This window comes from Kitasatospora sp. NPDC001119 (genome assembly GCF_053598475.1).
Genome location: NZ_JBSFKI010000017.1, coordinates 113,580 through 168,506, shown reverse-complemented (window position 1 = coordinate 168,506; position 54,927 = coordinate 113,580). Strand labels below are relative to the sequence as shown.

The window sequence follows — 54,927 nt, the reverse complement described above, 5'->3', positions numbered from 1 at the left end:
GGCACAACCGGCTCGCCGCGCTGCCCGCCGAGCTCTGCGACCTCACCGGGCTCCGGGACTTCCTCTACCTCCACGACAACGCGCTGACCGCCCTGCCCGAGGAGCTCGGCCGGCTCACCGCGCTGCGCTACCTCAACGTCGGTGAGAACCGGCTCACCGAACTCCCCGCCACCATCGGCGGACTGGCCTCGCTGGTCGAGCTGCGCGCCCAGCACAACCGGCTCACCGCCCTGCCGGAGTCGATCGGCGGACTCGGTGCGCTGCGTGAACTCTGGCTGCGTGGCAATGAGTTGACCGGACTGCCGGAGTCGGTCGGCGGCCTTGCGGAGCTGCGCGAGCTGGAACTCCGGGAGAACGCCCTCACCGAACTGCCCGCCGTACTCGCCGGGCTTCCGCGACTGCGCCGCCTCGACCTGCGCGGCAACCGGATCACCGAACTGCCCGACTGGCTGGCCGACCCGGGGGCGCTGCCCGCGCTGGAGAAGCTGGACCTCCGGTGGAACGACGTGCGGCCGTCGGCCCGGCTGCTGGCGGCGCTGGCCGCACGCGGGTGCGTCACGCTCTTCTGAGCCGCCGGGCCGGGATTCGGGCCCCGATCCCGCTCTGGAAAAGATCACCGTCGACAGGCCGGAGCTGTTACCGTGGAACGTATGAAGCGCGCTGCACTCGCCACGACGACGCCGGAGAGAGTCCCGGCGCGCTGACTGCTGACCTAGTCCGAAGCCCCGGGGCGAGTGCCCCGGGGCTTCGCCGTTTCCGGTCCCACTCGCCCGCAGACCGAGTGGAGACCACCATGCGTAACCAGCCCTCGCACGACAACGCGGCCCACGACCACGAGTCCCACGGCCACCCGGCCCACGACCACCGCAAGCTCGGCCGTGAACTCGACCTCTTCGACACCGACCCGCTGATGGGCTCCGGCCTGCCGTACTGGCTCCCCGACGGCGCCGCGATCCGACACTCCCTGGAGGAGTTCGTCCGCGACCGCGAGCGCCGGGCCGGCTACCGCCACGTCTACTCCCCGGTGCTCGGCAAGCGCGAGCTGTACGAGATCTCCGGCCACTGGGCGCACTACCGCGAGGACATGTTCCCGCCCATGGAGCTGGGCTCCGAGGAGATGGTGCTGCGCCCCAGCCTCTGTCCGCACCACGCGCTGATCTACCGCTCACGCTCCCACAGCTACCGGGAACTGCCGCTGCGCATGGCCGAGTTGGGCGGCATGTACCGGTCCGAGCTGTCCGGGGTGCTGGGCGGGCTGACCAGGGTCCGGGCGATCCAGCTGAACGACGCCCACATCTTCTGCACCCCGGAGCAGGCGGCCGACGAGGCCGTCGCCGCACTGGAGCTGATCCGCGAGGCGCACCGGGCACTGGGCGTCGTCCCGGTCCGCTACCGGCTCTCGCTGCCCGGCGCGGGCGGCAAGTACGTCGCCGACCCGGCGCTCTGGGAGCGTGCCGTCGCCCTGCTCACCGAGGTACTGGAGCGCTCCGGGGTGCCGTTCGAGGCGGCGGAGGGCGAGGCGGCGTTCTACGGTCCCAAGATCGACGTGCAGATCGCCGACGGCGCCGGGCGCGAGTTCACCCTCTCCACCGTGCAGATCGACTTCCACCAGCCCGAGCGGTTCAACCTGCACTACATCGGCGCGGACGGCGCCAAGCACCGCCCGGTGATGGTGCACCGCAGCGTGATCGGCAGCGTCGAGCGCGTGGTCGCCCACCTGATCGAGCTGTACGGGGGCGCGTTCCCGGCCTGGCTGGCACCCGTCCAGGTGGTGCTGCTGCCCGTCTCCGAGGCGGAACTGCCGCAGGCCGAGCGGTTCCGGCAGCGCTGCCTGGACCTCGGGCTGCGCGCCGAGGTCGCCGGCCCCGAGCACGGCAGCCTCGGCGCCCGGATCCGCGCGGCCCGGCTGGTGCCGTACCAGGCGGTGATCGGGGCGAAGGAGGCCGTGGACGACCGGGTCGCGCTGCGGCTGCGGGACGGCCGCCGGCTGGAGCCGCTGCCGGCCGAGGAGGCGTGGGCGCGGATCGGCGCGCTGGTGGCGGCGTGCGACGCGGAGCTGTGGCCGGAGGGCGCCTCGGGGCGGCCGGAGAGCTGATCGCCGTCGCGGCGGCCGGGAACGGGGAGGTGGCGGCCGTGATCGAGGGGGTGGCGGCCGTCGGCTCCGTCGGCCGCCGCGCCGGTGGCGTACGTACGACTAGTGCGGTGCACGGTGTGTCGGCCGGGCCGCGGGTGGCGGCCGCCCGTCGAATGGGCCGGGCGGCCGAGTCCACCGCCGCTGTCCCCACCCGTCCGGAGGTACCCCGATGCGCATTCCCCGCGGCCTCGCCGCTCCCGTCCTGGCCGGCTCGCTCGCCCTCGCCGGGGCGGTGGCCGCCACCCCGGCCGGCTCGGCCGAGCTCCGGCCGCTGCCCAGCCCCGCCGTCCAGTACTGCGCCGCCGTACTCGGGCACGTCCCGGGCGCCGATGCCGCTTCGCAGGCCCTCGGGCGGGCCTGCTCCTCGGACTACCGGGCCGAGCAACTCGCCCAGGCCGAACGTGACTTCGCGGCATCCGGGCCGGCGGACCGGCCCTCGCTGCCGATGGAGTAGGCCGGGCCGGGACGTTCCGTCGACCGGTTCGCGCCGCAGGAGTCCGAGGCCCCGCGCGGCGCGGGCCGGTCAGTAGGACTGGAGCTCGACCAGGCGGCCGTCCGGGTCGCGCAGATGGGCGCTGCGCAGGGTGGGGCCCCACTCCGGGCGGTCGGTCGCGGGTGCGACCGGGGTGCCGCCGTGGCGCAGGCAGAGGTCGAGGGCGGCGTCCACGTCGGCCACCCGCAGGACCAGCATCGCGGCGTCCTGCGCGAGGGCGGCGGGCGCGGTGGGTGCGCCGGTATGCCCGGGCGGTTCGGCGGTGCCGAGGGCGGCGGCCATCGCGGAGCGGTCGAAGAGGGCGAGCAGGGCCTGGTCGGCGAGGTCCCAGTTGGCGTACGGGCCCTCGGGCGAGCCCTTGACCAGGGTGGCGCCGGTGAGCGGCGGGAGGACGGCGCGGTAGAAGCCGAAGCACTCGGCGAAGCGGGTGACGAGCAGGCGGGGGTACAGGGCGTCCACGGGCGAACTCCTGGCAAGGGGGCGGCGGTTCCGAATCAGTGGGTCGGCACCCACTATAGGGACGGACCCTAGACTGTCGCCATGGCCTCCGAGAATCCCCAGCACGCCACCGAGAACGCCCGGTCCGCCGCCGGGCTCCCCCCGACCCTGCTGGACCTCACCACCTACCTGCTCTCCCGGGTCGGCAAGGCGGCGCGCGGCCGGTTCGCCGAGCGGTTGGCCGAACGCGGCCTGCGGCTCTGGGACATGGCGGTGCTGGCGGCGCTCGCCGACTTCGGCCCGCAGGCCCAGCGGGACCTGGTGCGGCGGCTGGCCATCGACCCGAGCGACCTGGCGAAGGTCGCCGACCAGCTCGCCGCCGCCGGGTACGTCGAGCGCGCCAGGGACCAGACCGACCGGCGGCGGGTCTCGGTCTCCGTCACCGACGCCGGACGGGCGCTGCTCGCCGAACTCGACGCCCAGGCGCGTGCGGTGCAGGACGAGGTGCTCGCGCCGCTGGACGCGGGGGAGCGGCGGACGCTGCAGGAGCTGCTGCTGCGGGTGCACCACGGGATGGGGGAGCGGCGCGGCGGCCTGTGAACAGCCGGTCGGCTTGACCGGCTCAGGCGGTGGGCTGACCCGGGCGGCGGGCACCGGCGAACTCGCCCGCCCAGCGCGGGACGTCGAGCACGTTCTCGACCCGGGCGACCAGGGTGCCGGTCCGCTCGGCGTGGATCATCGCGCCCTCGCCGACGTGGATCCCGACGTGGTGCAGGGGGGCGTCGGGGCGGGAGAAGAAGAGCAGGTCGCCCGGGGCGAGCGCGTCGCGCTCCACCGGGGCGCTGAGGTTGAACTGGGCGACGGTGTAGTGCCCGAGCTCGACGGTGCCGTGGCTGGCCCGGTACCAGCAGTAGAGCGACAGGCCGCTGCAGTCGAAGCCGACCGTCTTCTCGCCCATGCACACGCCGTTCAACCAGCCGTTGTCCTCGTCGCAGAAGCCGAGGCTCGCGCCCAGCCGGTCGCCGCCACCCCAGGCGTACGGCACGCCGAGCTGGCTCGCGGCCACGGCGGCGACCCGGCGGCCCAGCGCTGCGGCCGGCAGCGACCCGGCCGTCTCCGGCGGGGCGTCGGACGCCGCCTGGGCCGCCGGGCCGAGCGCCGGGACGAGGCCCGCCCCGAGCGCGAGTCCGAGCATGCGGCGCCGACGGACTCCGGAGGCCTGGTCGCGGCCGGACGGTTGGGGCTCCATGGCGGTGCCTCCCGGGGCTGGAGGTGGATGAGCGCCCGGGGGCGTGGTCCCCGGGCGCAGGCACCAGGATGGCGCTCCGGCGGGCCGGTCCGCCATCCCCCGCAACGGTGAATCGTGGACGCAGGAGGCCCGGAACGGAAGGGAGTTCACCGGTTAAATGGTTTGACGGTCGCTCAGGAGAGGCCAACGATGGGCGCGAACGTTCGGTCGGGACCGTCGGAGGACCACATGAGCAGCGCCGTCAAACTGATCCGCACCACGCGGCTGACCAGGGCGGTGGACTACGCCTACGCGGCGGAGGTCGACGCCCCGGTCCGCTCGCTCTGGCTGGCCGGGGCCTGCCCGCTCGACGAGGAGGGGCGGACGGTCGCCGTCGGCGACTTCGAGGCCCAGGCCCACCAGGTGATGCGGAACCTGATAACCGTGCTGGAGGAGTTCGGCGCCTCCCTCACCGACATCGCCCGGACGACCGTCTACGTGGCCTCCGCCGACCAGGCGGACCTGGTGAAGGTGTGGAACGTCTACCGCGCCTACATGGGGGAGCACGACGCCCCGAGCACCCTGCTCGGCGTCGCCGTGCTCGGGTACCACGACCAGCTGGTGGAGGTGGAGGCCGTGGCCGTCCTGCCCTCCTGAGTCGTCCTCATCCGAGCGGAGTCGACCGGTGCCGACCGGAGTCGACGGGGCCGGCGGGCCCCGACCAGCCGTCCCGGCGGAGGAGGGCCGCGGCGGCACCGGGGCGCCCGCGGCGTTGTCAGAGCGGCTTGGCAGGATGCTCCCCATGCTCCTGACCCGTTCCGACCAGCGCCGTGACGACCGGCCCGCGCCTCCCGACGTCCGGGGCGACTTCGAGGTCCACCTGACCGTGGAGCCCGGAGCCGCCGAGGCGCTGGCCGCGTGGGCGCGGGGCCACGACGTGAAGTTCACCCACATCCTGCTGGCCCGCGGTGCGGCGCCCTCGCAGCCGATGCTCACCCTGCGCGCCGACGGCACGCTGGCGGAGGTCGCCGCGGTGACGTCCCGGACGGCCGACGGGCTGGCCCGAGCCGGGTTCACCGTCCTGCGGGCGAAGATCGAGGCAGCGCCGTGGGCACACGGCGTCCCGGCCTCGGACGAGGACGCCGTGCCGCACGGAGCCGGCCGGTACTTCGAACACCACGTCAAGCTGCTGCTCCCGGGCCCGGTGCCCGAGGCGGACGACGCGCGCCTCGCCACCCTCACCGAGCTGGCCGTCCGGCACGGTGCGCACCTGTCGCGCAATCCGCGCCGGGTGCGCGCGGACGGCCGGTACGAGTGGTTCGTGACCCAGCGGTGCCGCTCGGTGGGCCTGGACACCGCTGGCCGCCGACTGGAGGCGCTGCTGCGGGACCTCGCCGCCGACGGCCGCGAGGTGGTGTCCGTGGAGCGCGAGTTCGTCGTCGTGGACAGCCACGAGGACCTGGACGCGGGATGGATCAGCGAGCACGGGCACGGCGCCCGGCCGTACGGAGACGGAGAAGGAGAGCAGGGATGACCGAGGGCAAGCCCCCGTCGCCGGTGGCGTGGGAGAACCTGAACTGGGGCCCGTGGCAGGGCGTGGTGCTGCCCAAGCGGCCGCCGTCGGAGGACGTCCGTGAGGACCGGGACCTGCCCAGGACCATCCGGCCGGTCGACGACGAGGCGGTCAGCCAGCAGCCGGTCTTCGACCCCGCCCTCGCCGGGTACGCCCGGGCCCTCCGGCCCAGCGAGCCGGCCTTCGCCGACCCGCGGCTCGCCGAACGCTGGCTCGCCGCCCGGCGCGAGGCGCTGGCCACCGTGCTCTCCGCCGTCGCCGACTCGCCGTGGGCCGACCACCTGGTGCTGCGCGGCAGCGTCCTGCTGCGCGCCTGGTACGGCGAGCAGGCGCGGGAGCCGGGCGACCTCGACTTCGTGGTCCGCCCGACGGACTGGGAGCTGGCCGACGAGCGCACTGGCCGGATGTTCCGGGAGCTCGCCGCCGGCGCCGAACGGCTCTCGGGCACCGTGCGGGTGCACGCCGACCAGGCGGTCAGCGACGAGATCTGGACCTACGACCGGGTGCCCGGGCGCCGGCTCGTCCTGCCGTGGACGGCCCCGGGCGTTCCGGGCGGGTCGGTCCAGCTCGACTTCGTCTTCACCGAGCACCTGCCCGTCCCGCCGCAGCCCTACCTGCTCCCCGGCGTCACCGGCCCGCTGCTCGGCGCCACGCCCGAGCTCTCCCTCGCCTGGAAGATCCTCTGGCTCGTCTCGGACATCCACCCGCAGGGCAAGGACCTGTACGACGCGGTCCTGCTCTCGCGCACCGCCGAGGTCCCCTACGAGCTGCTCCGGGAGGTCTTCACCCAGCCCGACCCGAACTGCCTGTACTGGCCGGTCTTCCCGGAGCAGATCACCGGACTCGACGTCGACTGGGACGAATTCGCCAAGGACTACCCGCAGTTCGCCGACCACGGCGAGGATTACCCCGCGCAGCTCCTCACCCGGCTCCACCCGACCTTCGCCGACCACGGCGAGTACGCGCTGCGCGCCCGCTGGCTCGCCCCGCTGACCGAGGAGCTGCGGCAGACGCTGGCGGACGCCGGCATGGACGAGGTCCAGCGGCGGATGTCCGGACGCCGCATGCTCCCGGACAACACCCTGGTGATCACCAGTGAACTGCTCGGCGGGGACCTCGACGGCGCCCACCGCATCGTCTCCGGCCACCTCGGCAGCCAGGTGGACCGGATGACCCACCAGCTCGCGGAGGCCGCCGACCGCTACGCCGCCGAACTCGCCGACGGCCACGGGACGGGAGGCGGTTCCGACAGCTGACACCCCGCCTGACAGCCGCACGACCGACCGTCAGGACAGGCCGTGCGGCGGCCGGGGCCGCCGCACGGGACGCGGCCCCGGTACGGCCGGTGCTGCGGCACGGCCTGTCCGGCGGCGCGGCCCGCTCCGGGGTCAGTCGATGTAGCCGGCCGTGCGGTAGCCGCCGCGGGCGGTGCGGTCCACCTCGTCGGCGCCCCAGGTGTGCGGCACGGTCAGCTTCCAGCGGGCGCGCAGGACGGCGTGCTCCTCGCGGTTCCTGGTCACGTACCACTGCCCCATGCGGCACCAGGCCAGCGGCTCGTCGGCCTCCGTGGCCACCGCCCGCACCAGCTGCGCCGCGTGCCGGGCCACCTCGCCCTCCAGAGCCTCCAGGTACTGGTTCATCCGGTAGGTGGCCTGGTCGCCGTGCTGGAACATGGCGTACTCGGAGCCGCCCGCCATGTGCAGCCGGCCGTGCTCCATGGCCACCTTGCCGCTGCGCACCACCTCGCCCTCCTGGGCCGTCCCGGCGATCCCGGCGTTGAGCCGGTCCAGCAGCTTGGCCTTCTCGGGGGTGGCCTCCGGGATCTGGCCGCCGCCCGTGCCGCCCTGCGCGGAGTAGACCTCGTGCAGGTCGTAGTCCCCGGTGTAGAGGTAGCGCTTCCAGTGCGGATCGGCCTTCAGCTGGGTCAGCGCCGGGCCGCCGTCCTGGGTCCGCAGGTCGATCGGCACGTACTGCTCGTCCCCGGGGCCGGTCTGCACGATGCCCAGGTCCAGGACGGACCGGGGCGGGCGGTCGATCCGGATGCCGGCCAGGCCCTGGTCGTTCCAGTGGCCGACGAAGCCGCTCAGGTCCTGTGCCTGCAGCCAGCGCAGCACCGTCGCCGGGTCGCCCTCGGCCTGCCCGGGCCCGGTGCCGTACTTCTTGCGGACGGAGGAGGGCTTGATGGACTTCTCCAGGATGGTGTGCGGCTTGGGCTTGGCGCCCTCCGCGATGCGCCGGATCGAGTGCTCCCCGGTCTCCCGCACGGCGATGGTGTACTTGTGCTTCCGGCACACCTCGGAGATGGCGGCCCAGTGGTCTTCCCACACGATGGTCCGCAGGTCGGCCGCCCGTCCGCCGGAGGCGGCCTGTCCGTCGGGCGTGGCGGCCTCGCAGATCCTCAGCACGTTGTTCTGGTCCAGCTGCACCCGGGGCCGGCGCGGGGCGGCCTGGTCGCCCGGTGCGCGCTGGAGTCCCACGGCCGCCCGGCGGTCGTTCCGGCCGGTGCCGTCCCGCTGCTCCGCGATCATGCGCGCCGTCGCCGCGTTGCCGACGGTGCGCTGCAGGGCCGCGGCGCCCCGTGCGGGCGCGTCCCCTTCGGAGCGTGCTCCGGTGCCGGGGCGCCGGGCCGGGCCCGCGTCGCGATGAGGCGGCCCGGCCTTCTGCGGCTGTTCCCTCGAGTGCATGCTGCGACCTCCTCGGTCCCCTCCGTCCCTTTATACAAGGGGAGTTCGCCGATGCCGGAGGAAAGCTCAGACGGTGCCCTCCCGGTCCGCCGCCCCGGGCCCGGAGGGCCAACCGGTCGTGCACTCCAGGACCCGGCCGTCGGCCGTGCCGACGAGCAGGCGGCCGGCCCCGGCGGCGGTGAGCGCGGTCGGGACGACGGGGACACCGGCGACGGTCAGCCGGTGGCGCCGGCGGAGGGCGCCGGTGCGGAGGTCGAGGGCCAGGAGCTCGCCGTCGCGGTAGGCGACGTGGGCGGTGTCCGGGTCGGTGTCGAGGTCGAGGGCGACGTGGTCGGTCCGGAACACCCAGCGCGGCGTGCCGTCGGTGCCCGAGCGGCGGACGACGAAGGAGCCGCCGGGCTGCAGCCCGTGGCCGCTGTAGACGGTGCCGGCGTACACCAGGTCGCCGTCGGCGGTCTCCACGCCCGGGCCGGGGAAGTGCGTCTCCCCGGGCTCCCAGGAGAACGGGAACAGGGGTTGGAGGTCCGCCCCGTCGGGGGAGCGCACCGAGAGCACGTACGGCTCCGTCTCCCGACGGCCCGGCGGCGGGGCCTGGTTGACGTAGTCCCGGCTCCTGCGCCGGATCCGCAGGCGGTCGTGCACGTCGAGGTACGGGACGGTGCGGTGCCGGAGCAGCAGGCCGTCGGGGAGCGTGGTGCCCCCGGGCTGCTCCGGGGCGTCGTCCTGGTCGCCCTCCTCGTCGTCCTCCTCGCGGGCGAGGGTGGCCAGGACCGCGCCGTCCGGTCGTTCCTCGACGGCGAGGACGTGCCGCCGGGGCTCCCAGTCCGGGCTCAGGGCGGAGAGCGCCCGGTGGGCCTCCTCGCGTCCGTCGGCCCGCGGGGCCGGGACCCGCGGGCCGGCCAGGTCGTCGAACGTGAGCGAACGGGGCGCGGCGGTGCGCCAGTCGGGCCGCCGTACGACGGCGACGTGGCCCTCGACGTGCGCCTTCCGGTCCTTCCAGTCGTCGGGCGGTGACATCAGCACGCGCAGGGCCTGGTCGTCGAGCCAGGTCAGTCCGAGGACCCTGCGGCCGAAGTCGTGCTCGATGAGCGAGGTGGTCGTGCCCGTCTCCCAGTCGAGCAGGAGCAGCTCGCCCTCGAAGAAGTAGCCGCCGTCGTACGCGCCGGTGCCGACGGCGAGAAGGGGCGCGGTGGGGTGGAAGGCCAGCGCGTGCACCGGGAAACGCGTCCGGAGCACGGCCCGGCAGTCGAGGTCCCCCGTTCCGTACACCCCCACCGTCGCGGTCCGGGCGAACGCGCGCTCGCCCGCGACGGCGAGCAGGCCGCGCGCCTCGTCGGGCACGGCGAGGACGGGGCGGCCGACCTCGGCGAACGGGCGGTCGCCGAAGACCCGGAGGACGCGGACGGGGTGGAGCGGGGAGGTCATGCGGAGATTCTCCCAGTCGGCGGCGACGGTCCGCGGACGGGTCCCGCCGAGCGGGGCGGCGGCCGCCGCAGCGTCAACGCCGATTGACGCCTACCGTGCCCAGCGGGCCGTGTTTGCAAGGAAGTTGGACGCTCCGCCCCTACCCTTGGGCCATGAAACAGCACATCGTCACGCTGGTCCTCGCGGGCCTCCTGCTCGGCATCGTCGCGTTCGGTGCCGGCTGGTTCGCGGCGGACTCCCGGCAGACCGCTCCGGCGCCGACCTACATCACGGTCACGCCGGAGCCGGTCGCCACCGGCGCGGTCTCGCCCCCGGCCTCGGCTGCCTCGGCCGGTAGCCGGTAGCCGGTAGCGGGCGGCCGGTGTCCGGAGGCGGGGGCGGCCGTTACTGCCGGACCGCCCAGAACCGGTCGGCCATGTTGTCGTACGCGACCGACGCGGACAGTGACTCCGCCGGCTCCTTCCAGAGCATCTGCCACTGGCCGTCGCCCGGGTCGTTGTCCACGATCACCTCCAGACCGCGTGCCGTGTTCACCCAGCTGCTCGCCTGGTCGCGGAAGCCGTAGTCGGTGAAGTACACGGCGGCGTCCTCGTGGAAGAGGTTGAACTGGAGCCGGCGGCCGCCCCAGTTCCGGTCGGAGTAGAAGCAGTAGTAGGACGGCTCGCTGACCGGGGTGGGGCAGTGCTTCCAGTCCGGGCTCCGGACGGTGCGGCGGCGGTGGTCGCCGCTCCACGGCGGCGCCTGCGCCTGCCCGGGCAACGGGAGCACCAGCACCGCTCCGTCCGGGAAGGTGATCTCGTTGGCGGCGGTCTGCCGACCGCCCTTGCCCGCGGCGAGCTGGGCGTCCACCGCCTGCTGCAGCACGTCGCGGTCGCCGTCGCTCAGGGAGGTGATGATGGCTCTCTGGTCCCCGGCCTGGCTGGGCGCGGCGGCGGCCTGCGCCCCGAGGGGAGCGACCAGGAGCACGAGGGCTCCGGCGGTACGGACGAGGAGTCGGCGGACTCGAGAGTGCGTCATATGCCAAACGTAGCCGCGCACATACCGTCGGTAACCTTGCTTTCTCGATCAGACGGCGCGTACGCGGCAGCGGTGCGCCGGTGCGTACGCGCCCCCGGATCGGGCGTACCCGCTACCCGCTACCCGTCACCCGCTACCTGCTACCTGCTACCCGCTACGCCTCGCCGAGCGGCCCCCGGGGAGCACGGTCGGCGGGACCCGGCACGAGGGGCGCGGTGACGCGCTGGGTCGGGGCGGTGCTGTCGTTGTCGTCGCTGTCGTCGTCGTCCGAGGTCACCGAGGCGGTGATCGATCCCGTCAGCGAGGAGGCCAGCCCGAGGAGCAGGAAGAGGACGAGCAGGCCGCGCGCGGCACCGCCCAGGACCAGCGGGCGGGTGGCCGAGACCGGGCCCGCCGGCTCGCTGCCCGGCTCGTCGCCGAACAGGCGCTTGGGGTAGGCGGACGAGATCATCGTCAGATAGGCGGTGTAGCGCACCCGGTAGCGCAGGATCGCGGCCGTCGCCTCGTACAGCGGCCGCGGCATCCGGCCGAGGACCAGCACCACCAGCCAGAGGACGAACGACACCGTCCACCACCCCGCGTACACCAGGCCCTGCACGATCGAGGCCGGGATGACCAGGATGATTCGGAACAGCACGGCCAGCCGGTTCAGCTCGCCCGGCCGCAGCTCGACCTGCACCGGGTACTCGGGCACCTCGAACCGGAACGGCGGATAGCGGTCCACGGTGAGCATCAGGTACGCGGTGACGCGGGTGTCGTACGGGACGAACACGGTGAGGTAGTCCGCCACGAAGTCGGGCAGCCGGCCGAGCACCAGCGCGCCGAACCAGCTGACGACGGTGACGAAGAACGCCACCACCGACAGCACCCACACCACCACGAACTGGGGGATCAGCAGCAGCGCGCGCAGCAGCACCGTCCAGCGGTTCTGCGGGGCGGGCGCCGGCATGTCCAGCACCGGGAGCCACTCACGGCTGACGGGGGCGGGAGGAGCCTGCCACATCCGGGCCTCCACGGTCTCGGGACGACGGGACCCGGCCGTCGGGCGGCGACCGGGTGCCCTCCGAAGATCGCAGCCCCCCGCCCGCGGCGCGCGCCACGCTGCGCCGGACGGGGCAGCCGCAGGAGTGGCGGGATGCTCCAGCGGCTGTCAGGCGAGCTTCGCGCAGAGCGGTTCGGCGGAGCCGTGCCCGAGGGTCAGCGTCTTGTAGCCGGTGGAGCTGATGTCGATGGTGTAGACGCCGTCGACGAGATAGAGGTCGCGGGGCAGGTTGCCGCCGTTCGGGCCGCCGCCGCCCGAAGCCTCCCGCTGGGCGATCCGTGTCCCAGGCCTGTCCTCGGCCTCCGGGTGGGCGACCCCCTTGCGAGGCGCCGGTCGGGGCCATGGCAGCATGGGCCGCATGACGACAAACCGAAAGGTCCATGCCGCGTAACCGGCCAGGACGGATCCGGGCCGGCCTCCCGCGCCGGCACCGTGAGCAGAGCACCAAGACCACCATCGACGGGCTGTCCCCGCGAGTGCTGTCCGAGATCGCCCGCCTCGAGTGCACCCGCAACTACCTGGAGCCGGGCACGGTCGGCTGGGCCGTGCGCATGTGGAAGGAACACGTTCACCGGTCCGCGCGCGAGCTGTGGCACCACTACGAGCACGGCGACGTGCACGAGTACTGCTGCGGCAATCCCCTCCAGGCCCGTGCCGTCCTCGACACCGTGCTTCAGGGCATGTCCCCTCGTGGCGCCCGCGAGCTCCGGAGGGTCATCACCCACCTCGACGGTCAGCTCGACCGCCTCTCGCTCCCGCCGCCACCGATGGGGCCATAGAGCACCAGCTGGGCTCGGCGTTTGACGTCTGACCGGCCAGGGGCGGGGGCCCTGGCCGGTCGGGCGTCTGTCGCTGTCATCCAGCGGTGGGTGCCAGGTCGTGGACCAGGAAGTGGAGTTGCACCTCGTCCATGGACTCCGCCCACAGGCCGTCGGCATCGAGCACGGCTGCCGCGACGACCCGGGCCTCGGCGACGAGTTCGGGGTGGTAGTCGAAGCCCGGCCACGGCAGGACGGGGTGGTCGTTCTCCTCGCCGAACCGCCGGACCCGCTCGATATCGCCGAGGACCGCGGGCGGGAGCGACTCGTTCGCCCATGACCACAGCCAGGACCGCTGGGCGAGGCTGACGCTGCCGATCATCGTGAGTCGGCCGGTGAGGAACACCTTCCCGGCGCGCGACCAGGTGATCCGTGCGTCGTCCATCGACCAGTCGTACTGCACGTCACCCGACAGTCCGAAGCGTTCGACCATGAGGGCCTGCCGAGTGCGGGCACGTTCGCGGGCCGCGAGCACGACCTCCTCCCAGCCGGAGTGGTCATGCTTCGAGCGGTCGTTCACTTTGTCTCCTCGCACAGAACTGTCGGCACGATCCTCCCATCCGGGCTGGTGGCCCAGGGGCGCGGGCCCCGACCTGCCCGTCCTGGCCGTTCGGCGCCGCCCCGGTGGTGACCGCGGACGGCCTTCTGGTTCGCCCGTGCCGGCCGTCGCCGGATCGCGGGCTTTCCGATGTCTTGACGAACCCATGACACTGGCGGACCATCAAGCTGGCGCGCGCCGAACCTCCTCCACCGTTCCGCCCCCACGGACCCCCACAGGAGGACAGTCATGCGACTGCCCCGCCGAGGGAAGCCCGCCGCGGCCACCGCCGTCCTGCTGGCCCTCGCCCTCGCCACCCCGCTCACCGCCAGTGCCGCCGACACCGGCACCCCCGCCCCGTTCACCGTCGGTGCCGCCGACAACGACGGCGCGCGGCAGTACCGGCTCGACGGCCCCCGCACCGTCGCCGAGCGCACCGCCGTCGCCGCCACCGGTGCCTCCGTCGACGCCGTCCTGCCCGACGCGGTGGTGGTCACCGCCACCCCCGCCGAGGCCGCCCGGCTGCGGACGCTCGGCTGGTCGCCCGTCGCGCTGCCCGGCCCCCGGTACGGCGACGGAGGCGGCGCGGGCCTGGCCGGGCCGGTGTACGACTTCCCGCCGGCCGACTCCGGCTACCACAACTACGCCGAGGCCACCGCCGACATCGACGCGGTCGTCGCCGCGCACCCGGACATCATGAGCAAGCGCGTCATCGGCACCTCCTACGAGGGCCGCCCGATCGTCGCGGTGAAGATCAGCGACAACGTCGGCACCGACGAGGACGAGCCCGAGGTGCTGTTCACCGCCCACCAGCACGCCCGCGAGCACCTCACCGTCGAGATGGCGCTCTACCTGCTGCACGAGTTCGGCGACAAGTACGCCACCGACAGCCGCATCGCCAACGCCGTCAACAGCCGCGAGATCTGGGTGATCCCCGACCTCAACCCGGACGGCGGCGAGTACGACATCGCCACCGGCCGCTACCGCAGCTGGCGCAAGGACCGCCAGCCGAACTCCGGCAGCAACAGCGTCGGCACCGACCTCAACCGCAACTGGAACTACAAGTGGGGCTGCTGCGGCGGCTCCTCCGGCTCCACCTCCAACGAGACCTACCGGGGCAGCGCCCCGGAGTCCGCCAAGGAGACCAAGGTGGTCGCCGACTTCGTCCGCAGCCGGGTCGTCGGCGGCAAGCAGCAGATCACCGCCGCCATCGACTTCCACACCTACAGCGAACTGGTGCTCTGGCCGTTCGGCTGGACCACCGCCGAGACCGTCCCCGGCATGACCGCCGACGAGTACAACACCTTCGCCGCCATCGGCCGCGACATGGCCGGCACCAACGGCTACACGCCCGAGCAGTCCAGCGAGCTCTACATCACCGACGGCGCGATCGACGACTGGCTGTGGGGCGCCCAGCGGGTCTTCGCCTACACCTTCGAGATGTACCCCGGCCCGAACGGCAGCAGCGGCTTCTACCCGCCCGACGAGGTCATCGGCCGCGAGACCGCCCGCAACCGCGAAGCGGTCCTGCGCCTGGTGGAGACGGCCGACTGCGTCTACCGCGCGATCGGCAAGCAGCAGCAGTACTGCGGCATCTCCGCCTGAGCACCCGCGCTCGGCACGCGCACTCCGCGTGCCACCGCCCGGCGCCGGCTGCGGCACCACCCCGCAGCCGGCGCCGGGCCGGCCATCTCCGTGAGGGAGCGCACCGGTTGACCGATGAACCGGTAGCTGCGTGCCGGCTCCCCTCGCGGAACAGGCTCAGCCCCAGAACTCCCGCAGGGCGGCGTTGACGGCGGCGGGCTCCTGGGTGTGCGGGTAGTAGCCGGGCACCCGCAGGAGGCGGCCGTCGAGGGAGTCCGTGAGGGACTCGGCCACGGCCATGAGGGGGAGCCCCACGTGTTCGCGGTACGCGGCCGGCGCGTGCTCCCAGGTTCCGCAGATCACCAGGACCGGCAGGGCGGCGCGCCGGATCGGCTCCAGCGGGATCCGCGCCTCCCAGACGGGCCGTTCCCCCATGGAGGTGGCGACGGCACGGAGCCGGCGCGGCGTGGGCTCGGGCATGGCCATCCCCAGCCCCTCGGTGGACGCCCGCAGGTACTGCTCCGGCGTGACGTCGTCCGGGATGCCCGGGGCGCCGTCGCGCACCCGGTCGAGGAGTTCGGCGACGACCGGGTGGTGCGCGGCGGCGGTGAAGGCGGAGGGCTGGATGAGGGCGAGGGAGCGGACGAGGTCGGGTCGGCGCGCGGCGGCGATGAGCGCGGCGACGGCGCCGTTGCCGTGCCCCACGAGGTGGGCGCCGCCGAACCCCGCGGCGGAGGCCCCGTCGCCGAGAAGCCCCTCGATGTCCTGGGCGTCGACGTCGAAGTCGCTGCGCGCGGTGTCCGGGCTGTCGCCGTAGCCCCGGCGGTCCATCAGGAGGAGCCGCCGGCTGTCCGCGAGGGGCCGCTGCCCGGCGAACCCGTACGCGGGGTCGCTGCCCCAGGTGAAGATGTTGTGGACGAAGAGGGCGGGGACGGCCGTCGGGGCCGCCGGGGCCTCCGAAGCTGTCGGGGCGCGGCCTCCGCCGAGCCGGTCGCGGTCATCCCAGACGGTCACGTGCACGGCTGCCATGGGGCATCCTCCCGAAGCCGAGGAACGTCAACTCCCGTGAGCCTAGACCTCGATCCACTGCCGACGCCCGTGCCGGAGTGCCACGGGGCATCCTGCCGTGCGGCGTGGGGAGGCGTGCGCGTGCGCTGGGACTCGGCCTACCCGCCCGGTGTCCGGTAGATTCTGCGCCCGGTTGATCGGCACACGAAGTGGCCGGGTGCCGTGGGTTCGACGCAGGGGGGCGACGGGTGCGGAGCGGGGACGGGCGTGTGGGGGGTCTGCTGGAGTGCTGGCGGGCCGTTGAGTTGTTCAGTCCGCCGCCGATTCCGGAGGTGCCGCGGAAGCGTCGGTCTGGCCGTCCTCGGGCGTCGGACGCGGTCGTCGTCGATGTGACGCCGGCGGCCGGGCAGGCGGCGGTGCTGTTGCCGTGGGCGCCGGAGCACCCGGAGACGGCGGCGCGGCGGGCGCCGCGGGGGATGGTGTGGCGGCACGAGGTGTACGGCGGGGTGTACGACCTGGAGCTGCTGCGCCAGGCGATGATCGCCGTGCTGCCGGAGGGGACCGACCCGGACCCGGGGGTGCCGGACGAGGAGTTGGTGCTGTCGGGGCGGAGCGCGATGTTCGCGCTGGTCCTGGACGAGCACGGGCGTCCGGTCGAGGACACCTCGGTGGTCTCCGCGTGCGGCTGGGCGGCGGGTCGGCTGTTCGACCCGGGGCCGTCGGTGGCCGGGTGGCTGGACGGGTTCGAGGAGCTGGGGGAGGCGTTCGAGGTCGCGGTGGGGCGGCTGACCGCCACGCCGATTCCGTACGCGCCGGGGCCCTCGCCGCTCCCGAACCCGGTGACCGTGGGGGAGGAGGCCGTCCGCGGCTGGCGGCAGCTGATCGCGGAGATCCTGGGCGGCGCGGCGGTGGCGGCGGTCGGTGCGCTGTTCGGCGAGGTCGCCGGGGCGGCGGTGCGCGGGGCGACGGAACCGCTGGTGCGGCGTGTCGCCGACTGGTCGGCGGCCCGCCGTCCGGACGAGGAGAGCGCGGCGGGGGAGCCCGCGCCCGTGCCGCCGGAGCCGCCCGCTGACGAAGTGGCGCGGGACACCGGCCCGCGCCCGGTCGGGCTCGCCGACCTGGTCGCCCTGACCGCCCAGATCGCCCACCTCTGCGGCGTCGAGGAGCACCTGGACCCGCGGGTGATCCGGGTCCGCAGCCGGCTGGTCCACCGCCCGCGCGACCCGAAGGCCAAGCCCGCCGCCGCGCAGCCGTTCCTGAACAGCCTGCTGCCGCCGGACCTGGCCCGGGTCCGCGCCGCGCTCGGCGGCGGCCTCGGCCCGGCGCTGGAGGCCTACCTGACCGGCCGCCGGGACATCCCGGTCGGCGCCCGCACCGATCTGCGCGAGGACCGGCTCACCGTCCTCGACGGCGTCCACCCGGCCCTCGTCCCCGCCGGGCGCTGGCCCGCCAAGGCGCGGTACCCGCTCGCGCTGAGCCAGCAGTTCGCGGTCGACCGCATGCTCGCCGACCGCACCGCCGCGGACGCCGACGCCGGCGGCCTGTTCTCCGTCAACGGCCCGCCCGGCACCGGCAAGACCACCATGCTGCGCGACCTCGTCGCCGCCCTCGTGGTCGAACGCGCCGCCGTGATGGCCGGCTACCGGCGGCCCGAGGAGGCGCTCGTCGGCCGCCCCTGGCGGGGCAAGGACCGCCAGGGCGTCCACGCGCGCTTCGTCTCCGCCCTCGACCCGCGGCTCACCGGCCGCGAGATCGTGGTGACCTCCTCGAACAACGGCGCCGTGGAGAACATCACCGCCGAACTGCCCGGCGCCGACGCCCTGGACGAGCACTGGCACGGCGGCCCCGACCACTTCTCCGACCTCGCCTCCGCCCTGCTCGGCGGCGCGCCCGCCTGGGGGCTGGTCGCCGCGGTGCTCGGCAACAAGTCCAACCGGACGAGGTTCACCGAGCGCTTCTGGTGGGGCCGGCTGCCCGAGGACGAGACCGACGCCCGCGACGCCGCCGGGCTCCCGCCGCTGCGCGGCATGAACGCCGTCCTCGGCGACTGGGTCCCGCCCAGCGTGCCCAGACCGGCCCGCACCCCGAGCGACCGCCGCGCCGCCCCGGGCACCGGTACGGCCGAGGCCACGACCGCACCCACCGCCACACCCACCGTCCCCGCCACACCCGCCGCCTCCGCCCAGCCCGTCCCCTCCTGGCCCGAGGCCGTCGCCGCCTTCAAGGCCGCCCAGGCCGAGGTCGAGCGCCTGCGCGCCGAACGCGTCCGCCTCGCCGCCGCCCTGGCGGAGACGGCCTCGGGCGAGGCCCAGCACCGCCTCGACGCCCTGCGCGCCGCCATCGCCCGCACCGACGACCGCGCGGCGGCCGCCGAGGCCCGCCAGGCCGCCGCCGGCACGGCCGTCGAGGCGGCCCGCACCGCCACCCACGCTGCCGAGGCCGCCCACCGGGCCGCGGTCGAGCGCGTCCCCCGGGCCCGCGAGGCCCTCGCCGGCGCCCGGGCCGCGCTGGCCGCCGCCCGCGAACACGCCGACGGGCACCGCCGGCAGGTCGACGTGCTGACGGCCCTGCACGACGAGCCGCCCGGCGCCCAGCCGGGCCTGCGCGCCGGGCTGCGCCGACTGCTCCGGAGCGGCGCCGAACGCGAGGCCGCCGAGCAGCACCGCGAACAGAGCCGGGGCGAACTCCTCGCCCAACTCGTCCAGCAGCGCACCGTGTTGGAGGCCGCCCACGCCCACATCGCCCGCTGCGCCCAGGCCGAGGACGCCGCGGCCGGCCTGGACGCCCGCTCCACCTCGGCCGTCACCGAAGCCGAAGCGGCCGCCGGCCGCGCCCGCGCCCAGGAGGCCGCCGCCCGAGCCGCGGAGTCCACGGCCCGTACGGACGCCGAGCGGGCCCGGCAGGAGGCGTGGGCCGCCCGGCGCGAACTGGAGGGCGCCACCGCCGAACTCGACGCCGCCCACCGGGCCCTGCGCGCGGCCGCCGCCGACCTCCCGTCCCTGCCCCTCGACTGGCCGCGGCTCCCCGACCACGAGCAGGAACTCGGCGCCCCCTGGGCCGACGAGGCCTGGAGCACCGCCCGCAGCGACCTGTTCCTGCGCGCCCTCGACCTGCACCGCGCCCTCGTCGCCAACACCGCGAAGCGGATCCGCGGCAACCTCCAGGTCCTGGTGGAGCTCATGGCCGGCAACAGCGGGCCCGTCCCCGAGGAGCAGGTCCTGCACGCCTGGCAGACCCTCTTCCTCCTCGTCCCCGTCGTCTCCACCACCTTCTCCTCCATCGGCAGCATGTTCGCCCGCCTCGGCCAGGGCTCCATCGGCTGGATCCTCGTCGACGAGGCCGGCCAGGCCACCCCGCAGGCCGCCGTCGGCGCCCTCTGGCGGGCCCGCCGCGCCGTCCTCGTCGGCGACCCGCTCCAGCTCGAACCCGTCGTCACCATGCCGACCGCCCTGCAGCGCCGACTCCTGCTCGCGTACGGGGTCGACGAGGAATGGCTGCCCTCGGCGACCTCCGCCCAGGCCGTCGCCGACCGCGTCAACCGCTACGGCACCTACCTGCCCGCGCCCACCGGCGCGGAGGAGGACACCGTCTGGGTCGGCTCACCGCTGCGCGTCCACCGCCGCTGCGAGGAGCCCATGTTCACCGTCAGCAACGAGGTCGCGTACGGCGGCCTCATGGTCCACGGCACCCACCCCCAGCCCTTCCCCGACCCCGACCACGACGGCCTCCTCCCCAGCCGCTGGCTCGATACCCCCGACCCCGACCGCCCCGCCGACGCCCCCTGGGGCGAGCGCGACCGCCGCGCCCTCACCTTCCTCCTGGGCCGCCTCGACCACCACGGCGTCACCGTGGAACGCCTGCGGATCATCGCCCCCTTCCGCGCCCTCGTCGCCGAAGCCCGCGAAACCTGCCGCACGCTCCCCGGCTGGACGGCCGAACTGCTCGACGAGCGCTGCGCCACCGTCCACAAGGCCCAGGGCAAGGAGGCCGACGTCGTGATCCTGCTCCTCGGCGCCGGCCGCCCCGGCGCCCGCAACTGGGCCGCCGGCACCCCACACCTCCTGAACGTCGCCGCCAGCCGCGCCAAACGCCGCCTCTACGTCATCGGCGACCGCGCCCTGTGGGCCCCGCTGCTCCACTTCGACGTCCTGGCCGCCGAAGTCCCCGCCTACGACCACGTCCACGACCGCGCCACCTGGCCCCTCGACGGCCCCGCCGGCTGAGCGTGCGGGCACGGGGCGTTCTGATGGTGTTGGCACGAGAAGTCGGCCGGTCCGACTTCTCAGGTGTGGTCAGGTCCGGGCTGAGGCCCCGCGTACGGTGAGCGGCGGTCCGATGATGGGAGCGTGGAGAGTGCTTGACGCCAGGACGGTCGTCGCGGAGTGCGACCGGATTCAGTGGAGTCTGGATCCGCTCGTGGGTGTAGGCCCGCTGCGGTTCGGCATGGTGTACGAGGACGTGGTGGAGGCGCTCGACGGCTTCCTGGAGCCCCCCGCGGGGAGCGCGAGTCACTACGGCCAGGTGCTGAGCGACGACTTCTTCCTCCCGCACTCCTCGAACAATTCGGTCCTCACGGTCTACTACGACGCCGAACGCCTGGTCTGCATAGTCGTCAACGCGCTACGCGGTCCGCAGATCACACTGGACGCACTGTCGCTGGTCGGCCGCGTGCCGTCCGAACTCGAAGCAGACTTCGTCGAGTACACGGCCACCCGCGGCTACGACCTGCGATACGGCCAGTACGGGGATCCGGGCTCGGAGGCGCTGGGAGTCGTCCTTCGCGCCCAGCGCGCCGGAGACGTCGTACTGAGCCGGCCGGTGCTGGTCGCCCAGTCCTGGGCAGAACGCTGTTGTGATGTCTCTGAGGGTCGCATCCCCGAGGCGGAATGGCGCGATCGGCACTGGTAGCCGAGCGGCCGGACGGTGGCAGGCGAAGCCTCCTGCCAGGCCGTCAAAGCCGGCGGTTGAGGCTGTGGCGACCGGGTGTCGTGAGGGTGTTGCACGAGAAGTCGGCCGGTTCGACTTCTCACGTGTCCTCACCGGCGCCCAGGTGCGGCCGGGGTGGCCCCCGCGCCCGGGTGTCAGAACACCGGGGGACGCCCCAGTCGGGTCATCCGCCAGACCGTGGCCCAGCGCATCGGGCGGCGGGGTGGGCACGGGGTGCGGACGCCCTCCAGGAAGCCGGAGTACCAGGCGCGCAGTCCGGCCGCGGGCGGGCGGCGGGGGAGGGTGTAGACCGACCGGGAGGCGAGGTACGGCGGGACCAGGACGGCGGGCAGTCGGCGTTTGGCCGGCCAGACGCGGTTGCGGGCCGTCAGCCGGTAGTAGGCGGCGTGCCGGGCGGGCTCGGTCGGGGGGTGCTGGAGCAGGAGGTCGGCCCGGTAGCGGATCGACCAGCCGGCGTCGAGGACGCGCCAGGCGAAGTCCGTCTCCTCGTGGGCGTAGAAGAACCGCGAGGGGAAGCCGCCGACCCGGTCGATGGCGCTCATCCGGATCGCGTGGCCGCCGCCCAGGAAGGTGGTCACCTCGCCGGAGCGCAGGGCGCCGGAGGAGCCCGGGCGCGGGACGTGGCGGCGCTGGGTGTGCCCCGTCCCGTCGGCGACCCGGAAGCCGACGACGCCGAGGAACTGCTCCCGCTCGAAGGCCTCCCGGACGAGCCGGAAGGTGTCGGTGCGGGGGAGCAGGCCGTCGTCGTCCAGGTTCACCACCACGTCCACGCCGCCGAGTTCGCGCAGTCGCCGGGCGCCGAGGTTGCGGCCGCCGGGGATGCCGAGGTTCTCCGGCAGTTCCACCGCGTCGACCCAGTCCGGGAGCGGCGGCAGCCGCACGCCCTGCCCGATCACCACGACCCGGGCGGCCTCGCCCTCCTGGGCGGCCACCGAGTCGAGGAGCGCGCCCAGCTCCCGGGGCCGGTCGCCCATCGTCAGTACCACCACGCCCAGCCTGAGGCCCATCCGCACCCGCTTCCGTCGAGGAATCCCGCAGATCCGGTGCAACGACCGGCCCGGCTCGGAGGTCACGTACGGATGGGAGCGAATGTTGGTACGGAGGCGAACGCCTGGAAGAAACCGTTCGTTCGGTTTTTCGGGCGCGGGAGGCGGTGCGCCGGAGGCCGATCCACCGGGGCGGCCGAGGCGTGCGGTCACCCACGGGGCGGTGGGGCCTGACGGGGTGTGGGGAGGGGGAGTGGTTGGCGGGATTCCTCGGCATCGTCTTGTCGGTCGTGGGTGGGGCGAAGCTAAGATACGGGGTGTTTGGTTTTGTTTTCCGGGAGCTCAGGGCGGGGTGGTTTCGGTGGTACGGCAGGAACGGGCGCTCCGGACACGTCGGCTGATCCTGGAGGCGGCGGCCTCGGTCTTCGACGAGTTCGGGTACGAGGGCGCGACCATCGGCGAGGTGGTCTCCCGGGCCGGTGTGACGCGCGGTGCGGTGTATTTCCATTTCGCCTCGAAGCGCGATCTGGCGCAGGGCGTGGTGGAGGAGCAGTTCGTCCAGGACGGAGTTCCCGAACGGAGCTGCAAGCTCCAGGAGTTCGTGGACACCGGGATGGTGGTGGCGTACCTGATGCCGCGCGACCCGCTGCTCAGCGCGGGTGCCCGGCTGTCGCTCGGGCAGGACCTCTTCGACGATCTGGGCGGCGGTGCCATCCCCGGCTGGATCAGCCGGTTCGAGGCGCTGCTGGTCGCGGCCGGCGAGCGCGGCGAGCTGCTCCCGCACGTCGTGCCGGCGGACACCGCGTGGCTGCTCGTCGCCGCGTGGACGGGGGTGCAGATCCAGTCCCAGAAGCTCTGCGGCCGGGCCGACCTGGAGCTGCGGGTGTCCGCGCTGTACCAGCACCTGATGCCGAGCATCGCGGTGCCGGGCGTGCTCGGCTCGCTGCAGATGGGGCCGAACCGCGGTGCCCAGGTGGTGGCCGAGGCGGCGGCGGCCCGTGCGGCGGCGGAGGGCGACTCGGAGGGCGGAGACCTCGACGGCGGTCCGGATGGTGCGGGCGGCGCCGTGCGCGCCGAGGTGCAGACGGAGGTCGGGGTGGGCTGACGGCGGCTCACCGCCCGACCCACCTGCGGGAATCCGGGTGGGCGAGGGCGGCGGGGGCGGGCGAATCGGCGGCGACGGGACCACGGGGGTCCGGCGCCGCCTTTGTTTTGCCCGGGCTCGGTCACGCGGCGCGGCGGTGGCACTGCCGAGGGTGGCGGGCCGCAACGTCCGCGCAAAACAAACAGCACGTTCGGTTTTGTATTGACAAACCGCGCGTCCTGTTTTTCACTGGTAGCAGTTGACCCAGGGTGTCGACCCGGGTGCCGGCCGTGGCCGTGGAGGCTGCGGCGTTCCGTGTGATTGGGGTGGTCATCGTGGAAATTCGGGTGCTCGGGGCGCTGGACGTCCGGGTGTGCGGGATATCGGTGGTGCCGTCGGCGCCGAAGCCGCGGCAGGTGCTGGGACTGCTGGCGCTGCGGGCGGACCAGGTGGTGTCGGCCGGGGTGCTGGCCGACGAGCTGTGGTCCGGCCGTCCGCCGCGCAGTGCGCGCACCACCGTGCAGACGTACGTGCTCCAGCTGCGCGACCTCATCGACCGGGCGCTCGCGACGGCCGGTACGGCGCGGGGGGTGTCCTGCGCCAAGGATGTCCTGGTGACCTCGCCGGGCGGCTACATGCTCAACAGCGGCGGCGGACTGACGGACCTCCGGGAGTTCGAGCGCCTGGCCGGCACCGGCTACCGGGCGATGGACGGCGAGGACTACCCGGGGGCGGCCCGGCTGCTCGGCGAGGCGCTCGCGCTGTGGCGCGGGCCGGCCTTCGCGGACGTCCCGGTCGGCGGCCAACTCGCCGTCGAGGCCCGGCGGTTGGAGGAGACCCGGCTCTGCGCGCTGGACCAGCGGATCGAGGCCGACCTGCGCCTCGGCCGGCACCGGGTGCTGCTCGCCGAACTCACCGTCCTGGTCGACCGCTACCGCACCCACGAGAGCCTGCACGGCCAGTACATGGTCGCGCTGCACCGCTCCGGCCGCCGGGGCGAGGCGTTGGAGGCCTACCAGCGCCTGCGGAACACCCTGGTAAGGGAGTTGGGCATGGAGCCCTCGGTCGGACTGCGGCGGCTCCAGCGCTCCATCCTGCTCGCCGGTCCCGAGCGTGTGTCCGAGCGCGGGCCGGAGCGCGGGCCGGAGCGCGGGCCGGAGCGTGCGGCGGAGCGCGAGCCCGCCGGTGTGGCCGTCGGTGCGGCCGCCGGGCCGGAGGCGGCGGCCCGGTTCAGCCGGGCCGGCTGAACCGGGCGGTTGTCCGGGTCGTGGGCCGGGTCGTCCCGGTCGGTGTCGCATCGGCGACACCGGCCGCGGACGGCCGTCGGAGGCCGCGGCGTCCGTCGTGGGGCGGCCGCGGTCTGGTCGGAACCTGCTTGTCGTTGTGAGGGGTTGTGGGACGGGTGGTCCAGGAGAGGTCGGAACGGACGCGCGGGCGGCTGGTGGAGGCGGGGGCGGCACTGTTCGACCGCCGCGGCTACGCCGGTGCCACCCTCGGCGAGATCGCCGCGGCCGCCGGGGTGACGAAGGGGGCGCTGTACTTCCACTTCGCCTCCAAGGAGGAGCTGGCCAGAGCGGTGTCCGCGCAGGCCGAACGCTCGCTGCGGTCGGCCTGCGCGGAGCTGCGCGCCGCGTCGTCCCCGCTCCAGGGGCTGATCGACGCGGGCTACTGGCTGGTCGAGGCCCTCGGGACGGACCCGGTGATCCGGGCGGCCTTCCGCCTGGGCCGTGAGGACGGCGGCTGGCAGGTTGCGCCGACCACGGCTGCGCCCGCCACGGTTGCGCCCGTACCCGCGACTGCCAGGCCCGCCGCGGCCGACCCCGGGCAGCAGGCCTTCGCCGACATCCGCGGCTTCCACAGCGTCTGGGCCGGCGTCGTCCGCGACCTGCTGGCCGGCGCCCGCCGCGCGGGCGAGCTGCGCGACCGCTCGGGCGGCCTCGGCCCGGAGACCCTGGTGGTGGCCGCAGCCTGCGGCCTGGAGGTGGTGTTCGCCGACGGCTGCCCCGCCGGGGAGCGCGCCCGCCGGGTCGGCGCCCTCTGGGACTGGCTGCTGCCCTGCCTGGTGCCCCCGGGCCGGGGCGGCGGCTACCGCACCAGGCCGCCGGCCCCGCAGCCCGCCTGAACCCGGTCCGACCAGGGTGGCAGCCCCGGTCCGGACACGGAACCGCCCTCGGTGCCCGCAGGCACCGAGGGCGGTCCGTCGACCGGTGGACGGCGGGGATCAGGCGGTGATCGGGGCTGCTACGCCACGAACCGACCGGCGGCCGCGCGCCGCCGGGCCCGGTAGAACAGCGCCCCACCGAGGGTCACCAGCCCGCCCCCGGCCAGGCCGACGACGGCGACCGGCGCCCCGGCTGAGGGCAGCTCGCCGCCGGGGCCGCCCTTCTGCGGCGGAATCGGATGGTGGCCCGGACGGCTCGGGCAGCCCTTGCCCCCGCCGCCCTTGTGGTCGTGCCCCTTCGGCGGGCAGGGCGCGACGGAGATGCAGAGCTCGACCGGCGGGCTCTGCACGGTCTGCCCCTGCGGGTCGCGGGCGGAGGCCTGGGCGGTGTTGGTGACGCTGCCCGCCTGCGCGTCCGCCTCCGTCACCGTGTACGTGCCGTGGCAGGTGGTGCTCTGCCCCGGGTCGAGGGTGGTCTGCTCGCAGGTCACCTGCCGGACGCGGTCGTCGCCGACGGTGAGGCCGGTCAGCGTGGTGCTCCCGGTGCTGGTGACGGTGTACGTGTAGGTGACGGTGTCGCCCGGGTACACCGTCCCGGCGGCGTCGGACCGCTTGGTGACGGCCAGCGAGGAGGTGGCGGTACCGACCGTCACCGTGGCCTGGACCGGCGCGCTCTGTACGGGCCGGCCCTGGGGGTCGGTGCCGTCGGCGTGGGCGGTGTTGGTGACGTGTCCGGCCTGGGCGTCGGCCGCCGTGACGGTGTAGGTGCCGTGGCAGGTGGTGCTCTGGCCGGAGGTGAGGGTCGTCTGGTCGCAGGTCACGGACGACACGTGGTCGTCGCTGACGGTGATGCTGTTGATCACCGTCATCCCGGAGTTGGTCACCGTGTAGGTGTAGTGCACCGTGTCACCGACCTGGAACGGGCCCGCGCTGTCGGCCTGCTTGGCGATGGTGAGCGCGGACACCGGGGTGACGACGTCGACGGTGGCCTCGACGGGCGGGCTCTGCACGGGCTGGCCCTGGGGGTCGGTGCCGTCGGCGTGGGCGGTGTTGGTGACGTGCCCGGCCTGGGCGTCGGCCGCCGTCACGGTGTACGTCCCGTGGCAGGTGGCCGTCCGGCCGGGCTCCAGGGTCGTCCGGTCGCAGCTCACGGACGAGATGTGGTCGTCGGCCACGGTCAGGTCGTCGATCACCGTCATCCCGGAGTTGGTCACCGTGTAGGTGTACGCGACGGTGTCGCCGACGTGGAACGGCCCGGCGCTGTCGGCCCGCTTCGTCAGGTCGAGCTTCGGGACGCCCGCCACCGGCAGCGTCACCTGGGCGATCGGGCTCTGCACCAGCTCGCCCAGCGGCCCGGTGCTGTCCGCCTGGGCCGTGTTGGTGACGTGGCCGAGCTGCTCGTCGGCGGCGGTCACCGTGTAGGTGCCGTGGCAGGTGGCGGCCTGCCCCGCGAGCAGGGTGGTGTGGTCGCAGGCCACGTTCTGGACGTGGTCGTCGGCCACGCTCACGTCGGTCAGCGTGGTCGTGCCGGTGTTGGTCACCGTGTAGGTGTAGGTGACGGTGTCCCCGGCGTGGACCGGACCGGGGGTGCCGGCCTGCTTCGTCAGGGAGATCGAGGACGGGCCGATCACCGTGACGGTGGCCTGGGCCTCCGCGGTGACCGGCCGGCCGTCCGAGGTCCCGTTGGCCGTGGCGTGGTTGAGCACCTTCCCGTCCTGGGCGTCGGCCGCCGTCACGACGTAGCTGCCGTGGCAGACCGTGCTGTCCCCGGGGCTGCCGGCCGGTGCCAGGACGGTGGAGTCGCAGGTGATCCCGGTGGCCTTGTCGTCCGTCACCGAGAGCGCGGTCACCGGGCTGCCGCCGGTGTTGGTGACCACGTAGCTGTACGGCACGGTGTCGCCGACGTGGAAGGGCTCGGGCGCGTCGACGTGCTTGGTCAGCGTGATGCCCGGCGGCGCCACCACCGGCAGGGTGACCGTGTCGGGCGGCGAGGTGACCGGGCCGACGTCGGTGGTTCCGGTGGCCTGGGCGGTGTTGGTCACGTGGCCCTGGGCGGCGTCCGCGGCGGTGACCAGGTACGTCGCCGTACACGTCACCGTCTCACCGGGCGCCAGGGTGCTCACCGGGCAGGTGACCGGCCCGACCTTCGGGTCGTTGACGGCCAGGTTGGCGATCGGCACGTTCCCCGAGTTGGTGACCACGAAGTCGTACGGGATCGGGGTGCCCACCGTCAGCAGCCCGGGCAGCGGCTCGTGCGGCTGCTTGACCAGGTTCAGCTCGGGCAGCGGCTGGTCGGTGTAGATCACCACGTTGCGGATCAGGTGGACGTCGGTGAACAGGCCGGTGGAGCCGGCGAAGCCGAACTTGTAGGTCGAGGGCACCGGTTCCGGTACCGGGGTGTGGAGCACCTGGTGCGAGCCGGTGCCGTCGTTGAAGTCGACGGAGACCGTCAGCACCGGGGAGGGCGCCGGCGTCAGGTGCACGTTCACCCGGCGGCGCGAGGGCTCCAGCAAGGTCTGGGCCTCAGCTGGGGTCACCCCGGCCGGCAGCGTGGTGAGCGGGCCCTGGAGCTTGCCGGGCAGGGTGGAGGGCCACGGGCCGTTGGTGGTGAAGTTGCCGGTCGTCGCGGTGAGGAAGCAGTAGCCGGTGGTGCCGTCGCCGGGGCCGCGGACGGTGACCATGTTGGCGCCGGGCGCGGGCACGCGGAAGGACGTACCGGCGGGGGACCGCTGGGAGCAGCCGTTGCCGCGCTGCTCCCAGTCGCCGAAGTAGTTGCCGAGCACGTCGAGCCCGACGCCGAGGTAGCCGCGGTCGACGCCGGGCAGGAAGCCGAGGTTCGGGTTGTCGTCGGGCAGCTTCTGGGCGTAGCCGAGGCTGCCGCCGAACGCGCCGGGGTGGGTGAGCGAGACGTCCCCGTTCACCAGGAAGAACGAGATGCCGTCGGCCGGGGTGTTCGGCGTGGTGCTGCCGTACTGCCACTGGTCGAAGGTCACGTCCAGGCCGTTGCCGGCGGGCAGGGCCTGGTCGAAGAGCACCGCGCCGCTCTGGTCGTTGCCGGCGTCGGTGATCCGCAGGTAGCCGAGCGGCGCGGAGTCCAGCGGCGGCACCGGGCCGGTCTCGGCGGCGGGGCAGCCGCCGAGCGGGTGGTCGCCCGGCCCGGGCTGGGCGGGGGCCGCGCCGGTGAGGCAGGCGGAGCCGACGGCGATGAAGCGCGAGTCGGCGGTGGCACCGGTGAAGGCCTCCTGGAGCAGGGGGGTGCCGGTGGCCCGGACCCGCTCCGGCAGCGGCGCGGCGGGGTGGTGCGCGGGCGTGACGGCCTGGGCGAGTGGGGCGAGCGGGGCGGCGAGGCCTGCGCCGAGCAAACCCAGCGTGGCCGCGGCGCTGATGAAGCGGGCCGTTCGGGCGCGAAGCCGTGACGCTCCGCGGGATTGTCTCGTCATAGCGTCACTATGGGTGGCCGTCACGATCAGCTACAAGCTGTGTACTGTCAGTGGAGCTATCGAATAGCTCGGATGAACGAGCGTGAGGCACGGCGCGCGCCAAGGCGGGTTCGGCGGGGCCGGTGGACATTGTTCGACCGTTCCCGACTGACGGTGCGGTAGGGTGGCCGACGCCGAGTATGACCGCGACTCAGGGAGGTGAGCCCCATTTACGGAATGTCCGAGCGGGTGCTCCCGGAGCGCGGCCGCGTGGGCGCCTCGCGCGCATAGCGCGAACGGCGCGCCGACGCGGTGTCGGCCCCCGCGGGAGCCCTGACGGAGTCGTCAGCTCTCCCGTCTTCCCCCAAGGGGTTTCTCTTGTCGGTCTTCTCCTCCGCCTCCCTCCGTTCCTCGGTGGTCTCCCGGCTTCGCGCCGCCGGGTGCGTGTTCGCCGAGGACGAGGCGCGGATCCTGCTCTCCGCCGCCGCCTCGCCCGCCGACCTGGCCGCCATGGTCCGCCTCCGCGCCGACGGACGGCCGCTCGAACACGTCGTCGGCTGGGCCGAGTTCGCCGGTCTGCGGATCACCGTCGACCCGGGCGTCTTCGTCCCGCGCCGCCGCAGCGAGTTCCTGGCCGCCGCCGCCACCGCGCTGACCGCCCCGGGCGCGGTGGTGCTCGACCTGTGCTGCGGCAGCGGCGCGCTGGGCGCCGCCGTGGTGGCCGCGGCCGCGCACCCGGTCGAGCTGTACGCGGCGGACATCGACCCGGGCGCGGTCCGCTGCGCCCGCCGCAACCTGGCCGGCGTCGCGGCGCGGGTCTTCGAGGGCGACCTGTTCGCCGCCGTCCCCGTGGAACTGCGCGGCCGGGTGGACGTGCTGATCGCCAACGTCCCGTACGTCCCGACCGGTGACCTCGGCCTGCTGCCGCCCGAGGCGCGGCTGCACGAGGCACGGCCGGCGCTGGACGGCGGGGCGGACGGGCTGGACGTGCTGCGGCGGGTGGCCGCCGAGGCGCCGCGGTGGCTGGCGCCCGGCGGGTCGCTGCTGTTCGAGACGAGCGAGCGGCAGGTGGCGGCGGCCCTCGCGGTGACCGGGGCGGCCGGGCTGGCGGCCGTGGAGAGCCGGCGGGAGGACCTGGACGCCACCGTGGTCACGGCGACGCTGCGCTGACCGGCGGCGTCGGCCCGCTGCGCTGAACGGCCCGGCTCCGGAAGGGGTTTGCGGCCCGGCCACCGTTCCCCCGTGACGGTGGCCGGGCGGGGCCGGTCAGATGCGGGTGCCGTACACGTGGTCGACCGGGATGGTGAGGAGCACCCGGCGGTCGGCGACCATGGTCTCGCGGTACTCCGTCCAGTCCGGGTGCTCGCCGGCGGCGCGGCGGTAGTAATCCACCAGGGCCTCCACCTCCGGCCCCTCGGGGTCGGTACCCGGCCCGGTCAGGGTGGCCACGCCCTCGGCGGTGGTCCAGGAGCGGCCGTCCGGCCCGGTCACCTCCAGGCTGACGCGCGGGTCCCGGCGCAGGTTGGCGGTCTTGGCCAGCCCGTCCCGGGTGGAGACCAGGATGGCGTTCGCCTCCCGGTCGTAGAACGGCATGACGGGGGAGAGCTGCGGCCGGCCGTCCGCCTTGATGGTGGCGAGGATGCCGAGACGGCTCTGCGCGAGCAGCTCGTACGGGTCGAAAGGAGTGGCGGTCATGGGAGCATCATCGGCCTTCACACCGGTGTGAGGGCAAGGTCCGCCACGCGTGTTGGGCGAGGAGGCCGCGCATGGTGGCACGGGCCGGCGAGTCGGTACGGGATGTTCGGAAATCGGCCGTGGTGTCCGGTGCGAGCCGATAAGGTCGGTGGCGAGAACGGTGACGGTGCGTCAGTGTGCGTGCACCGTCCGAGCCGAGGGGAAACGCCGCACGATGGCACGCGTACGCAAGCAGGTGGAACTGCTGGAGTTCGCCGACGACCTCCACACCGACGACGTCACCCCGCTACGGGCCTTCCTGGCCGCCCGCATGAGTGAGCTGGTCGAGGCCCAACCCGAGGGCACCAGCGCCCGGTTGGCCGCCGCGCGACTGGCGGAGGTCACCGCCAGCGACTGCATCTTCCTCTCGGACGTCCTGGTGGCCTGGGAGGAGGTGGTCCTGGAGGGCCGCAAGGACGAGCCCGGCTGGACGCAGCGGATGCGCCAGGACGCCATGCTGTGGTGGAGGCGGCTGTGCGTGACGGCGGAGATGTTCGGCGACCACCCCGACCACCGCTCCCGCTGGCGCCCGCTGCGGTACATGAACCTCGCGCACGCGGAGCTCATCGCGGAGCTCACCGACGAGGCGGGCGGCGTGTACGGGGACGGGGCGCACCCGTGATCCCGGACGGCTGGGGGCAGTGGCCGTAGGGCTGTCCCGCCACCCTCGCGGTTGTGTCGGTGGCGGCTGGTACGGTCCCGCGCATGAGCAATCGTGTGCCCTTCACGGGTGGGGAGAAGGAAAGCCTCCGGGCGGCGCTGGACCGGCACCGCGAGGCCGTGCTGTGGAAGCTGGAGGGGCTGGACGACGAGCAGCTGCGCCGTCCGATGACGCCCTCCGGGACCAACCTGCTGGGGATGGTGAAGCACCTCGGCGGTGCCGAACTCGGCTGGTTCCGGGGGACGTTCGGCCGGGAGATGGGCCAGCTGCCGTTCGACATCGAGGCCGATGACGACTCCGACATGCGGGTGGAGCCCGGCGAGTCGACGGCGGACGTCCTGGCGTTCTACGCCCGGGCCCGGGCCGACGCCGACGAGACGATCGGGGAGCTCGCGCTGGACGACCTCGGCACCTCCTGGTTCGGCAACTCCGTCTCGTTGCGCTGGGTGCTGATCCACATGACCACGGAGACGGCGCGGCACGCCGGGCACATGGACATCCTGCGCGAGCTGATCGACGGCGGGACGGGGGACCACAAGCGGAGCTGAGGCCGGCCCGGAGCCGGTACCGGCCGGAACTGACACTGGCCGGTGCCGGCTTCGACCGGTGCGTCCGCTCAGGCCGTCAGCTTCCGGACGGCCCGGCCCAGCGCCTCCGCCGTCCGCCGGACGTCCGCTCCGGTGGTGCGCCAGTTGCTGAACGCCGCGCGCAGGGCGGGCCGTCCCGCGTAGCGGGTGGGCGTCAGAAAGGCCTCGTCGGCCAGCTCGGCGGCGAGCGCGGCCAGCCGCTCCGGGGTCGGGTCCGCCGTCAGCGAGAAGCAGACGACGTTCAGCCGGACCGGGGCGAGCAGCTCCAGCCCGTCGGTCCGCGCCACCTCCGCGCCGAGCGCCCGGGCGCCGGCGACGCAGCGCTCCACGATCTCCCGGTGCCCGGCACGGCCGTACGCCCGCAGGGTGAACCAGGCGGCGAGGGCGCGCAGCCGGTGGGAGTTCTCGGGCGTGAGGTGGACGAGGTCCGGGTGCTCGCTCAGCGGGCCGAGGTAGGCGGCGGCGTTCTGGAAGACCCGGGCCTGGAGGTCCGGGCGGCGGGTGAACTGCACGGCGCTGTCGTACGGCAAGTTGAGCCACTTGTGCAGGTCGACGCAGACCGAGTCGGCGAGGTCCAGCCCCGCGACCAGCTCCGCGTGCTCCGGGGACAGCGCGGCGAAGGCGCCGAACGCGGCGTCCACGTGCAGCCAGAACCCGTACCGTTCGCGCAGCGCCGCGATCGCGCGCAGGTCGTCGAAGTCGACGGTGTTGACCGTCCCGGCGTTGGCCACCACCACGCACGGCCCCGGGGCCTCCGCCAGCGCCCGCTCCAGCGCGGCCACGTCCACCGCCTCCCGGCCCGGCAGGACGGGCACCGTCCGCAGCGCCGTACGGCCCAGGCCCAGCACCGACAGCGCCTTGGCGACGCTGGAGTGCGCACTGCCCGACAGCACCCGGACCGGCCCCAGCGCGCCGACCCCGTCCTCGGCGACGTCCACACCGAGCCGCTCGCCCAGCCACTCGCGGGCGATCGCCAGCCCCACCGTGTTCGACATCGTCGCGCCGCTCACGAAGGTGCCGCGGTGCGCCGCCGAGAGCCCGAACAGCTCGCCCAGCCAGCCGACCGTCTCCCGCTCCAGCTGCTGACCGGCCGGGTCCAGCGAGGAGTTGGAGTTCTGGTCCACGGCCGAGGTCAGCCAGTCGCCCGCGAGCGCCGCCGGCGTCGCCCCGCCGGTCACGAACCCGAAGTAGCGCGGCCCGGCGCTCGCCGAAAGCCGGGGCTCCCAGCGCTCCGCGAACTCCGTGAGAGCGGCGCGCGTCCCGCCGCCCTCCTCGGTGAGCGGGGCGACGGCGGGCGGCCCGGCCCGCTCGACCACGGGCCGTTCGTCGAGGCCCGCCAGGAAGGCGAGCGCGTGCTGCCGGGTCTCCTCCAGGATCTCGGGCAACCGGCCGAGGTCGTCGGCGAGTTCGGGGTGCATGGGGGCTCTCCGTTGATCGACTGTGCGGTGCGGCCGAGGCTAGCCGCCGGGGCGGACGGCGTCCCGGTCCAATCCGGTCCTGGTGGCCTGGAACGCGGCCTCGGGGAACAGGGTGGTGTTCCCCGGGGCCGGAATGCGCGGGCGGTGGGGGAATTCACGCCGTGCGGCTCAAAATCACCCCGGTGGTGCAATTCCAGCCGGTCCCTTGACCTCTCCCGATCCGTCGGACGATGATCACCGTGCACCGCGAGCGAATGAACGTTCCAATACCGGGCTGATTTCCGGTCCGAGACTTCAGGGAGGTGCGGGGCCGTGCGTTCCATCAGCGCTTCCACGGCGGCGCCCGTGGCACGGGGGCGGGTTCCACTGCTCGGTCACCTGCCGCAACTCGCCGTCAAACGCGTGGAGTTCCTCCAGTCGATCCGGGCGCAGGGCGGCATCGTCAGGATATTCCTGGGCAATCGACCGGTGTTCGTCCTGAACTCGCCCGAGGCCGTCCACGAGGTTCTCCTGACGCAGAGCCGGAAGTTCGGCAAAGGCCTGCTGTTCGACGTCGCACGGCCTTTCATCGGCAACGGCATCATCACCTCCGAGCACGACGTCCACCTCCGTCAACGGCGCGCGCTCCAGCCCGCGTTCCGCCGGGACACCATCGCCGGCGGCGTCGCCACGATGACCGGCATCGCCGAGGAACAGGTGTCCTCCTGGCGCCCCGGCGAGGTGATCGCCATGGACGTGGTGCTGCGGCGGATGGTCACGGCCATGCTCGTGGCCACCCTGTTCAGCGCCGAACGCCCGGACGGCGCCCGGGCCGTCGCCGAACTGGGGGAGCGCGTCGCTGAGCACCTGAACACGGTGATGCGCGGGGTCCTCGTCGGCACCCTGCTGCCCGCTCCCCTCGCGTCCTCAGCCGCACTGGGGCACCGCCGGTACCTGGCCGCGGCCACGGCGCTGCGCGAACTCGCGGACACCGCCGTCCGGCAGGCCCGTCAGGACCCGGCCGACCGCGGCGACCTGCTGTCGATCATGTTCGTCGGCACCCCGGGCAACCCGCGGGGGATGACCGACGTGGAGGCCCGCGACGAGCTGCTGTCCCTGCTCATGGCCGGCGCCGAGACCACGGCCACCACCCTGGCCTGGGCGCTCCACGAGATCGGACGTCGCCCCGAACTCACCGAGCGGATCAAGGCGGAGTGCGACGCCCTGTCCGCCGGCGCCCCGCCCGGCGCGGCGACGCTCCCGTTCACCGAGCGGTTCCTCCGCGAGGTGCTCCGGCTGCACCAGCCCAGCTGGCTGCTGATGCGGCGCGCCCTGGAGCCCGTGCGGGTCTGCGGGGTCGACCTCCCGCGGGGGGCCGAGCTGATCTACAGCGCGCTGACGATGCACCGGGACCCAGCCCACTACCCGGACCCGCTGCGGTTCCACCCGGACCGGTGGCTCGACCGCCCCGAGAAGGACCTGCCGCCGGGCGCCTACGTCCCGTTCGCCCTGGGCAATCGGAGGTGCATCGGGGACCACTTCGCGATGACCGAGATGCTGGTCGTCCTGCGCGCGGTCGTCTCCCGGTGGCGGCCGCGACCGGTGGCGGGCCACCGGGTCCGGCCGGTGGCCCACGCGCTGATCCGGCCCAACGCGCTGCCCATGCGCGTCTCTCCCTGGCCGGGCGACTGAACCAGCCCCGTTCCGTACGGCTCCGATCCGTACGGCCCGGCTCCGCGCGGCTCCGTTCCGTACGGCTTCGTTCCGCACTGCCCCGACCCTGACCTGGCCCCGTTCCTGTTCCCGTTCCCGGAGGTGCACCTCACCATGACAGCCACGGCGGAGACCCTCTCCCCGGGCCCGCAGGCCCCGGCCCCCGACCCGATCCCCTTCCCGAGCCGGACCAGCCCGGACTTCCGGGCCGCCCACGACCGCCACCTCGACTGGCCGCGGTCCTTCGGCTTCCTGGCCACGGACGCGGAGCGGGACCACCACCTCAAGGGCCAGTTCCCGCTGATCGCGGCCATGTTCTACCCGAACGCGACCGGGGCCGAACTGGACATCGGCGTCGACCAGCAGAGCTGGTACTTCCTGTTCGACGACGCGCTCGACGAACAGTGGGGCGGCACGCCCGAGCGGGTCCGCCACCTCGTCGGACTCGTCCGGGAGGGCGTCACCGGGCAGGCGTCCCCGCTGCCGCTGGCCGCCGCCTTCGCCGACATGCGGAGGCGCAGCTGCTACGGCATGCCCGAGGACTGGATCCGGCGCTCGGCGGCCCACTGGTCCTCGTACCTCGACCACCACGTCCACGAGGCGCGCAGCCGGCAGTCCGGTGCGCCCATGCCGTTGAGCACCTACCTGCGGGTCCGGCGCCACACCATCGGGGTGGCACCGGTCGTCGACCTCGCCGAGCGGCTGTCCTCCTGCGTCCTGCCCGACCACCTGTACGCGCTGCCGCACCTGTCCGTCATGCGCGAGATGACGAAGACCTTCATCATCTGCGACAACGACATCGTCTCCCTGGAGAAGGACGCGGCCCAGGGGGAGCGGAACAACCTGGTGCTCTGCCTGGAACGGGAGCACGGGCTCTCCCGGGCGGAGGCGCTCGACCGGGCCCTGCGCCGCCGCGCCGAAGCCCTGGAACTGTTCACCGGCGCCCACCGGGCCCTGCTCGCCGGCACGGCGGCGGACCACCTCACCCCGGCCGAACGCGACCTGCTGCGGCGCTACTGCACCGAGGCGCTGCAGACCACCATCCGCGGCGCCCACGACTGGCACCACGCCTCCACCCGGTACCACGGCTAGTCCGACGCCTCCCCTTCCCCTTCCCTGTCGCGCGACCGCGCCCCCGGACCGATCCCGCCGAGGAGCCCGCACCATGCCCGATCACCGCTCGGCGTCCTTCGTCGCCTCCGAACGGGACCGGACCTGCCCGTTCGACCCGTCGCCGGACCTCCGCCGGATGCGCGAGGAGGGCGGCCTGCCGCGGCTGCGCGTGACCCATCCGGTGCGCGGCGAGATCGACGCCGTCGTCATCACCCGGTACGGCGACGTCCGGGCCGCCTTCGCGGAGGAGCGCCTGGTGACGGGCAACGGCATCGACCCGGCACTTCCGCGCACCCTGTTCAACCACCCGGGCTTCCTGCCCGCGTACAGCGGCCCGGAGCACGCCCGGCTGCGCCGGATGCTCACCGGCAGCTTCACCGTCCGTCAGGTCGAGCGGCTGCGGCCCGCGATCGAGGCGATCGTCGCCGAGCACCTCGACGCCATGGCGGAGCAGGGGCCGGTCGTCGACCTGGTCGAGGCCTTCGCCCTGCCGATCCCCTCGGCGGCGATCTGCGAACTGCTCGACGTCCCGTACGGGACCAGGGCGATGTTCCAGCGCTGCTCCCAGGTGATCATGAACGGGACCGCCGACGCGGGCCAACTGGTCGCTGCCTCCGACGAGTTGAACGCCGCCATGGCGGACATCATCGCCCGCAACCGGGCCGCCCCCGGGGACGGCGTGCTGGGCGCGGTGGTGCGGCAGCACGGCGCGGAGCTCACCGACGCGGAGCTCGTCGGCTTCGGCACCACCCTCCTGGTCGGGGGCCACGAGACCACCGCGACCCAGCTCGCCCTGAGCGTGCTGGCGCTGCTCCGCCACCCCGACCAGCTCGCCGCCCTGCGCGACGACCCCGCGGTCACCGGCACGGCGGTGGAGGAACTGCTGCGCCATCTCGCCATCCCCGCACCGCTCCTGCGCACCGCCGTGGCCGACGTCGAGGTCAACGGCCACCGGATCGCCGAGGGCGAGCACGTCCTGCTCTCCCCGCTGACCGCGAACCGCGACCCCGAGCTCGTCCCCGAACGACCGGACGACCTCGACCTGCGCCGCCGCCCGGTCGCCCAGCTGGCCTTCGGCTTCGGTGCCCACCAGTGCCTCGGCCAGCAGCTGGCCCGGCTGGAGCTGAAGGTGGCCCTGCCGGCCCTGCTGCGGCGCTTCCCGACCCTGCGCCTCGCCGTTCCCGAGGCCGGGCTCCGCTTCCGCGAGGGATCGACGGTCTACGGCGTCGAGGCGCTCCCGGTCACCTGGTGACGGGCCCGCGTCCGCGCCTGGTGCCGTGGGCTCAGCGGGAGGCCGCGCGGGGGAGTTCCGCGCGGCGGACGGCGGGGGAGGCGAGAGCGAGGGCGGCGCCGAGGCAGGAGAGGGCGCCGCAGCCGACGAAGACCGGGGCGGTGCCCCAGAGGCCGATGGCGGCGCCGACCACCGGGTAGCTGAGCGGGGCGAGGCCGACCATGGTGAGCATCACGACGGAGGTGACCCGGCCCAGGTAGGCGGGGTCGGCGGTGGTCTGGATCAGGGTGCCGTCCAGGCTGCCGAAGATGCCCGCGCCCAGGCCGGTCAGGGCGGCCAGGACGGCGGCGGTCCACAGCTGCGGCACCAGCGCCATGGCCGCCGCGCCGGTGCTGCCCGCCAGCAGGGTGACGGCCATGGTCAGACCGGCCCGGGGAATCCGCCCGACGACGGCGAGCAGCGCGGCACTCGCGGCGGCCCCGGCGCCGAAGCAGCCGACGATCCAGCCGTAGCCGGACGGACCCCAGCCGCGTTCGGCGTTGAGGAGGACCAGGCCGACGTTGAGGGTGCCGGTGAGGCCGAGTTCGCAGACGGCCCCGACGGCGACCAGCGGTCCGATCAGCGGGTGGCGGCGGATGTAGCGCAGCCCGTCGAGGAGTTCGGCGCGCGCGGTGCCGGGCCGGGGCGGGGTGCCGGCCCCGGACGGGGCGTCACCCGGAGGGGCTTCGAGCGGACTGATCCGGACGGAGAGCAGGAGCGGCAGGGAGAGCGCGAAGAGCAGCCCGGCGACGGCGAAGGCGGCGGCCGGGCCGCCCAGGCCCATGGCCAGGCCGCCGAGCGGCGGTCCGGCGATCTGGCCGAGGCGCACCGCGAGCGAGCGCAGGCCGGTGACCCGGGCCAGCTGGTCGGGGCTGGTGATCCGGGGCGGGAGGGCGCCGACGGCGGGGACGAACAGGGCGTCCACGGCGCCGAAGACGAGCGCCACCGCGACCAGCAGCCAGAGCGCGGGCGTGGTCAGCGCGATGGCGGCGGCCACCGAGAGGATGAGCAGACAGCGCACGGCGTCGCTGCCCAGCACCACCCGGCGGGGGTCGAGCCGGTCGGCCAGGACGCCGCCGCCGAGCATGAGCAGGGCGCGCGGGGCGGCGCCGGCGGCCATGACCAGGCCGACCTCGGCGGGGCCGGCGGACCGCTGGGCGGACCAGCCGAGGGCGGCGAAGTACACGCTGTCGCCGATCAGCGAGGCGGTGTAGGCGGTGAGCCAGCGCAGCACGTTGCCGTCGCGGTGGGCGGGCGGCGCGGCGGCCCGGCGGGAGAGGGGCGGTTCCGTGAGGACCATGGGGGACTCCGGAGGTCGGGGACACGGCGGCGCCGGTGCTCGGAGGCCGGGCCGGGCCGTGTCCGGCGTCAGGGGCGGAAGGGGAACCCGTACAGGTGGACGGACACGTGCTCGCGGCCCGCGGTGTCCCCGGCGGCCTTGGCGGCGTTGCCGCGCTCCCGCCAGCGTCGGGCGAGGGCCTGCAACTCCTCGCTCAGCTCGGCGAGTTCGGTGGGCTTGAGGTCGAGCAGCCACTCGGAGCTGAAGGCCGCGTCGGTCCACTCCCCGCCCCAGGCGGCGGCCTGGTCGAGGTAGGCGCGGTACTGGGCGACCCGGGAGTCGACCAGGCCCCTGGTCACGGTGCTGACGGCGGCCGCGCCCTCGGGCGTGCCGGCGAGGTCGGACTCGCGGAAGCCCCAGCCCTCCTCGGAGGCGACCTGCCACCACCGCTCCCGCCCGTCGGTGCTCCGGCCGCTCGCCGCGGTGACGAAGCCCTGCTCGGCGAGCTTGCGCAGGTGGTAGCTGACCAGCGAAGGAGCCTGGTCGACCTGCTCGGCGAGCTGCGAGGCGGTCGCGCTCCCGGCCGCGAAGAGCAGGCGGTAGAGCTGCATCCGCAGCGGGTTGGTGAACGCCTTCAGGCGGGACAGGTCGGTGATCCGGTCGGGCCGGGGCTTCTCGGGCATGCGTCGACGATAGATCTGAAGGAAAAATTGCGCAATAAAAATTTCAGATCTTCATGTCGGATCGTCAGGACGCCTGCGGCGGTCAGTGATGGGCGTCAACGGTCCTGTACCCGCCTGCCATTTTCGAAGCCGGTTCCGACGGGCGAGCCCCGATCGGGTCAGGAGTCCTGGACGAGCAGCCTGCCCTGGGCGCCGTCCTCGGACACGAAGGCGAACAACCTCGGCGACGAGCCGAGGTTGAGGTGGAACGGCACCCAGTTCGAGTCCAGCTGCAGCAACAGCCGCCAAGGGCCGCCCTCCGGCCACTCGTCGCCCTGGAAGAACAGCGGTGTTCCGCCGATCTTGTCGCCGTCCATCAGCTCGATGCAGCGGTCCCGGTCGGCGGAGGGCAGGGAGTCGAGTTCCCCGTCCGTCATGGAATCGGGCTCGTCGGCGGGGCGGAGGTCGACGGTGAACTCCACCTCCGACCCGTCGACTCCGTACAGCCCGGGGCCGGTCACCAGCGGGCGCACCGGGCCGGCGTAGTCCCCGCCCGGCTGCACGATCACCGCGTTCTCGCCGCCGTCGGGGTCGATGATGTCGGGGTCGATGATGTCGGGGTCGAAGAAGTGCTCCTCGTGATCGGCGTGGGTGAGGAACACGTAGGCGACCTTTCCGTCGCCGGCCGCTCCGATCACCGGGCCCAGCTCGATCTGACCGACGAACCGCATCGGCCGGTCCCATGCCGCGCTGATCGGCCACTGCGGGCCGGCCAGCCACACGGGCTGGCCGCCGAACTTGGTGGTCGGCGTGGAGATCGGCCGGCCGGTCGCGGAGAAGCCCTTGATGCGCTGTGTTCTCACCATGCCGGGCATCATGCCAAGTGACAGCGACATCACCCGTTGGCGTCCCGCAGAGGCGAGTCCGAGGACAGGCCCTACGCCAGGCGCGCCGCGGCCAGGGCCAGGGCGCGGTCGAGTGCCGTGTCGGCGTCGCAGGGGACGTCGGGCTGGACGCCGACGCCCTCCCAGTTGGTGCCCGAGACCGGGTTGACCGCGCGGGCGAAGGGCACGCTGAGCTCCAGGTGCGGGTGCACCGTAAAGCCCTCGCGCGGGTGGGCGCCGCCGCGGGTGACCTCCCCGACGACCTCGGCGCGGCCGAGCTGCTGCAGGTCGTAGGCGAGCTCCTCGCCCCCGGAGAAGGTGTCCGCGCTCGTCAGCACGTAGATCGGCTTGGTGCCGCCGAAGCGGGCGCCGGGGACGAACGGAGGCGTCCAGGACTGCGCGCCCACCTCGTCCTTCCGCGAGAACATGGTGTTCAGGTGGGTGCGGCCGTCGAGCAGGTAGGCGCAGACGAAGGCGACCGTGTTCGGGTCGCCGCCGGTGTTGCGGCGCAGGTCCAGGATGAGGGCGCGGGCGGGGGCCACCAGGGAGAGTGCCGCGGTCAGCGGCGGTGCCGCCCAGTCCAGCGGGAACAGCTTGGGGCCGATCTCCAGGACCGCGACGCCGTGGTCGAGGAGTTCCACGCGGGGAACGCCGTTCAGGAAGGTGTCGAACTCCCTTCGAACCATGGCGAGTACCGCCGCACCCGGCTCCGGCGGCACCGCCACGGCGTGGTACTTGAGGCCCAGGTGCAGGTCGCCGTTGACGGACCGCAGGTCCGCGGTGACCGCTTCGGACAGCTCCTCGGCGGATTCGGTCCGGTAGGCGCCCTCGGCGCTCCGGCGCCTCAGCAGGTCCGCCAGCTGCCCGGCGACGTCGGGGAAGACGTAGTTCTCACGGACCAGGTCGGCTATCGACTCGACGAGGGTGACGGTGTCCAGGGCGGACGGCGTTGTGGAGGAGGTCATGGAGAGGCAGTAGACCAGCGACTTGCCAAAGCGTCAACCGTACTTAACGCTTGATCAGATGAGTCACCGATCGGACGAGACCGTCCAGCAGATCAGCGCGCCGCTGCAGCACGCCGCGCTCGCCCACCCCCTGCGCCAACGCCTGCTCTTCGCCCTGAGCAGCCGTCCGTCGACGATCAGCCGGCTCGCCGCGCAGCTCGGGGCGAACAAGGGCAGCGTCTCGCACCACCTCAGGGTGCTGGGCGAGGCGGGGCTGGTCCAGGACGCGGGAACGCGACGGGTGCGCGGCGGCACCGAGAAGTACTACCGGCGGACCGCCGATCGCTTCTTCGTCGCCGAGCCGCAGGTCGAGGGCACGGCCGCGCTGTTCGGCGCCGTCGCCCAGGAGTTGGACCGCTCGCCCGTCGACCACCTCCTGGCACTGCGCCACCTCCGGCTCAGCCCGGCCAAGGCGGCGCGGCTCGTCGAGGCGCTGGCCGGACTGGTCGACGAGACGGAGGAGGACGCGGAGGGCGAGCCGGTGTACGGCCTCCTGGTGACGCTCTACCAGCAGGCCGGGGCGTAGGGGCGGGCTGCTCCGCCAGGAGGGGGCGAGGGGGCCGGGGGCGTCAGCGCAGGGTGACCTCGCGGGGGCCGTTGAAGGGGGCCAGGGACAGGACGGTCTTCGGGGTGCGCAGCGCGTCGTGCTCGGAGAAGAGCCGGCGGACGGCGGGGAGGTCGACCGGGCCGACGGTCAGGTGGGCGACCTCGTCGTACGGGGCGTGGGGGGTGTTGGTGGAGCCGGTGCCCCAGGTGTCCCAGAGGAGGGTCTCGACCTTGTTCAGGGCCGCGAGGTCGAGCCGGGTGGAGTGGGCGACGAACCACTCGCCGTTGAGCGGGCCCTCCTCGGGCGGGTGGACGCCGAAGGAGCCGGCGGTGGACCGGTCGGCGCGGATCGTGCGCCAGGCCCGGCCGGCGACCAGGAAGCGGTCGCGCGGGACGTCCATCGGGTCGAAGTCCACCCGCCAGGCGGCGGCGACCTTCGGGTCGGCCAGCTGCGGGTCGGCGAGCAGCCAGCCGCGCCGGTCGTCCCAGTACTCGGTGGCCACGTGGTCGCAGTGGAAGCCGTCCGGGCCGAGGTAGCCGGCGAAGCCGCAGCGCAACCGGGCCGGAACGCCGACGTGGCGGAGGAAGGAGCAGAGCAGCAGCGCCAGGTCCCGGCAGACGCCGACGAAGCGGTCGGCGGGCGCGCGCGGGTGGTTGAGCGGGGCCGGGTCGCGGTCGGTGATCAGGTGCAGGATGTCGTCGAGGTAGCGGGTCTCGGCGTCGTGGTGGAGCCGGTTCGCCGGAATGGGGTGGTGGAACAGCCAGCCTTCGAGGCGGTGGATGATCAGGTCGCGGGCGATCCGGGCGAGGCGGCGCGGATCCTTGGGGAGGTCGGCGTAGCGGGGGAGGTGGGCGCCGGGGTCGGAGAAGGTGCTCTGCCCGAGGTAGAAGGCGGGGAAGTCGGCGGAGGGCACGGGGAACTCCCATGGGGCTTCGGCCGCATGATCGATGGCTGGGCCGCTGGTCCTCACCGTGGCAAATTTCGGGGGCGATTGTCCAGAAGAGCCCGATGGGCAGGGGTGGTTCGGCCCATCGGGGTGGTCGGGTCGGTCCAGCAGGTGGGGGTGGTCCAGGCGGGAGGGATGGTCCAGGCGGGAGGGGTGGTTCAGCGGGTCGGGGTGGGAGCGCCGCCGCCGTCGACGTGCTCGACCCGGACGCCGGGCAGGTTCCGGGACCAGGCCTTGGCGAGCGGGGCGAGCCGGGTGGCGGAGAGCGGGTCGGGGCCGAGGCCGATCGGGAGGTGGAAGCGGCCGTCGGCGGTCCGGTACGGGTGGGGCCAGGCGTGCAGCCGGGTGGCTCCGGCGTCCTCCAGGGCGGCCAGCAGGGCGCGGACGCGGCCCCGGGCGAGGCCGAGCGACTCCTCGTCGGCGCTGACCACGGCCCAGGCGGCGTGCCGGCGGTGCAGCGGGGGAGCGGCGAGCAGGGCGGGCCACGGGGGTTCGGCGGCCTCGGTGGTGAGTTCCCAGGCGCGGTAGAGCTCCTCGGTGAGCAGGTCGCGGGTGTCGGCGCTGACCTGGGTGGTGCAGCTGCGGACCGGGGCGGAGGGGGTGAGGACGGTGAGCGGGCCGGAGGAGGGTGGCGTCGGACCACCCGTGAGGGCGACGGGCCGGCGCCAGTCCCAGCCCGCCCAGGTCTCGGTGAAGCGCTGGAAGAGGTCGTCCTCGGGGCCGTCGGGCGCCTCCAGGACCGTCCGGGCGGCCAGCACCGACCAGGCGAGCGAGGGCAGTTGGCCGAAGGGCGCGGAGTCCAGGCCGCGCGCCCGCGCCCAGGCCTTGACCTGGCGGGCCAGCCGGACGAAGCGGGCGTGGCGGTCGCCGAGCGCCGCCAGGACCGCCTCGGCGTCCGTGACGGCGCTCAGCGCGACGGCCTCCGCCTCGCCCAACTCCGTACGACGGTCTACGGCTTGGGTCGGATCGAGAGCGCCGGTGAAGACCACCACGAGGTCGACCGACAGGCCGTCGGCGGTCAGCCGGAGCCCCGGCACCCGGGCACCGCGCACCTCGCGCAGCCGCCGGGCCTCCGGCAGCGCGGCCGCCACCCGGGCGCGGACGGCGGGCAGATCGGCGGCGGCGGGCAGCGCCACCACCAGGTCCAGGTCGCCTCCGTCCAACTGGCAGCCGAGCCGTCGGGAGCCGACGGTGTGCACCACGCCCTCGGGCAGGGCCGCCGCGATCCGGCTGGCCAACTCCATTGCTGCCAAGGCGTGTTCGGGCGGCTCCGGGGCCGGTGAGGCGAGCGGCTGCTCGGGCACCGGCCGAACCTCGCCGGTCCCCAGCGAGACCACGGCGCGCGGCCGCATCGGCTCGGCGCCCCGGCGGGAGAGCACCACCAGCTCGCCGACCCGGGCCGAGGCCCCGGTCAGCCGGGCCGCGCAGTCGGCGGCCACCCGCTGCGGGTCGGCGCTGCGCCCGAGGCTCAGGTGCGGGGTGAAGCCCTCCGCCCGGCCGCGGCAGCGCGGAAAGCGCCGTTCCAGCGCGTGCCGCAGCGCCGACCAGGGTGCGGCGGAGGCGGCGGCCGGGTCCAGCCAGACGGTGGCGTCCTCGCGGTGCCCGAAGGTGTGCACGCCCTCCAGCCGGGCGGTGAACGGCGCGACCTCGGCGGCGGCCGCGCCCAGCAGCGGCAGGGCGCGGTCGAACTCGGCCTCCGGGACGAAGCCGAACAGCAGGTTGACGTGCGGGGGCCAGCGGCGCACCTGCGGGTCGTATGCCTCGCGCAGGTGCTGGATCGGCGGCCACAGCTCCTCGGGCGGCAGCCAGGCGACGGCGGTGCGGGCGGTGGGCGCGGCGTCGAGGACCATGGCGCCGTCGCCGTCGCCGCTTTCGAGGAGGAGGTCGACGGCCACGCCGTAGTGGTCGGAGGGCAGGAGCCCGTCCTCGTCCGGGCGGTCGCCGAGCAGGACGGCCGCGGTGGCGCGGGTGCCGTCGGCGCGGTGCAGGACGCGGTCCAGTCGGCCCGGTCGGCCGGTCAGCGAGGAGACCGCGGCGAGCGGGTTGGCCGTCGGGTCGAAGGTGGGGGTGTCGTCGCCCGGCCCGTGCACCTCGGCCCAGGCGTCCCGCAGGCCGAGCGCGGCGGCCGGGCCGGCCGGGCCGGAGCGGCCGTCGTTGAAGTCCCCGAGCAGCAGCAGCTCGCCCTCCACGCCCGCCAATCCCTCGGCGAGCCGGGCGAGTTCGGAGCGGCGGCGGTCGGCGCCGTCCGGGGAGTGGTCGCTGCTGAGGTGGACGGCGGCGACGGTCAGCGGAGCGCCGGGGGCCCGTACCGAGAGGGCCGTGACGGCCTTGTGCGGGCCCAGCGTGTGCCGCCCGGCCGCCAGCACCGGCAGCCGGCTGAGCAGCAGCAGGCCGTGGTCGTCGACCTCCGGCCCGAGCGGGTCGGCGCCGAGGGCGTACCCGGCGCGGACCCAGGGCGCCGTCAGCAGCAGGGCGATCAGCTCCGGCTCGACCTCCTGGAGGGCGATGACGTCGGCGTCGGCGGCCGCCAGCGCGGCGAGCAGCAGCGGGCGGCGCCGGGCGGTGGCGATCCGGTCGGCGTCGTAGCGGTCCCACAGGGTGTTCCAGGTGACCACGCGCAGGCCGGTGGCCGTGGCGGCGGTCTCGGCGGTCTCGGTGGTCTCGGTGGTCTCGCCGGTCCGGGCCGGCCGCCAGCCGCCGTCCGGGTGCCAGGCGTACGGGGTGGTCGCGGTGAAGAAGGGCGCGGGCAGGAGCGGCGGGTCGGTGCGGCGCCCGGCCTCGGTGCGGTCGAGCAGGTCCACGCCCGAGGCGCGGTCCCAGACCCGTACGCCGTCCGCCTCGACCCAGTGCACCCGGTGCCAGGGGATCTCGCCGGAGGCGGTGAAGGCCTCCAGCGGGACGCGCTCGGTGCGGTCGTCGCGGTGGCGCACGCCCAGGGAGAACCGCGCCGGGTCGAAGCGGGCGTCCCAGCGGATGCGCTGGCAGATCTGTTCGATGGGGCGCATCAGTCCTCCTGCTCGTCGAGCGTGCCCGCGGTGTCCTCCACGGTGCCACCGGGGCCGACGTACCAGGTGCGGTGCGCCTGGCCGGGGTAGGGCGGGCCGAAGCGGTGCAGCTGCGCGGTGAGCACCTGGTCGGGCACCGGGTGCGGGCGGACGGCGTTGCGGCGCAGCAGCTCCTCCTCGCCGACCACCAGCACCACCTGGGTGACCAGGGCGTCGCGGCGCTGGGCGACGGCGTGGACGTGGGAGCGCTGCTGGCGGTTGAGCGAGGTGGCGTCCCAGAGGGCGGTGGCGCCGGTGGATCCCGCAGGGTCACCGGTGGATTCTCCAGGGCCGGGGGCCGGTGCGGCGGCCAGGGCGGCGTCCAGCCGGGCCAGGCCCTCGCGCAGCACGTCGGCGTTGTCGCGCTGGTCGGCGCGCGAGCCCCGGGCGGCGCGCAGGTCGTCCAGGCTGATCCGGGCGGTCACGCCGCCGAGCCCGGCGGCGAAGCTGCTCTTTCCGCTGCCGGAGGGGCCGCACAGGTGGACCAGTCGGGGGAACCGGCCGTCGCGCCAGCGCCAGGTGGCCGCGACGGCCTCGTCGGCGGTGGCGATCCGGCCGAGGGCGTACGCCTCGCGGGCCTGGGCCCAGCAGCGGTCGGCGGCGTCGCGGTCCAGACCGGCCAGCGCCGTCCGCAGCTCGGCCCGCAGCCGGGCGAGCGGAGCTTCGGCGAGCAGCCCGGCGTCCTCGGCGTACAGCGCCGACCAGGCGACCTGCTCGCGCTCCGCCCGTCCGGGGGCGGCGGTCGCCGCGACGGCGTGCAGCACTCCGAGGTCGGCGGCCGCCGAGAGCCGGACCAGCCCGGCGCGGCGCTCCTCGTCCGGGTACGGGTGCTGGAGGGCGGGGTGCAGCCCGACCAGGTCGGCGACCCGTCGGGCCAGCGGCAGCCCGAGCGGCCCGGCCAGCAGCGGTGCCAGCGACTGGCGGTGGGCGGTGCGCAGCGCGGTGGCGAGCACGCCGGCCAGCCGGGCGTCCCCGCCCCGGCCCAGCTCGTCCAGCCGGGCCGACACCTCGGCCAACTCATCGGGAGAGCAGGAGAGTTCGGGTATGCCCAAGGCCGCCGCGAGGGCGGCGGGCTCGGGCAGCGCACCGGAGCGTACGGCCCAGAGCGCGGAGCCCAGGGCGAGCCCGTTCTCCACCACCGCGGCGTGCATCCAGTGGGTGTCGGTACGCACGTGCCGCGGACGGACCCACTTGGCGACCCGCTCGCCGAACTCGGCCCGGGAGAAGCCCCGGACCGTCCGCACCACGTACCCCTCCTGCCGGTCGAGGTCCAACCGCAGGGCGCGCAGGGCCCGTTCGTCGTAGCGGCCGCGCCACAGCACCCGGGGGACGGGCACGCCGAGGCGGCGCAGGAAGCGGACGGTGTCGTCCCAGTCCAGGCAGTGGTCGCCGTCGAGGTCCCCGCCGTCGGTGCCGCCCGTCCAGACCGAGAAGCCGTAGAACCAGCTCTCCAGGTCGGTGTACGGGATCGAGTGCCGGGCGAACAGGTTCTCGCCGCAGATCCGCCAGCCGTCCGGGACGCGCGGGGCGATCCGGCTCTGGAGGCCCTTCACCCAGGCGCGGGAGGGGTGGTGGGCGGAGTCCAGCGAGCGGGCGTGCAGGCCGTCGCGGTAGAGCGTGGTGTTCTCGCCGTCGAGCTTCTCGGTGACGACGACCTCGGCGCCGGCCAGCGCGGACAGGTCCCCGGTCCGTACGTCGTCCGCCGCGGTGCCCGGTGACCAGGGCAGATGCGGCGTCCGGGGGTAGTGCACACGCATGTCCGGCTCCCTGGGCGTTCTTGATCAGGCGGACACTGTAGGAGCCGCCACGGACGCCGGGCCACCGATTAAACGGGGCCTGGCGGTCGCGGAGCGGCGTGGCCGACACGCGGGCAGGAACGTCCCTGCACCCCCGCGCAGCCGCCACGGGGTGCAATGGGCGCCACCTGGCACACCGTCAACAGGGGAGGCCGACAGGTGGAGACGACGACGAGGGACGCGGACCCGGTCCGAGTCCTGGACGTGACGAGCGCCGACTACCGCCGGGCGTTCGAACTGTTCCTGGCCGGGACGGACGAGAAGCCGATCACCCACGCCCGGCTGAGCGAGATCGTGGCCACCCTGCCGCACCGCCGGGTCCTGCTCGACCTCGGCGCGGGCGACGGCCGCACCACCGCCCACCTGAGCCGCTCCTTCGACCGCACGATCGCGGTGGAACCCAGCGCCGCGATGCGCGAGAAGCTCGGGGTGGCCTGCCCCGACGCCCTCGTCCTCCCGGAACCGCTCGACCGGGTCCACCCGCCCGAGCAGGCCGACCTCGTCCACCTCTCCCACGTGCTCTACTACGTGCCCGAGGCGGACTGGTTCGGCACCGTCAGCCGCGCCCTGGACTGGACGGCACCCGGCGGCACCCTCCTGGTCGTGCTCCAGAACCCGGAGAGCCCGTGCATGCGGATGGCCGCGCACTTCACCGGCGTCCGCTACGACCTCGCCCCGCTCGCCGACCGCCTGCACGAGCGGCACCCGGAGCACGACTACGCCCTCGAAACCCTCGACCTCCACTACCGCGCGCCCGACCTCGCCGAGGCGGTGGACGTCGCCGAGTTCATGGTCAACGTCGCCGACCTGGCCACCCTCGACCCCCGCCCCTCCCGCGCGGCCCTGGCCGCCTACGTCCAGGAGCACTTCGCCCTCCCCGGCGGCGGCTACGGCATCGGCCACACCCAGGACATGCTCGTCATCCGCCGGGCCGACCGGGCCTGAGTCGCCCCCGGCCCTCGCCCCCTCCCGGCAGCCCTCGTGTGTGACGATCACTGCGGGCAGGACGACCCGCGCGGCGGGTGGCGCCGCGACACCACGGGAGACCCCGCATGGCCGACCACTATCCGTACCGCATCGCGACCAGGAGCGGGGACCTGACGGTGATCTGGCGGCCCGGCGAGGGCGACGCACCCGATGAGCTCCTCGTCGACGACCTCGGAGGACTCCTCGTCTTCCGGGACATTGAAACGCTGCGGGACCACTGTGATCGCAACGGTCGGCAGCTCGTCTGGGAGGGCGAGGGCACGCTCGACCTGGCCGCCGTACGGCGATGGGTCGAGCACCCCGAGCCCGGCCCCGACCCCGGCCCGGTGTCGGCAGGACTGCTGCTGGAGGCGTGGAACTTCTTCGAAGACCTCGCCCACAGCGTGACGGTCGGCCCGCCCCTTCCCTCCCAGGGGCCGGTCCACGACAGCGCCTACGAGAAGGTCTTCGGCGGCGACACCCTCGAACCGGCCGCCGACGAGGAAGCCCTGACGGACGAGGAGACCGCGGCCGTACGTGGACTCCTGCGAGCCGGGCTGGACCTCTGGGAGGACGCTGGGCGTCGGTCCGGCGCCGACTGATCGGTGGGGTGGTAGTGGGCCGCTCAGGGCCGTCCGGAGGGCGCGTCGAGCACCGCGATGCCCGTCGGGGTGGCGACGTGGGCGGCCGTCTGGCGGTCCCGGCGGGTGGCGATCAGGCCCGCGTTGCGCAGCGTCGTGGCGTGCTCGCTGGCGCTGGCCATGGAGATGCCGACGAGCGCGGCGAGCTGCCGGGTCGAGCAGCCCGGGTGACCGGCGATGGCGCCGAGCACCGCCGCCCGGGTGTGGCCCAGCAGGGCTCCGACGGCGCCGACCGCCGGCGGCGTCTCCCGACGGCCGCCGGACGGGATGGCCGGGAACAGCGGCGTGGCCGCGCCCTCCTGGAGCCGGGCCACCGGATAGGTGAGGACGGGCTGGGGCACCGCGTCGAGGTTGACGATCGGGGCCTCGACGGCGAACACCGACGGCTGGAGCAGCATCCCCTGCCCGGCCAGGTGCACGTCGGCGTCCAGACCGGAGACCGTCGCGATCTCCAGCACGGGCGCCTGCCAGCGGACCCGCCGCGGGTTGAGGCGCGCGAGCAGCGCCTCGACGCCGCCGCCGAGCAGCTGGCGGGACCGCACCGCCGCGTCGGCCGCCGTCAAGGCCTCGACCTCCCGCCAGTGCGGGACGAGGGCATGGCCGGCCACGTGCTCCAGGCTGTCGCACAACTGCCGCAGCAGCAGCGGGTCGTCGGGCAGCCGGCGGGCCCACGAGGGCAGGGGCTGGTGCCGGGCTGTGTTCTCCAGGCTGGCCCGTACGCGGCTGCGGGGCGTGGCACGGACCTGTTCGATCAGCTCGGCGGGCGTCGCGGCGTTCGCGCCGCTCAGGAAGTCGGTGATCCGCCCGCGCGAGGGCATGAGGGCGAGGACCATGCGCGAGGCGGGCTGCAGGGCGGACAGGGTGCGGTGGCGCCAGGCCCCGAGCCGTACCGGCTGGGTGCGCTCCTGCAGCTGCCGCGCCGCGGTGCTCAGCTCGATGCAGGGCGCCGGTCCGTCGGCGACGCGGGTCCGCGCGAGGTCCTCCATGGTGAAGTGGATGCGTAACGGCACGTCGTCGCCCTCTCCCCAAGCCCGGCCGGCGCCTCCGCCGGTGCTGCCGTCCTCCTGCGCTCGACGGCCATCCTCGTCGAGGGCGTGCGTACGGGCCAGTAGGGGGACGGGCCGGAATCGGGACCGGGCCGCCGGCCCCGAACGCTCGATCAGGTGGTGTGCGGTCAGGCGACCGGCCCAGTTCCGCGAGCGCCCACGAAGCCGGACTGGTGAGCTGTACCGGGAGTCCGCGGCCCGACCGGTCTCCTGCCGCTCCTGGAGGAGGAATCCGTGCCGGACCCGACGACGTCCTACGCCGACCTGCGCGCCCTGGTGATCAACTGCACCCTGAAGCGCTCCCCGGAGCGCAGCCACACCCAGGGCCTGATCGACGTCAGCACCGGCATCCTGGAACGCCAGGGCGTTACGGTCGACGTCCTACGGGCGGTGGACATCGACATCGCGACGGGCGTCTGGCCGGACATGACGGAACACGGCTGGGAGACCGACGAGTGGCCCGTCATCTACTCCCAGGTGATGGCCGCCGACATCCTCACCCTGGCGGGGCCGGTCTGGCTCGGCGACAACTCCTCCGTCATGAAGAAGGTCATCGAGCGGCTCTACGCCTGCTCCTCGATCCTCAACTCCGAAGGCCAGTACGCCTACTACGGCCGGGTCGGCGGCTGCCTGATCACCGGCAACGAGGACGGCGCCAAGCACTGCGCGATGAACGTCCTCTACAGCCTCCAGCACCTCGGCTACACGATCCCGCCCCAGGCCGACGCCGGCTGGGTGGGGGAGGCCGGCCCCGGCCCGTCCTACCTGGACCCCGGCTCCGGCGGCCCCGAGAACGACTTCACCAACCGCAACACCACCTTCATGACCTGGAACCAGCTCCACCTGGCCCGCATGCTCAAGGACGCCGGCGGCATCCCGGCCCACGGCAACCAGCGCTCCGAATGGGACGCCGGCTGCCGCTTCGACTTCGAGAACCCCGAGCACCGCTGAACTCGTGCCTGGCCGACGCAGGATCCGCAGGTCAGCAGCGGCTACAGGCGGACGGGCAGTGCGAGGCGTTCGATGCGGGCGGCGAGGGAGGGGTCGCTCTCGGTGCGGCCGAGGCGGCACATGGTGGTGGTGCGTACCGCAGTGGCCTTGACGCCGCGCATGCTCATGCACAGGTGCTCGCCGGTGGTGAAGACGGCGACGTCGTCGGTGGCGGCGGCCTTGGCGAGGTCGTGGGCGACGTCGTGCGTGATGCGTTCCTGGAGCTGGAGGGTGTGGGTGTGGGCCTCCAGGTGCCGTACCAGCTTGGACAGGCCGAGGACGGCGGTGTCCGGCACGTAGGCGATGGAGACGTCGAGGCGGAAGGGGAGCAGGTGGTGCTCGCAGACGCTCCAGGCCTCGATGCCGATCAGCAGGACGAAGTCGCCGTACCGGCCCTCCTGGGCGAAGCTGGTGTCGAGCCTGCCGGCGTCGTGGTCGAGGAACTCGCCCCGGCCGCGAGGAGCCAACTCGCCGAGGCGCTCAGCGGAGTGGGGGAGGACAGGGTCCGCCGGCGGGCGATCGACGCCGCCCTGCTCGCCGCCACCTGGCTGCGCACTCGAGACCTCGACCGGGCGTGCGCGGCCGGCCGGGACGCCGTCGCCTACGCGGCCAGGACGGGGTCAGGCCGGTGCGTCGAGCGGGTGGCCGGCGTCCTGGCCGAGCTGCGGGTCCATGCCGACTACGCCCCGGCCCGGGAGCTGCGCGAGTTCGCCCGGGCCGTGCTGCCCGAGGCCGACGACATGGCCGTCAAGCTCTTGGGCGGGTCATGAGGCGGCGGTAGAAGTCGAGTTCGGCGCGGAGGGCCTGTTCCCGGGCGGCGGGTGCCGACAGGTAGTGGTCGCCGTCCTCCAGTAGCAGGCTGTCGTGGTCACCGCCGAGGGCGGCCAGGTCCTGCGCGAACTGCATCGCCTCCTCGGCGGACGTGATCGTGTCGGCGGTTCCGTGGATCACCAGCACGGGGCAACGGATCCGTTCCGGTGTAACGGCTCCGGCAGGCCCGCGGAGGGCGGCCGCGTGGGGGCGCTGGAACTCCGGGACGGACAGCTCCCACCGTGCGGGGTCGATGATCGCCGAGGTGGCCGTCGCACCGGTGAACGGCCCCGGACGACTCGCCGCCTGGAGCGCCGTGTACCCGCCGGCGCTCGCGCCGCTGATGAACATCGCCCCGGGCAGTGCCGCGCCGGTCGAGCGCAGGTGCTCGGCCACGGCGGCGCAGTCCTCGACCTCGTACTCGCCCCAATGGCCGTGCAGCACCTGCCGGAACGCGCGACCCAGGCCGGTGCTGCCCCGGTAGAGGACCTCGGCGACGGCGAAGCCGTGGCTGACGAAGAACTGGGTCGTCCAGTCCAGCCGCAGGGGCACATCGTCCGTCGGACCGGGGTGCGCCCGCACCAGAAGCGGTACGGGCGCCGCTGTTCCCGAAGGCCGGTGCAGCAGGAAACGGACAGGACCGTCCGCACCCGGTGCTGTGTCGAGCGACGGCGGGACGGGCGTCCAAGGTGGAACGGCCCCTGACCGGGTGCCCACCGGAGTGGCCAGGGTGTCGGCTTGTGCTGTGAGGTCGAGTGACCACAAGGTTGGGGCGGACGACGGGGTGGAGCCGATCACGGCGAGCCGGTCGTGATCGACCGCGATGTACGGCTTCACCGAGGTAAGGTTAGGGCCGAGCCGGCGCCGACCGCCGGTGGGATCGACGGCGATGAGTTCGGTGGAGAACCCGTTCAGTACGGTCAGCACGATGGTGCCGTCGGGGGCGAATCCGTAGGACTGGTAGCCCGCTTCCCAGGGCGCCGGCGCGCAGTCCGCATCGATGGGCAGGACCGGCGTCACCGTGTCGTCGCGAAGCCGGTAGAGGTTCCACCAACCCGTTCGGTCGGACATGAAGTACAGCAGTCCGTCCGGCCCCCAGGACGGCTGGAGCACGGACTCGGAGGAGCCGCCTGCGACGACCCGGCCCGCTCCGGGGCGGCCGGAACGGATGTCGGCCAGCAGGAGGTGGCAGCTGTCCCAAGGCATCTGGTCCCGGCCCCACTCCAGGTACGCCAGGGCGTCCCCGGCAAGCCGGGGGCAGGAGAGGAACTCGGAGGAGCGAACCAGGATCTGAACGTCTCCGGCCGGAGTCACCGCGACGATCTCGTCCGCAGCGCCGTCACCACGGACCGCGAAGACGCTGCCGTCCGGGCCCGGAGTAAGGTCGCCATAGCGCTCGGAGCCATGGATGGACACGATCCTGTCCGGCGCGCGGCCGAGCGGTTGGCGGAAGAGGGAGCCGCCGTCCCCGACGAACCACACCGCGCCCTCCACCACGGCGAAGCTGCCGCCGCCGTAGGCGTGGAGCTCACCCCCGATTGAGAAGTCGGATGGCGTCACCGCGAAGGCGTTGCCGGAGCCCTCCGAACACATCACGCGCCGGACGCCGTCGTGATCGGGGTCGGACTGCAACCACCACAGCGAGCCCGCCACGGCCTGGAGTTCGTCGTACGCGACGACCTTCCGCGCGACCCACGCGGGTGACAACCCTGTGTCCTGAGACCTCATGAAGGGGATCCTGCCGAATCACGCCGGTAAGTGCCACCGCCGCAATGTGACCGGTACACGACGTTGGGTGCCCGGTCCGAGTGCGGAGGGAGACTGGGAACCTCGAGCACCGCTGAGTGGCCGTCCACGGCTCGGCCGCGCGGAACGCGTGCGGGGTAGGCCCTCGTGGGGCGAACGATCCTCGCCGTCGTGAAAACGTCCTCAGCACAGCCGATGCAACCGCACCCGGGCCTGATCCTCGAATGGTTTGAACTGCGGCTTCGTGCTCCGGCCGGCATCGACCCCATGAGGACGAGCCCCGCGCTGTGCGCCGGCGCGAGGTAGCCGGTTCCCTGCCGCACCGGGAGCACGGGAAGTCGACCGGTCCGACGTCCCGTGCTCCCGCACGACCGGGAAGGGCAGGGCGAGGCGTCCGGCGGAGCGGATCCGCCGGCCGTGGAGCCGGTTCGGTGCGCCGCCACCCCCGCCGATGGGCGGGGTGGGACCCGGGAGTACAGTGCCGGGCCAGGGTGGGAGCGGGAGCGCGGTCCCCGTTCCGGTGGGTGACGCCGGGTGACGGGTGCGCTCTGTAGCGTCGGGGGCGTGACCTGGTGGTTCGTCCGCCGTCACCGTTGACTCCCGTTTCCCGTGCTGCCCCTGTGGGGCCGCTGTCCAAGGAGCCTGCCCATGGCCGATCGTCACTTCCTCCACCGCTTCGACTCCTCCGCTGCCACCGGCGACGGCGGGCCGGGGTACGGGCCGGCCCGGTGGGGCCGGCAGGAGGCGGCAATGGTGGACAACGGAGGGGCGGGTCTGTCCCGGCGACGGGTGCTGACGGCGGGGGCGCTGGCCGGGGCCACGCTCCTGGGTACCGGTCTGTCGGGGGGCAGGGCGTCGGCCGCGTCAGCTCCGGCGATCTTCTACTCGCCGCACCAGGACGACGAGGCGCTGGGTCTGGCCGGGTCGATCCTGGAGCACAAGGCGGCCGGACGGCCCGTGTACCTGGTGCTGGTGACACGGGGTGAGAACGACGGGCTGGCGAGGCGGATGAACACCGATCCCTGTCCGATGACCACAGAGGACCGCCGGCATCCGTGCGTGGCCCGCGGCCACCACGGGCTGAACTGGCCGACCATACCTGCGAGCGCCAGTGACAGCGTCATCGTGCCCGCCCGGACCGCCGAGTTCATGGCCTCGGCGGCCCGCCTCGGCGTCGACAAGGTGATCAACCTCAAGCTCCCCGACTCCGCGTGGGGCGGGGACGACGCCTTCAAGAAGTTCACCAGCACGGTCAAGTCGAAGATCGCGTCCATCGCGGATCAGTACCCGGGCGCCTCGCACAAGTTCACCGCGGGCTGGCTGGAGGTCAGCGCGACCCACAAGGCGATCACCGACGCGGCCGTGCAGCTGGCGAGGGAGGGCAAGCTCACCGATGTGCGCTTCAACTTCGTCTACGCCTACGACCACGAGCTCCCCGACCGCAGCAGGGGCGCCGCCTACGTGTTGAACATCCCCGACGCCCACATGAAGACCAAGCTCAAGGCCATCGCC

General features: G+C 74.1%; 50 protein-coding genes (2 of these 50 running past the window's edge). 27 read left to right on the top strand and 23 right to left on the bottom strand.

Features of this window, described 5'->3' with window-relative positions; genetic code table 11:
• The 3 genes from ACWDD9_RS22335 to ACWDD9_RS22325 all read left to right on the top strand — a co-directional run.
• Positions 1–569 carry the 3' portion of a leucine-rich repeat domain-containing protein gene (locus tag ACWDD9_RS22335; RefSeq protein ID WP_310593087.1) on the top strand. The gene continues 154 nt to the left of window position 1, outside the view, so 569 of the gene's 723 nt are visible here — the last part of the coding sequence; its start codon lies beyond the left edge, outside the window; the stop codon is at positions 567–569.
• A gap of 224 nt (positions 570–793) precedes the next feature.
• Positions 794–2,095 (top strand): threonine--tRNA ligase, encoded by a 1,302-nt coding sequence (gene thrS / locus ACWDD9_RS22330; protein WP_449812464.1) that lies wholly within the window; start codon positions 794–796, stop codon positions 2,093–2,095.
• A gap of 208 nt (positions 2,096–2,303) precedes the next feature.
• Entirely contained in the window at positions 2,304–2,588 is a 285-nt protein-coding gene (locus ACWDD9_RS22325; RefSeq protein WP_074002912.1) for a hypothetical protein, read from the top strand.
• 69 nt (positions 2,589–2,657) lie between these two features.
• On the opposite strand, the gene ACWDD9_RS22320 is transcribed toward ACWDD9_RS22325, so the two are convergent.
• Entirely contained in the window at positions 2,658–3,086 is a 429-nt protein-coding gene (locus tag ACWDD9_RS22320) for a VOC family protein (RefSeq protein WP_449812463.1), read from the bottom strand.
• Positions 3,087–3,167: 81 nt separating this feature from the next.
• Here ACWDD9_RS22320 and ACWDD9_RS22315 point away from each other — a divergent pair, with 81 nt between their 5' ends.
• Positions 3,168–3,665, top strand: coding sequence for a MarR family winged helix-turn-helix transcriptional regulator (locus ACWDD9_RS22315; protein WP_449812462.1), 498 nt, complete (start codon positions 3,168–3,170; stop codon positions 3,663–3,665).
• 22 nt (positions 3,666–3,687) lie between these two features.
• Here ACWDD9_RS22315 and ACWDD9_RS22310 read toward each other — a convergent pair whose 3' ends face one another.
• Positions 3,688–4,314, bottom strand: coding sequence for a C40 family peptidase (locus tag ACWDD9_RS22310; RefSeq protein WP_117486154.1), 627 nt, complete (start codon positions 4,312–4,314; stop codon positions 3,688–3,690).
• A 228-nt stretch (positions 4,315–4,542) separates the two neighbouring features.
• Between ACWDD9_RS22310 and ACWDD9_RS22305 the strand changes: the two genes are divergently transcribed.
• The 3 genes from ACWDD9_RS22305 (at position 4,543) to ACWDD9_RS22295 (ending at position 7,122) form a co-directional block, all read left to right on the top strand.
• The gene (locus tag ACWDD9_RS22305; RefSeq protein ID WP_449812461.1) at positions 4,543–4,950 is read left to right on the top strand and encodes a RidA family protein; all 408 of its coding nucleotides are present in this window, start codon (positions 4,543–4,545) and stop codon (positions 4,948–4,950) included.
• Positions 4,951–5,095: 145 nt separating this feature from the next.
• Positions 5,096–5,827, top strand: coding sequence for a hypothetical protein (locus ACWDD9_RS22300; RefSeq protein ID WP_449812460.1), 732 nt, complete (start codon positions 5,096–5,098; stop codon positions 5,825–5,827).
• Entirely contained in the window at positions 5,824–7,122 is a 1,299-nt protein-coding gene (locus ACWDD9_RS22295) for a nucleotidyl transferase AbiEii/AbiGii toxin family protein (protein ID WP_449812459.1), read from the top strand. The genes ACWDD9_RS22300 and ACWDD9_RS22295 overlap by 4 nt, the downstream gene beginning before the upstream one ends.
• Positions 7,123–7,254: 132 nt before the next feature.
• Here the strand turns inward: ACWDD9_RS22295 and ACWDD9_RS22290 are convergent, their stop codons facing one another.
• Entirely contained in the window at positions 7,255–8,550 is a 1,296-nt protein-coding gene (locus tag ACWDD9_RS22290) for a hypothetical protein (protein ID WP_449812458.1), read from the bottom strand.
• A gap of 66 nt (positions 8,551–8,616) precedes the next feature.
• Complete coding sequence (locus ACWDD9_RS22285) at positions 8,617–9,975, bottom strand: hypothetical protein (protein WP_449812457.1); 1,359 nt, start codon at positions 9,973–9,975, stop codon at positions 8,617–8,619.
• 152 nt (positions 9,976–10,127) lie between these two features.
• Here ACWDD9_RS22285 and ACWDD9_RS22280 point away from each other — a divergent pair, with 152 nt between their 5' ends.
• Positions 10,128–10,319 (top strand): hypothetical protein, encoded by a 192-nt coding sequence (locus ACWDD9_RS22280; protein ID WP_049652898.1) that lies wholly within the window; start codon positions 10,128–10,130, stop codon positions 10,317–10,319.
• Between the two features lie 40 nt (positions 10,320–10,359).
• Here the strand turns inward: ACWDD9_RS22280 and ACWDD9_RS22275 are convergent, their stop codons facing one another.
• From ACWDD9_RS22275 to ACWDD9_RS22265, 3 genes are all read right to left on the bottom strand, one after another.
• Complete coding sequence (locus ACWDD9_RS22275; RefSeq protein WP_079272205.1) at positions 10,360–10,992, bottom strand: peptidase inhibitor family I36 protein; 633 nt, start codon at positions 10,990–10,992, stop codon at positions 10,360–10,362.
• A gap of 154 nt (positions 10,993–11,146) precedes the next feature.
• Positions 11,147–11,995: a DUF4389 domain-containing protein gene (locus ACWDD9_RS22270; protein ID WP_449812456.1), complete on the bottom strand. Its 849-nt coding sequence runs from the start codon at positions 11,993–11,995 to the stop codon at positions 11,147–11,149.
• 147 nt (positions 11,996–12,142) lie between these two features.
• A complete protein-coding gene (locus tag ACWDD9_RS22265; RefSeq protein ID WP_159028478.1) occupies positions 12,143–12,385 on the bottom strand; it encodes a hypothetical protein in 243 nt (80 codons plus the stop codon).
• A 29-nt stretch (positions 12,386–12,414) separates the two neighbouring features.
• Between ACWDD9_RS22265 and ACWDD9_RS22260 the strand changes: the two genes are divergently transcribed.
• The gene (locus ACWDD9_RS22260; protein ID WP_449812455.1) at positions 12,415–12,813 is read left to right on the top strand and encodes a hypothetical protein; all 399 of its coding nucleotides are present in this window, start codon (positions 12,415–12,417) and stop codon (positions 12,811–12,813) included.
• Positions 12,814–12,889: 76 nt separating this feature from the next.
• Here ACWDD9_RS22260 and ACWDD9_RS22255 read toward each other — a convergent pair whose 3' ends face one another.
• Entirely contained in the window at positions 12,890–13,372 is a 483-nt protein-coding gene (locus ACWDD9_RS22255) for a DUF6882 domain-containing protein (protein WP_449812454.1), read from the bottom strand.
• A gap of 267 nt (positions 13,373–13,639) precedes the next feature.
• On the opposite strand from ACWDD9_RS22255, the gene ACWDD9_RS22250 reads away from it, so the two are divergent.
• Positions 13,640–14,995, top strand: a complete 1,356-nt coding sequence (locus ACWDD9_RS22250; protein ID WP_449812453.1) for a M14 family metallopeptidase — start codon at positions 13,640–13,642, stop codon at positions 14,993–14,995.
• A 156-nt stretch (positions 14,996–15,151) separates the two neighbouring features.
• Here ACWDD9_RS22250 and ACWDD9_RS22245 read toward each other — a convergent pair whose 3' ends face one another.
• Complete coding sequence (locus ACWDD9_RS22245; RefSeq protein WP_449812452.1) at positions 15,152–16,003, bottom strand: alpha/beta fold hydrolase; 852 nt, start codon at positions 16,001–16,003, stop codon at positions 15,152–15,154.
• A 368-nt stretch (positions 16,004–16,371) separates the two neighbouring features.
• Between ACWDD9_RS22245 and ACWDD9_RS22240 the strand changes: the two genes are divergently transcribed.
• Positions 16,372–20,205 carry an AAA domain-containing protein gene (locus tag ACWDD9_RS22240; protein WP_449812451.1) on the top strand — a complete coding sequence of 1,278 codons (3,834 nt, stop codon included), beginning with the start codon at positions 16,372–16,374 and terminating at the stop codon, positions 20,203–20,205.
• A 193-nt stretch (positions 20,206–20,398) separates the two neighbouring features.
• Positions 20,399–20,890, top strand: a complete 492-nt coding sequence (locus ACWDD9_RS22235; protein WP_234348626.1) for a hypothetical protein — start codon at positions 20,399–20,401, stop codon at positions 20,888–20,890.
• Between the two features lie 173 nt (positions 20,891–21,063).
• Here ACWDD9_RS22235 and ACWDD9_RS22230 read toward each other — a convergent pair whose 3' ends face one another.
• Complete coding sequence (locus tag ACWDD9_RS22230) at positions 21,064–21,936, bottom strand: glycosyltransferase family 2 protein (protein WP_449812450.1); 873 nt, start codon at positions 21,934–21,936, stop codon at positions 21,064–21,066.
• A gap of 340 nt (positions 21,937–22,276) precedes the next feature.
• Between ACWDD9_RS22230 and ACWDD9_RS22225 the strand changes: the two genes are divergently transcribed.
• From ACWDD9_RS22225 to ACWDD9_RS22215, 3 genes are all read left to right on the top strand, one after another.
• Positions 22,277–23,020, top strand: coding sequence for a ScbR family autoregulator-binding transcription factor (locus ACWDD9_RS22225; protein ID WP_063780342.1), 744 nt, complete (start codon positions 22,277–22,279; stop codon positions 23,018–23,020).
• Positions 23,021–23,334: 314 nt separating this feature from the next.
• Positions 23,335–24,246, top strand: a complete 912-nt coding sequence (locus ACWDD9_RS22220; protein WP_449812449.1) for an AfsR/SARP family transcriptional regulator — start codon at positions 23,335–23,337, stop codon at positions 24,244–24,246.
• A 155-nt stretch (positions 24,247–24,401) separates the two neighbouring features.
• Entirely contained in the window at positions 24,402–25,121 is a 720-nt protein-coding gene (locus ACWDD9_RS22215) for a ScbR family autoregulator-binding transcription factor (RefSeq protein WP_117486142.1), read from the top strand.
• A 119-nt stretch (positions 25,122–25,240) separates the two neighbouring features.
• Here ACWDD9_RS22215 and ACWDD9_RS22210 read toward each other — a convergent pair whose 3' ends face one another.
• On the bottom strand, positions 25,241–28,600 hold the full coding sequence (locus ACWDD9_RS22210; RefSeq protein WP_449812448.1) for a DUF7507 domain-containing protein: 3,360 nt from the start codon (positions 28,598–28,600) through the stop codon (positions 25,241–25,243).
• Positions 28,601–28,957: 357 nt separating this feature from the next.
• Between ACWDD9_RS22210 and ACWDD9_RS22205 the strand changes: the two genes are divergently transcribed.
• Positions 28,958–29,749: a putative protein N(5)-glutamine methyltransferase gene (locus tag ACWDD9_RS22205; protein WP_449812447.1), complete on the top strand. Its 792-nt coding sequence runs from the start codon at positions 28,958–28,960 to the stop codon at positions 29,747–29,749.
• 96 nt (positions 29,750–29,845) lie between these two features.
• Here the strand turns inward: ACWDD9_RS22205 and ACWDD9_RS22200 are convergent, their stop codons facing one another.
• A complete protein-coding gene (locus ACWDD9_RS22200; protein WP_049652970.1) occupies positions 29,846–30,274 on the bottom strand; it encodes a PPOX class F420-dependent oxidoreductase in 429 nt (142 codons plus the stop codon).
• Between the two features lie 214 nt (positions 30,275–30,488).
• Here ACWDD9_RS22200 and ACWDD9_RS22195 point away from each other — a divergent pair, with 214 nt between their 5' ends.
• Together ACWDD9_RS22195 and ACWDD9_RS22190 are read left to right on the top strand one after the other, a co-directional pair.
• Positions 30,489–30,935: a hypothetical protein gene (locus tag ACWDD9_RS22195; protein WP_049652968.1), complete on the top strand. Its 447-nt coding sequence runs from the start codon at positions 30,489–30,491 to the stop codon at positions 30,933–30,935.
• Between the two features lie 83 nt (positions 30,936–31,018).
• Positions 31,019–31,522: a DinB family protein gene (locus ACWDD9_RS22190; protein WP_380741200.1), complete on the top strand. Its 504-nt coding sequence runs from the start codon at positions 31,019–31,021 to the stop codon at positions 31,520–31,522.
• A 68-nt stretch (positions 31,523–31,590) separates the two neighbouring features.
• On the opposite strand, the gene ACWDD9_RS22185 is transcribed toward ACWDD9_RS22190, so the two are convergent.
• A complete protein-coding gene (locus tag ACWDD9_RS22185; protein WP_449812446.1) occupies positions 31,591–32,979 on the bottom strand; it encodes a pyridoxal phosphate-dependent decarboxylase family protein in 1,389 nt (462 codons plus the stop codon).
• 312 nt (positions 32,980–33,291) lie between these two features.
• On the opposite strand from ACWDD9_RS22185, the gene ACWDD9_RS22180 reads away from it, so the two are divergent.
• The 3 genes from ACWDD9_RS22180 to ACWDD9_RS22170 all read left to right on the top strand — a co-directional run bounded on the left by ACWDD9_RS22180 (position 33,292) and on the right by ACWDD9_RS22170 (position 37,036).
• Entirely contained in the window at positions 33,292–34,650 is a 1,359-nt protein-coding gene (locus ACWDD9_RS22180) for a cytochrome P450 (protein ID WP_449812445.1), read from the top strand.
• A 135-nt stretch (positions 34,651–34,785) separates the two neighbouring features.
• Positions 34,786–35,763, top strand: coding sequence for a terpene synthase family protein (locus tag ACWDD9_RS22175; RefSeq protein WP_449812444.1), 978 nt, complete (start codon positions 34,786–34,788; stop codon positions 35,761–35,763).
• A gap of 73 nt (positions 35,764–35,836) precedes the next feature.
• A complete protein-coding gene (locus ACWDD9_RS22170) occupies positions 35,837–37,036 on the top strand; it encodes a cytochrome P450 (protein ID WP_449812443.1) in 1,200 nt (399 codons plus the stop codon).
• A 31-nt stretch (positions 37,037–37,067) separates the two neighbouring features.
• Here the strand turns inward: ACWDD9_RS22170 and ACWDD9_RS22165 are convergent, their stop codons facing one another.
• The 4 genes from ACWDD9_RS22165 to ACWDD9_RS22150 form a co-directional block, all read right to left on the bottom strand.
• Entirely contained in the window at positions 37,068–38,354 is a 1,287-nt protein-coding gene (locus tag ACWDD9_RS22165; RefSeq protein ID WP_449812442.1) for an MFS transporter, read from the bottom strand.
• Positions 38,355–38,422: 68 nt separating this feature from the next.
• A complete protein-coding gene (locus ACWDD9_RS22160) occupies positions 38,423–39,016 on the bottom strand; it encodes an ArsR/SmtB family transcription factor (RefSeq protein WP_449812441.1) in 594 nt (197 codons plus the stop codon).
• A 158-nt stretch (positions 39,017–39,174) separates the two neighbouring features.
• A complete protein-coding gene (locus tag ACWDD9_RS22155; RefSeq protein WP_449812440.1) occupies positions 39,175–39,861 on the bottom strand; it encodes a hypothetical protein in 687 nt (228 codons plus the stop codon).
• A gap of 71 nt (positions 39,862–39,932) precedes the next feature.
• Entirely contained in the window at positions 39,933–40,844 is a 912-nt protein-coding gene (locus ACWDD9_RS22150; RefSeq protein WP_449812439.1) for a S41 family peptidase, read from the bottom strand.
• 58 nt (positions 40,845–40,902) lie between these two features.
• On the opposite strand from ACWDD9_RS22150, the gene ACWDD9_RS22145 reads away from it, so the two are divergent.
• Positions 40,903–41,409, top strand: coding sequence for an ArsR/SmtB family transcription factor (locus tag ACWDD9_RS22145; RefSeq protein ID WP_449812438.1), 507 nt, complete (start codon positions 40,903–40,905; stop codon positions 41,407–41,409).
• Between the two features lie 43 nt (positions 41,410–41,452).
• On the opposite strand, the gene ACWDD9_RS22140 is transcribed toward ACWDD9_RS22145, so the two are convergent.
• The 3 genes from ACWDD9_RS22140 to ACWDD9_RS22130 form a co-directional block, all read right to left on the bottom strand.
• Complete coding sequence (locus tag ACWDD9_RS22140) at positions 41,453–42,343, bottom strand: transglutaminase-like domain-containing protein (RefSeq protein ID WP_074002884.1); 891 nt, start codon at positions 42,341–42,343, stop codon at positions 41,453–41,455.
• Between the two features lie 191 nt (positions 42,344–42,534).
• A complete protein-coding gene (locus ACWDD9_RS22135; RefSeq protein ID WP_449812437.1) occupies positions 42,535–45,381 on the bottom strand; it encodes a poly(A) polymerase in 2,847 nt (948 codons plus the stop codon).
• Positions 45,381–47,177: an RNA ligase family protein gene (locus ACWDD9_RS22130; protein WP_449812436.1), complete on the bottom strand. Its 1,797-nt coding sequence runs from the start codon at positions 47,175–47,177 to the stop codon at positions 45,381–45,383. The genes ACWDD9_RS22135 and ACWDD9_RS22130 overlap by 1 nt, the downstream gene beginning before the upstream one ends.
• Before the next feature lie 198 nt (positions 47,178–47,375).
• On the opposite strand from ACWDD9_RS22130, the gene ACWDD9_RS22125 reads away from it, so the two are divergent.
• Together ACWDD9_RS22125 and ACWDD9_RS22120 are read left to right on the top strand one after the other, a co-directional pair.
• Positions 47,376–48,161, top strand: coding sequence for a class I SAM-dependent methyltransferase (locus tag ACWDD9_RS22125; protein ID WP_375872929.1), 786 nt, complete (start codon positions 47,376–47,378; stop codon positions 48,159–48,161).
• Positions 48,162–48,268: 107 nt separating this feature from the next.
• Positions 48,269–48,784, top strand: a complete 516-nt coding sequence (locus ACWDD9_RS22120) for a hypothetical protein (RefSeq protein ID WP_375872930.1) — start codon at positions 48,269–48,271, stop codon at positions 48,782–48,784.
• 23 nt (positions 48,785–48,807) lie between these two features.
• On the opposite strand, the gene ACWDD9_RS22115 is transcribed toward ACWDD9_RS22120, so the two are convergent.
• A complete protein-coding gene (locus ACWDD9_RS22115; protein ID WP_375872931.1) occupies positions 48,808–49,833 on the bottom strand; it encodes an ArsR/SmtB family transcription factor in 1,026 nt (341 codons plus the stop codon).
• A gap of 270 nt (positions 49,834–50,103) precedes the next feature.
• Between ACWDD9_RS22115 and ACWDD9_RS22110 the strand changes: the two genes are divergently transcribed.
• Entirely contained in the window at positions 50,104–50,820 is a 717-nt protein-coding gene (locus ACWDD9_RS22110) for a flavodoxin family protein (RefSeq protein ID WP_375872932.1), read from the top strand.
• Between the two features lie 41 nt (positions 50,821–50,861).
• On the opposite strand, the gene ACWDD9_RS22105 is transcribed toward ACWDD9_RS22110, so the two are convergent.
• On the bottom strand, positions 50,862–51,326 hold the full coding sequence (locus ACWDD9_RS22105) for a GTP cyclohydrolase I (RefSeq protein WP_449812435.1): 465 nt from the start codon (positions 51,324–51,326) through the stop codon (positions 50,862–50,864).
• Between ACWDD9_RS22105 and ACWDD9_RS22100 the strand changes: the two genes are divergently transcribed.
• Positions 51,291–51,629, top strand: a complete 339-nt coding sequence (locus ACWDD9_RS22100) for a hypothetical protein (RefSeq protein ID WP_449812434.1) — start codon at positions 51,291–51,293, stop codon at positions 51,627–51,629. The genes ACWDD9_RS22105 and ACWDD9_RS22100 overlap by 36 nt on opposite strands.
• Here ACWDD9_RS22100 and ACWDD9_RS22095 read toward each other — a convergent pair.
• Positions 51,607–53,376: a S9 family peptidase gene (locus ACWDD9_RS22095; protein WP_449812433.1), complete on the bottom strand. Its 1,770-nt coding sequence runs from the start codon at positions 53,374–53,376 to the stop codon at positions 51,607–51,609. The genes ACWDD9_RS22100 and ACWDD9_RS22095 overlap by 23 nt on opposite strands.
• Before the next feature lie 687 nt (positions 53,377–54,063).
• Here ACWDD9_RS22095 and ACWDD9_RS22090 point away from each other — a divergent pair.
• Positions 54,064–54,927, top strand: the 5' portion of a protein-coding gene (locus ACWDD9_RS22090; RefSeq protein WP_375872947.1) for a PIG-L deacetylase family protein. It continues 183 nt past the right edge of the window; only the first 864 of its 1,047 coding nucleotides appear in the window; the start codon lies at positions 54,064–54,066; its stop codon lies beyond the right edge, outside the window.

What these genes read in the sequence shown, in the direction of transcription:
- thrS (WP_449812464.1), top strand. Translation starts at nt 794, where the DNA reads ATGCGTAACCAGCCCTCGCACGACAACGCGGCCCACGACCACGAGTCC.
- ACWDD9_RS22325 (WP_074002912.1), top strand. Translation starts at nt 2,304, where the DNA reads ATGCGCATTCCCCGCGGCCTCGCCGCTCCCGTCCTGGCCGGCTCGCTC.
- ACWDD9_RS22315 (WP_449812462.1), top strand. Translation starts at nt 3,168, where the DNA reads ATGGCCTCCGAGAATCCCCAGCACGCCACCGAGAACGCCCGGTCCGCC.
- ACWDD9_RS22310 (WP_117486154.1), bottom strand. Translation starts at nt 4,314, where the DNA reads ATGGAGCCCCAACCGTCCGGCCGCGACCAGGCCTCCGGAGTCCGTCGG.
- ACWDD9_RS22305 (WP_449812461.1), top strand. Translation starts at nt 4,543, where the DNA reads ATGAGCAGCGCCGTCAAACTGATCCGCACCACGCGGCTGACCAGGGCG.
- ACWDD9_RS22300 (WP_449812460.1), top strand. Translation starts at nt 5,096, where the DNA reads ATGCTCCTGACCCGTTCCGACCAGCGCCGTGACGACCGGCCCGCGCCT.
- ACWDD9_RS22295 (WP_449812459.1), top strand. Translation starts at nt 5,824, where the DNA reads ATGACCGAGGGCAAGCCCCCGTCGCCGGTGGCGTGGGAGAACCTGAAC.
- ACWDD9_RS22290 (WP_449812458.1), bottom strand. Translation starts at nt 8,550, where the DNA reads ATGCACTCGAGGGAACAGCCGCAGAAGGCCGGGCCGCCTCATCGCGAC.
- ACWDD9_RS22285 (WP_449812457.1), bottom strand. Translation starts at nt 9,975, where the DNA reads ATGACCTCCCCGCTCCACCCCGTCCGCGTCCTCCGGGTCTTCGGCGAC.
- ACWDD9_RS22280 (WP_049652898.1), top strand. Translation starts at nt 10,128, where the DNA reads ATGAAACAGCACATCGTCACGCTGGTCCTCGCGGGCCTCCTGCTCGGC.
- ACWDD9_RS22275 (WP_079272205.1), bottom strand. Translation starts at nt 10,992, where the DNA reads ATGACGCACTCTCGAGTCCGCCGACTCCTCGTCCGTACCGCCGGAGCC.
- ACWDD9_RS22270 (WP_449812456.1), bottom strand. Translation starts at nt 11,995, where the DNA reads ATGTGGCAGGCTCCTCCCGCCCCCGTCAGCCGTGAGTGGCTCCCGGTG.
- ACWDD9_RS22265 (WP_159028478.1), bottom strand. Translation starts at nt 12,385, where the DNA reads ATGCTGCCATGGCCCCGACCGGCGCCTCGCAAGGGGGTCGCCCACCCG.
- ACWDD9_RS22260 (WP_449812455.1), top strand. Translation starts at nt 12,415, where the DNA reads ATGCCGCGTAACCGGCCAGGACGGATCCGGGCCGGCCTCCCGCGCCGG.
- ACWDD9_RS22250 (WP_449812453.1), top strand. Translation starts at nt 13,640, where the DNA reads ATGCGACTGCCCCGCCGAGGGAAGCCCGCCGCGGCCACCGCCGTCCTG.
- ACWDD9_RS22245 (WP_449812452.1), bottom strand. Translation starts at nt 16,003, where the DNA reads ATGGCAGCCGTGCACGTGACCGTCTGGGATGACCGCGACCGGCTCGGC.
- ACWDD9_RS22230 (WP_449812450.1), bottom strand. Translation starts at nt 21,936, where the DNA reads ATGGGCCTCAGGCTGGGCGTGGTGGTACTGACGATGGGCGACCGGCCC.
- ACWDD9_RS22210 (WP_449812448.1), bottom strand. Translation starts at nt 28,600, where the DNA reads ATGACGAGACAATCCCGCGGAGCGTCACGGCTTCGCGCCCGAACGGCC.
- ACWDD9_RS22200 (WP_049652970.1), bottom strand. Translation starts at nt 30,274, where the DNA reads ATGACCGCCACTCCTTTCGACCCGTACGAGCTGCTCGCGCAGAGCCGT.
- ACWDD9_RS22195 (WP_049652968.1), top strand. Translation starts at nt 30,489, where the DNA reads ATGGCACGCGTACGCAAGCAGGTGGAACTGCTGGAGTTCGCCGACGAC.
- ACWDD9_RS22190 (WP_380741200.1), top strand. Translation starts at nt 31,019, where the DNA reads ATGAGCAATCGTGTGCCCTTCACGGGTGGGGAGAAGGAAAGCCTCCGG.
- ACWDD9_RS22185 (WP_449812446.1), bottom strand. Translation starts at nt 32,979, where the DNA reads ATGCACCCCGAACTCGCCGACGACCTCGGCCGGTTGCCCGAGATCCTG.
- ACWDD9_RS22175 (WP_449812444.1), top strand. Translation starts at nt 34,786, where the DNA reads ATGACAGCCACGGCGGAGACCCTCTCCCCGGGCCCGCAGGCCCCGGCC.
- ACWDD9_RS22170 (WP_449812443.1), top strand. Translation starts at nt 35,837, where the DNA reads ATGCCCGATCACCGCTCGGCGTCCTTCGTCGCCTCCGAACGGGACCGG.
- ACWDD9_RS22165 (WP_449812442.1), bottom strand. Translation starts at nt 38,354, where the DNA reads ATGGTCCTCACGGAACCGCCCCTCTCCCGCCGGGCCGCCGCGCCGCCC.
- ACWDD9_RS22160 (WP_449812441.1), bottom strand. Translation starts at nt 39,016, where the DNA reads ATGCCCGAGAAGCCCCGGCCCGACCGGATCACCGACCTGTCCCGCCTG.
- ACWDD9_RS22155 (WP_449812440.1), bottom strand. Translation starts at nt 39,861, where the DNA reads ATGGTGAGAACACAGCGCATCAAGGGCTTCTCCGCGACCGGCCGGCCG.
- ACWDD9_RS22150 (WP_449812439.1), bottom strand. Translation starts at nt 40,844, where the DNA reads ATGACCTCCTCCACAACGCCGTCCGCCCTGGACACCGTCACCCTCGTC.
- ACWDD9_RS22145 (WP_449812438.1), top strand. Translation starts at nt 40,903, where the DNA reads ATGAGTCACCGATCGGACGAGACCGTCCAGCAGATCAGCGCGCCGCTG.
- ACWDD9_RS22135 (WP_449812437.1), bottom strand. Translation starts at nt 45,381, where the DNA reads ATGCGCCCCATCGAACAGATCTGCCAGCGCATCCGCTGGGACGCCCGC.
- ACWDD9_RS22130 (WP_449812436.1), bottom strand. Translation starts at nt 47,177, where the DNA reads ATGCGTGTGCACTACCCCCGGACGCCGCATCTGCCCTGGTCACCGGGC.
- ACWDD9_RS22120 (WP_375872930.1), top strand. Translation starts at nt 48,269, where the DNA reads ATGGCCGACCACTATCCGTACCGCATCGCGACCAGGAGCGGGGACCTG.